Source organism: Nocardioides sp. (genome assembly GCF_036503465.1).
GTDB lineage: Bacteria > Actinomycetota > Actinomycetes > Propionibacteriales > Nocardioidaceae > Nocardioides.
This window is the reverse complement of sequence record NZ_DASXWU010000034.1, coordinates 1-52,599: the sequence shown is the minus strand read 5'-3', so window position 1 is coordinate 52,599 and position 52,599 is coordinate 1. Positions and strand designations below refer to the sequence as shown.

The following is a 52,599-nucleotide window of genomic DNA, read 5'->3' as shown; positions in this document are numbered from 1 at the left end:
CGATCGTCACCCTGGTGGTCGAGTCGCTGCGGGTCGACGGCGCCTGGAGCACGGCCAACTACCGGGCCCTGCAGACCCCGGGCTCCCACCAGGCCCTCCTGGTCCCGGTCACCGATGCGGTCGTGAACTCGCTCCGGATCGCCGTCGACGCCACCTGGATGTCCCTGCTCCTCGGCCTCGCGGTCGCCACGGTGGTCACCCGGCGGTCGCGTACCCGGTCCGAACGACGGCTGCGCGCGGTCCTCGACGGGCTCTTCATGCTGCCGCTCGGCGTCTCCGCGGTGACCCTCGGCTTCGGCTTCCTGGTCACCCTCGGCCGGCCGCCGCTGGAGCTCCGCGACTCGCCCCTGCTGATCCCGGTCGCCCAGGCCCTGGTGGCGCTCCCCCTCGTGGTCCGGGTCCTGGTGCCGGTGCTCTCCGGTGTCGACGACCGGCTCCGGCAGGCCGCAGCGACCCTGGGCGCGTCCCCCTGGCGAGCCCTGCTCGTGGTCGACCTCCCGGCGATCTGGAAGCCGCTGCTCGCCGCCGCCGGCTTCGCCTTCGCCTGCTCCCTGGGCGAGTTCGGGGCCACGTCGTTCCTCGTCCGCGACGACCGGCCGACCCTGCCGGTGGTGATCTTCCGGCTGATCGGCCACCCGGGCGACCTCAACTACGGCATGGCGCTGGCGGGCTCGGTCGTGCTCGGGGGCACCACGGCCCTGGTGATGCTCGTGGTCGAACGGCTGCGGGTGCCGTCGATGGGGACGCTGTGATGTCCGCCCTGTCCGTGCGCGGCCTCACCGTGACGTACGACGGCACCCCGGCCGTGCTCGGGGCCGACCTCGACGTGGACGACGGCCGGGTGCTGGCGGTGCTCGGCCCGTCCGGCTGCGGCAAGTCGACGCTGTTGCGAGCGATCGCCGGTCTCGAGCCGGCCACCGGCCGCGTGGGCTGGCACGACACCGACGTGTCCACGGTCCCGACCCACCGGCGCGGGTTCGCGCTGATGTTCCAGGACGGCCAGCTGTTCCCCCAGCTGTCCGTGGCCCGCAACGTCGGCTACCCGCTGCGCATCCGGCGTACGACGCGCGCCGCGACCGCCGCCCGGGTCGCCGAGCTCCTCGACCTGGTCGGCCTGTCCGGCCTCGCCGACCGGCTCCCCACCACCCTGTCCGGTGGCGAGCGGCAGCGGGTCGCCCTGGCCCGTGCCCTGGCCGCCGCGCCGCGGCTGCTGCTGCTCGACGAGCCCCTCAGCGCCCTCGACGCCGGGCTGCGGCAGCGCCTGGCCGAGGACCTCCGGCGGATCCTGGTCGAGGCCGGGACCACCGCGCTGATGGTGACCCACGACCACGAGGAGGCGTTCGCCGTGGCCGACGACCTGGCCGTGATGCGGGCGGGACGGATCGTCCAGTCCGGGCCGATCGCCGAGGTCTGGCGGGCACCGGTCGATCCGGACACCGCGCTCTTCCTCGGCTACGCGCGCGTCATCCACGGCCGCGCCGCCGACGGGATCGCCGATGCCGCCGGACTCCCCGACGGGTCGGCCGTGGCGCTCCGGCGGTCCGCACTGTCGGTCGCCGACGACGGCCCGCTGGCCGGCGAGATCGTCGACGTCCGGACGACCCCCGGGCAGCTCCGGCTGGTGGTCCGTACCGAGCTCGGCGAGCTCGACGCGGTCGCCTCTCTGGACCGACGCCTGGCGCCGGGCGACGGCGTACGGCTGCGCGCCGATGGCACCCGGATGGCCACCCTCCCTGGCCGATCTGACGCCCGAGAGCGCGCCCTAGACTGACTCGGGTGTTCCGCCGTGCCCACATCCTGATGGCGTCCATCGCCGTCGGCATGGGGGCTCTGGCCGTCCTCGCCGCGGTGATCTTCGACGCCAAGCTGGTCGACCCCGACGGCTTCATCGGTCCGTCGTACCTCCGGCTGCCGACCGTCCTGGCGCTCGGCTTCGGCATCGACCTCGTCCCGCGGACGCTGTGGGTCTCGCGGCTCGACCCGCGGCGGATCCCCGGCGTCTTCCGCGAGCGGCTGCGCACCCACTGGACACGGGACCGGGTCACCCTGGTCGTGACCGGGATCCTGAGCTTCTACATCACCTACGTCAGCTACCGGAACCTGAAGTCCCAGCTGCCGTTCATCGAGGGGCGGGGCCACAAGTTCGACCGTGAGCTGTTCAGCCTCGACAAGGCCCTGTTCCTGGGCCACGAGCCGGCCATCGTGCTGCACCACCTGCTCGGCGACGGGTTCTCCGCGGAGTTCCTGTCCAGCGTGTACCTGTGGTTCCTGCCCCTGGTGCCGTTCGCGCTGGCGGTCTGGCTGGTCTGGTCGCGCAACCTCGGGTTCGGCTACTGGTTCGCCACGTCCCAGTGCGTCGCCTGGACCCTCGGCACCGTCTCCTACTACGCGCTGCCGACCCTCGGGCCCGGGTTCCAGCACCCGTGGCTCTACCAGACGATCGACGACACGGCCGCCGGGCACCTGATGAACTCGTTGGCGAACACGCGGGTCTGGGCGGTCAACACCAGCGCCCCCTCGTTGATGGATCTCACCAACTTCCTCAGCGGCGTCGCCGGCTTCGCCAGCCTGCACGTCGCGATCACCCTGCTGGTCGCGCTGATGATCCAGTACACGACGACGATCCGCTGGCTGAAGATCGTGTTCTGGGTGAACACCTGCGTCACCTCCGTGGCGACCCTCTACTTCGGCTGGCACTACGTCGCCGACGACATCGCGGGGGTCGCGATCGCGCTGATCGCGTTCTACGTCGGGGGCTGGGCGAGCGGACAGTCGTTCTCCCGACATCGGGCGGCCGATCGCGAGCTCGAAGAAGTTACAACCGTGTAGTTCGTCAAGCCGACACGCCGGTGGCTTCCGAGAAATTTGTGAAAGTTGTTCCTTTTGTGACTTCTGCGCATTAGCGTGCTGCGAGATGCCACAGGTGGCGAAGTCGCCATCCGAGGCACTCCCCGTCACAGCAGCCGCAGCAGGAGGACGAACCCGTGCATCGAGTCGGCGTCACCGCCCTCGCCCTCTCCCTGGTCACGGGTCTCAGCGGAGTCGCGGCCGCGTCGGCCGCCCCCTCGGGCGGTGACCACGTCTACCCGAGCAAGCACCAGGTCCGCGACGCGCGCCATCGGGTGGCGCAGGCCGCCGACGACGTCGCCGGCATCAAGGCCCAGCTCGTGCAGGCCGACCTCGACGCCCAGGCCGCGGCGATCACAGCCGAGCAGGCCGCGGAGCGCTACAACGGCGCCCGGTGGGCACTCCAGCAGGCTCGGCGCGACTCCCGGGTCGCCGACCGCCATGCCCGGATCGCCGCCGCCGACGTCCGGCGGCAGCGCGACGCCTACGCGGCGACCGTCGTCACGTCGTACGAGATGGGCCCGTCGCTGAGCCCGGTGGCAGCGCTGCAGGGCAGCGACGGGATGAGCTCGATGATCACCACGATGTCGACGCTCCAGAACGCCCAGTCGGCGATGGACCACACCTTCGACTCCTACACGGCGTCCTCGACCCTGGCCGGCGTGGCCAGCGACCAGGCGGACGCCGCCCGGGCCAAGGCCGCGACCCTGGCCGCGCAGGCGAAGACCGCTCGTGACCAGGCCGCCTCCGCGGCCGCCGCCGCAGATCGGGCGAGCCGGGAGATCGCGGCTCGCAAGAGCCAGCTGATCCACCGGCTGGCCAAGCTCCAGCACATCAGCGTCTCGCTGGCCGAGCAGCGCCAGGCCGGCATCGAGGAGGCTGCTCGCGAGGCTGCACAGCGGGCTGCGGAGAAGAAGGCGCGCGAGGAGGCCGCTGCCGCGCGGGCCGCGAAGGAGAGGCAGCAGCGCGAGGAGGCGGCCCAGCAGGCGGCAGCGCAGCAGCAGGCGCAGAGCTCGTCACCCACCAGCCCCCCGTCCCCGACCAGCGACCCGACGCCGGAGCCCTCTGGGCCGGCCGACCCCCCAACCCCCTCGGACGACCCTCCGGCTCCGGCGTCGGGCGCTACCCGGGCGATCGCGTTCGCGCGCAGCCAGATCGGCGACCCCTACGTCTGGGGTGCGGCCGGCCCGAACGCGTGGGACTGCTCCGGCCTGACCATGGGTGCCTGGCGTGCCGGCGGCATCTCGCTGCCGCACTACTCGGTCGCGCAGTACACGGAGTCGACGCCGATCTCGCGGGACTCGCTCCGGCCCGGTGACCTGGTCTTCTGGGGCTCCTCGAGCAGCCCCTCGTCGATCTACCACGTCGCGCTCTACGTCGGGAACGGGATGATCATCCAGGCCCCGCGCACCGGCCGGGACGTCGAAGAGGTCTCCATGTACTACTGGATCTCACCCAACTTCTTCGCGCGGCCTTGATCACGCGGCAAGGGCGCGAGGTCGAGGAGCGCTCGGCTCAGTCCCGAGGCACGAGGAACTGAGTGACGCGGCACGAGCCCCGGTGACGGTGCCTGACCGCCGCAACACCTGGGTACCGTCCCCCCATGGCGAGCAGCACACAGGAGGGGACGGGCACGGCGTACCGACAGCCCGTCATCGACGTCGCCGAGCTCCGGCGCCTGCTCGACGGGCGGTACGCCGAGGTGCGCGACCTGGTGCGCACCAACCTCGCGGAGCACGCCGCCGTGCTCGAGGAGGCGGAGACCCTGTCGCAGGGGGAGTTCCGCGAGCGGGTGAAGGACCTGCTCGTCACCATGGCCGGCACGGGACAGACCGGGATGGGCTTCCCGCAGGAGTACGGCGGCGGAGGCGACCTCGGCGCGTCGATCGCGGCGTTCGAGACCTTGGCCTACGGCGACCTTTCGGTGCTGGTGAAGGTGGGAGTGCAGTTCGGTCTCTTCGGCGGAGCGATCCTGATGCTCGGCTCGAAGCGTCACCACGACGCCTACCTCGCGCACCTGATCACCGGCCGGTTGCTGGGGTGCTTCGCGATGACCGAGTCCGGCCACGGTTCCAACGTGCAGGCGCTCGGCACGGTGGCGACGTACGACGCGAGCACCGACGAGTTCGTGATCACGACGCCCGACGAGACCTCGCGCAAGGACTACATCGGCGGCGCGGGGCAGCACGCACAGGTCGCGGTGGTCTTCGCCCAGCTCGAGGTCCACGGGGAGGGGCACGGCGTCCACGCCTTCGTGGTGCCGATCCGTCGCGACGGCAGCCTGCTGCCGGGCGTCCGGGCGGAGGACGACGGCCTGAAGATGGGGCTGAACGGCGTCGACAACGGCCGTCTCTGGTTCGACGGCGTGCGCATCCCGCGGAACAACCTGCTGAACCGCTTCGCCGACGTGACCGACGACGGCCGCTACGTGAGCTCGATCGACAACCCCGACAAGCGCTTCTTCACCATGCTCGGCACGCTCGTGCAGGGGCGGGTCTGCGTGGGGGGAGCAGGCATCAACGCGGCGAAGGTGGCGCTCACGCTGGCGGTGAGGTACGCCGTACGCCGGCGGCAGTTCAACGCGACCTCCCAGGACGAGGAGGAGCTGCTCCTCGACTACGGGCTGCACCAGCGCCGGCTGTTCCCGTTGCTGGCCGAGAGCTACGCACTGCACTTCGCCCAGGAGCAGCTGGCGCTGAAGACGCACGACGTCTTCTCGGTGCGGACCGCCGACGACGAGGACGAGACGGCCCGGCGAGAGCTGGAGTCGCGGGCCGCGGGCACCAAGGCGCTCGGCACCTGGCACGCGACCCGGACCATCCAGGAGTGTCGCGAGGCGTGCGGCGGCGCGGGCTACCTCGCCGCCAACCGGTTCACCGCGCTCAAGGCGGACACCGACGTGTTCACGACGTTCGAGGGCGACAACCACGTCCTGCTCCAGCTCGTCGCCAAGGGCCTGCTCACCAACTACGCCAGCGACTTCGAGGACCTCGACCAGCTCGGCATGGTGCGGTTCGTCGCAGGGATGGCGCTGGAGACCGTGATCGAGCGGACCGCCGCGCACAAGCTGTTCGAGGCGATCAAGGACGTGCTGCCGGGCGGCGACGACGAGTGGGACCAGGAGGCCGGGCTGCTCGACCCGAACTACCAGCTCGCGATGCTCCGCTTCCGGGAGGAGCACACGCTGTCGGGTGTCGCCCGGAGACTGAAGCGCGGCATCGACGAGGGGCTGAACCCCGGAGAGGTGTTCTCCCGCGCCCAGGACCACGTGATCGCCGCGGCCCGCGCGCACGTCGAGCGACTCGTGCTCGAGGCGTTCGTCGCGAAGGCCGCCGACCTGCCGGACGGTGACCTGAAGGTCGCGTTGAACCTGCTCTGCGACCTGCACGCGCTGTCGACCATCGAGCGCGACCGCGCCTGGTTCATGGAGCACGGTCGGCTCCGGGCATCCCGGTCGAAGGCGATCACCCGCGAGATCAACGACCTGTGCCGCCGGATCCGGCCCCTCGCCGTCGACCTCGTGGACGCGTACGGCGTACCGCCCGCGCTCCTGCGCTCCCCGGACCTCCTCACCTGACGCCGAGGTGGGAAGGTGACCGGATGAAGGTGCCGGGTGTCTTCGCGACGTCGTTCGAGCCGGACCGGGATCCCGTCGGCACGGCGGTGCTGGTGCCCGGGCGCGGCTACCCGCCGATGGCACCCCTCCTCTTCTTCACCGGCCTCGCGCTGCTCCAGCACGGGTGGCGGGTCGAGCACCACTGGTGGGACCCGCCCGCGCACGAGTCGGACGAGAAGACCGTCGCCTGGGTACGCGCCGAGGTGGAAGGCGCCCTCCCGACGTCCGGACCGGCCCTGATCGCCGGCAAGTCGCTCGCCACCCTGGCTGCGCCGCTGGCCGCGGAACGCGAGCTGCCGTCGATCTGGCTCACCCCGCTGCTCGACATGCCCGACGTCGTCGCCGCGATCACCGCCAACCCCGCCCCACAGCTGCTGGTCGGCGGCACCGCCGACGATCTCTGGGACAGCGCCGTCGCGCGTGACCTCGCCCGTCCCACGTGCAGGGTGGTCGAGATCCCCGGCCTCGACCACGGGATGCTGCTCCCCGGCGACGTCGTCCGCGGTACAGAGGCACACGTCGAGGTCGTCCGCGCGGTGGACGCCTGGCTGGACCGCATCTGACGGCACCGCTTGTAACGCCCTGTTATCTGCACAGGCGCGCCCGCGCGCAGGCGCCCGGGCGTGGATAACAGGGCGTTACAAGTTCCGACGCCCAGCTCGGCTCACAGCACCAGCCGGGCGCCGTGGAGTCGCTCGTACGCCGGGCGGGTGACGGCGACGACCGCCTCTCCCTCCGGCGTCAGCTCGACCCGTCGCGCGCGGTAGGGCTCGAAGTGGGTCGAGCGGAGCACGGCGTCGTACCAGTACGGCGCCCACACGCCGTCGCTCGCCCGCGGTCCCGCCGGCCAGGACAGCATCGCGTCGGTGAACTCCACTCCGGCATACGAGCACAGCCACCGCAGGTAGAGCTCCGGCGAGCGCAGGAAGTCCGCCGCATCGATCACCGGCACCGAGGGCCCGAGCAGCACCTGCAGCTCGAGCTGCTGGAGGATCCCGATGTCACCCGGGGCGACGGCGGCACGCGAGCGCAGGTAGGAGGACACCACCTCGGCGGGATCGCGGATCAGCAGCACGTTGCGCAGCGAGGCGATCCAGTCGCGCGGCAGGTCGGGGACGAGGTGCTGGGCCATGTGCTTCTGGTACTGGAGCACCGGCCCGTCCGGCCACGGCCGCGTCAGCGAGTCGACGACGCGCCGCCAGTCGGTCTCGCCCGCCGCGATGACCGACTCCCGACCCGGGTGGTCGAGTCCGGTGTGCGCGAGGTACCAGGCGTACAGCGGCTCGTCGACGACCTCGGTGTCCGGCCGGTTCTCCCAGGCCCGCATGGTCGCCGTCGAGATGTTGCGCGGTCCGGACCAGCAGGCCAGGCGGATGGTCATGAACGTGAGGCGACGTCGCGCCACACCAGATCGGCGTACAGGTCCTGGAGCCGCGCCACCATCGGGCCGCGCCGCCCGGCCCCGATGGTCCGGCCGTCGACGGTGTGCACCGGGACGACCCCGGCGAAGGTCCCGGTCACGAACGCCTCGTCGGCGGAGTAGACGTCGGTGAGGCTGAACAGCTTCTCCTCGGCAGGGATGGAGGCCTCGCGGCAGACGCGCAGCACGTTGCCCCGGGTGATCCCGCCGAGGCAGTAGGCGCCGGACGACGTCCACACCTCGCCACGACGTACGACGAAGAAGTGCGTCGAGTTGCAGGTCGCCACGAAGCCCTGTGGGTCGAGCATCAGCGCCTCGTCCGCGCCGGCCGTGTAGGCCTGGATGCAGGCCGTGATGTCGTTCAGCTTGCTGTGCGCGTTCAGCTTCGGGTCGAGGGTGTCCGGCGACGCCCGGCGCACGTGCACGGTGAACAGCGACAACCCCTGCTCGACCGTCGCCGGCAGCGGGTCCTTGTGCTCGGCGATGATCACGACGGTCGCCGGGCCGGCCGAGAAGCGCGGGTCCTGGTACGGCGTGGACTTCGGGCCGCGCGTCACCATCAGTCGGACGTGGACGCCGTCGGTCATCTCGTTGGCCCGCAACGTCTCGTAGATCCGCTCCGTGAGCTCAGACCGGGAGAGCCCGATGTCGAGCGCGATCGCCGCTGCGCCCTCCCACAGCCGGTCGAGGTGCTGGTCGAGGAACGCCGGGTGGCCGGCGTGCACCCGCAGCCCCTCCCACACGCCGTCGCCGAGCACGAAGCCGGCGTCGAAGACCGACACCACCGCCTGGTCGCGGGGCAGCAACGTGCCGTTGACGTGGATCAGCACGTCGCGGTTGCGCGGGTCGTCGGCGAAGTCGTGCGCGCCGTGCGCGGTCGGGCTCACCGGCCGGTCAGTGGAGCTCGTCGGGGTGCTCGCGCAGCCGGGCGAACGACGCCTCGACCTCCCGCTCGGCAGCGTCGCGGCCGACCCAGTCGGCGCCCTCGACGGACTTCCCGGGCTCGAGGTCCTTGTAGACCATGAAGAAGTGCTCGATCTCGAGCCGGTCGAACTTCGGCATGTGGTTGATGTCGCGCATGTGCTCGAGCCGCGGGTCGGACACCGGCACGCACAGCACCTTGTCGTCGGCGCCCTTCTCGTCGGTCATCCGGTACATCCCGATCGCCCGGCACCGGATCAGGCAGCCGGGGAACGTCGGCTCGCCGAGCAGCAGCACCAGCGCGTCGAGCGGGTCACCGTCCTGGCCGAGCGTGTTCTCGATGTAGCCGTAGTCCGCCGGGTACTGCGTCGAGGTGAACAGCGTGCGGTCGAGGCGGATCCGGCCGGACTCGTGGTCGACCTCGTACTTGTTGCGGCTCCCCTGGGGGATCTCCACCAGTACGTCGAACTCCAGCACGTCGTCCTCCAGGTCCTGCCGGTGCGGGTGACGGGGTCAGTCTCGCGCAGAATGAACCCGGGTGCCCAACCCGCCCGCATCCGTCCATCCCGACCTGGAGTCTGAGCAGCGTGAGCCGAGCCGAGCGCCGCAGTCGGCGTCGCAGCCGGCGTCGCAACCGGACGCGCAGTCGCACGCGCCGGGCGCTCCCGTGGGTGGCCGGCGTCCTGGTGCTCGCCCTCGCCGGCGGTGCCGCCGCGGCGTACCGGACGGGACGGCTCGAGGACTGGTTCGGTGACCAGCCGGCGCCGCTGGTCGCGCCGGTGCCCGGCTTCACGGCGCCGCCGGCCCCGTGGCCAAGAGTGGTGGCCCGCACCGCTCCGTCGGCCGGACCGACGGGGGCAGCCGTACGCCGTGCGCTCGGGCCGGCATTGCACGACCCCCACCTCGCCGACCTCCGTGCCGTGGTCGCTCCGCTGGAGGGCGCACCGGTGCTGGACCTGGGCCACGGCACCTCGACCCCGGCCTCGACCCTCAAGCTGCTCACCGCGGTGGCGGCCCTCGAGGTGCTCCGCCCCGAGACGACGTTCGCGACCCGCGTCGTCACCGCCGGCCGGCGCGAGATCGTCCTGGTCGGCGGCGGCGACCCGTTCCTCGAGAGCAAGCAGCCCGCGGAAGGCCCGGCTCGTCACGACGCGAGCCTGGAGACGCTGGCGTCCCGGACCGCGAAGGAGCTCCACCGCCGTGGCGTGACGACGGTCCGGCTGACCTATGACACGTCGCTGTTCAGCGGCCCGCGGGTCAACCCGCACTGGCCGAAGTCCTACATCCCCGACGACGTCGTCACGCCGACCACCGCGCTCTGGGCCGACGAGGGGCTGAACCCCGACGGGTACGGCCGGGTGCCGGACCCACCGGCCACGGCCGCCGGCCTGTTCGCGTCGTACCTCCGGAAGGACGGCATCGAGGTCCGGCCGGCGATCACGCAGGCGAAGGCTCGCCGCGATGCACGTGAGGTGGCGAGCGTGACCAGCCTGCCGGTCGCGGACATCGTCGAGCGGGTGCTGCAGTACAGCGACAACGAGGGCGCCGAGGTGCTCGCCCACCAGGTCGGGCTCGCGGTCGAGGGAGAGGGCTCGTACGACGCGGGCGTCCGCGGTGTCACGCGCACCCTGCACGGTCTCGGCATCGATCTCTCCGACGCGACGATCCAGGACGGGAGCGGGCTGTCGCGCCACGACCGGCTCGACGCCGAGACTCTGGTCCGGGTGCTCCAGATGGCCTCGTCGCCCGACCATCCGGAGCTCCGGTCGGTGATCACCGGCCTGCCGATCGCGGCGTACGACGGCTCGCTGGGCTACCGCTTCGACCACAGCCCCGGGCGGGGGCTGGTCCGCGCCAAGACCGGCACACTCACCGGCACCAGCGCCCTCGCCGGCCTCACCTCGGACGCCCGCGGCCGCGTCCTGGTCTTCGCCTTCGTGAGCAACCACGTGAAGAAGGCCGAGACCCTGGACACCCGGGCCGCCCTCGACCGCCTCGCCTCGGCTCTCGCCACCTGCCGCTGCTGACGCGTGCCGGCCGGGCAGGGGGAGCGGCGGTTTCCCCGGTGTACCGGGGAAACCGTCGTCCGGGTCTCGAGACACGTCGCTCAGCCCCTCGTTCCTCGGGGATGAGCCGACGCTCCGGTTCCTGAGGAGCCGAGGGACGAGGCGTCTCGAAGGGCGACCTCCCGCCCTGACCGCGGCCCTCGCAGGCTCGGGCCGCGGGGCGTGAACGTAGGCTCGGCCCATGACGACGGAGATGGTCGACTGGGGGCTCGCGGTCTCGATCGGATCGCGGCTCGCCGGGCCGGGGCCTCAGGTGTCGACCGAGGAGGCCGACGCCACGGTCGCCGAGCTGCGCGAGGGCGCCGAGCGCTCAACGTCGTACGTCCGGACGTTCACCGGGCTTGACGCCGGCGCGCTCACCGCACCGGTGCTGGTCGTCGACCGGACCGCGTGGATCCAGGCCAACGCCGACGGTTTCTCCCGGCTGCTGACCCCCGTCATCGCCAAGGTGGCCGAACGACGGGGCGAGCCCGGGCCGATCACCCAGGCGGTCGGCTCGCGGATCACCGGCGCCGAGGTCGGCGGCCTGCTCGGCTTCATGGCGGGCAAGGTGCTCGGACAGTTCGACCCGTTCCACGACCCGCACGGGCGCCTCCTGCTGGTCGCGCCGAACGTCGTCCACGTCGAGCGCGAGCTCGACGCCGATCCCCACGACTTCCGCCTCTGGGTGTGCCTCCACGAGGAGACCCACCGGGTGCAGTTCACCGCGGTGCCGTGGATGCGCGACCACCTCTTCTCCCAGTTCAACGCACTCGCCGAGACCGTCGAGCCGCAGCGCTTCCTCGACGAGGGGCTGCGACGCATCTCCGAGGCGATCAAGAACGGCCGCACCGGCAGCATCCTGGACCTGCTCGGCTCGCCCGAGCAGAAGGAGATCCTCGACCGGCTGACCGGCATCATGTCGCTGCTCGAGGGCCATGCCGACTACGTCATGGACGGCGTCGGCCCCGACGTGATCCCCAGCGTCGCGAGCATCCGCGGCAAGTTCGACGAGCGCCGCAAGGGCGTCGGCGTCCTCGACCGGCTGCTCCGCAAGGTGCTCGGGCTCGAGGCCAAGATGGCGCAGTACCGCGACGGCGCCCGCTTCGTGCGCGCGGTCGTCGACAAGGTGGGCATGGCCGACTTCAACGCCGTCTGGGCGAACTCCACCAATCTCCCGACACTGGCCGAGATCCACGACCCCGACAGCTGGGTCGCGCGCGTGCACCGAGCCTGACCCGTGGCCGCGGCATGAGCCTCCACCCGTCGCTCGCGGCCGTGCGTCACGCCGTACGCCGGGGGCTCGCCGACCTCGAGCCCGGCGCGCGCCTCGTCGTGGCGTGCAGCGGCGGCGCCGACTCCCTCGCGCTGGCGTCGGCCACGGTGCACGAGGGCCGCGACCAGGGCTGGTACGTCGTCGGCGCCACCGTCGACCACGGGCTCCAGGACGGGTCGGCGGAGCGCGCCGAGCGCGTCGTCGGCCAGCTCGCGGAGCTCGGCGTCGACGAGACGGTCAGCGCCCGCGCGTCCGTCGAGGCGCCCGGGCTGGGACCCGAGGCCGCGGCGCGCGCCGGGCGCTACGCCCTGCTCGACCAGATCAGGGAGCGCTTCGAGGCGGAGGTGGTGCTCCTCGGCCACACCCGCGACGACCAGGCGGAGACCGTGCTGATGGGACTGGCCCGCGGCTCGGGCGGCCGGGCGATCGCGGGGATGCGTCGCTCCTTCGGCCACTACCGTCGGCCGCTCCTCGACGTCTCCCACGACGACACGGTCACCGCGTGCCAGGTCGAGCGCCTCGACGTCTGGGACGACCCCCACAACAGCGACCCGGCGTACACGCGGGTGCGGGTCCGACGACGCGTGCTGCCCGTGCTCGAGGACGAGCTCGGCCCCGGCGTCACCGAGGCCCTCGCCCGCACCGCAGACCAGCTGCGCGGGGACATGGAGCTCCTCGACACGTACGCCGAGGACGCGTTCGCCGGGGTGGCCGCCCCCGACGGTCTCGCGGTCGACGCGCTGGCCACGCTGGCCGGTCCGATCCGCACCCGGGTGCTGCGTGCCGCCGCGGTCGCCGCGGGTGCGCCGCCGGGAGAGACCTTCCACCAGCACGTGCTCGCGGTCGACGCGCTGGTGACCGACTGGCACGGCCAGAAGTGGGTCGACCTCCCCGGCCACCTGAGGGCGGTGCGGCGCGACGGCGTACTCAGGTTCGAGCGCGACGACGGCGCCGACCGGGGCGCTGGCTAAGGTTCTCGGCATGGAGGCCTCGCACGTCGAGAAGGACCTGGTCCACATCCTCTTCACCGAGAAGCAGATCCACGAGCGGCTCGAGGAGATGGCCGCGGAGATCGCCGGAGACTACGAGGGGCGTGACCTCCTGCTGGTCGGCATCCTGCGCGGCGCGGTGATGGTGATGGCCGACCTCTCGCGCGCCCTCCCGCGGCACGTCGAGATGGACTGGATCGCGATCAGCTCCTACGGGTCGGGCACCAAGTCCAGCGGGGTCGTGCGCCTGCTGAAGGACCTCGACACCGACATCACCGGCCGGCACGTCCTGATCGTCGACGAGATCGTCGACACCGGCCTGACCCTGAGCTGGCTCGTCAACAGCCTCGGCAGCCGCAACGCCGCGAGCGTCGAGATCGCCACCCTGCTCCGCAAGCCCGAGGCCCTGACGATGCCGGTCGAGCCGAAGTACGTCGGCTGGGACATCCCGAACGAGTTCGTCGTCGGCTACGGGCTCGACTACCGCGAGAAGTACCGCAACCTCCGCGACATCGGCACCCTCGCCCCTCACGTATATACGTGAGGCGGCAGTCATCCCTCGCCTGAACGGGCCCTCCCGTGGTTAGGAGATGGCGCTCCGGGAAGGAACAATGGGCATTGGGAATGACGTGTACCGTCGTCATTCTCCTGAGTGGAGTGTTCCCCGGCCGCCGCCGGTGAACAGCGTCGTCGTCGAAAGAGTCCCGTGAAGCGGTTGGTGCGAAGCGTCTGGCTGTGGCTGGTCGTCGCAGTCCTGGGCGTGCTGTTCCTGTTGCAGTACGTCGCGTCGCCGGGCGGGTACGACGAGATCCAGTTCGGCCAGATGAACAACTACATCACCTCCGGCCAGGTCAAGCAGATCACTCTCACCAGCGGCGACCAGACCATCAAGGCGACCCTTAAGCCCGACGTACGAGCGCAGGGCAGCGAGGTGACGGCGCACTGGCTCGACGGCACGCAGGACAAGCTCGACAACGAGATCCAGCAGCAGATCAACAAGGGCAACCTGCAGGCCGACCAGTACGACGTGAAGATCAGTCACCCGAGCGTGATCGCACAGATCGTCACGACCCTGCTGCCGTTCGTGCTGATCGTCCTGCTCTTCCTGTTCCTGATGAACCAGGTGCAGGGCGGTGGCGGACGCGGTGTCATGCAGTTCGCCAAGTCGCGGGCGAAGCTGATCTCCAAGGACATGCCGAAGACCACCTTCGGCGACGTGGCCGGCGCGGACGAGGCGGTCGAGGAGCTCGGCGAGATCAAGGAGTTCCTGCAGGAGCCCGCGAAGTTCCAGGCGGTCGGCGCGAAGATCCCCAAGGGCGTGCTGCTCTACGGACCTCCCGGCACCGGCAAGACGCTGCTCGCGCGGGCCGTCGCGGGCGAGGCGGGCGTGCCCTTCTACTCCATCTCCGGCTCCGACTTCGTGGAGATGTTCGTCGGCGTCGGCGCGAGCCGGGTCCGCGACCTGTTCGAGCAGGCCAAGGAGAACGCCCCGGCGATCGTGTTCATCGACGAGATCGACGCCGTCGGCCGTCACCGAGGTGCCGGCATGGGCGGCGGACACGACGAGCGCGAGCAGACGCTGAACCAGCTGCTGGTCGAGATGGACGGCTTCGACGTCCGCGGCGGCGTGATCCTGATCGCCGCGACCAACCGGCCCGACGTCCTCGACCCCGCCCTGCTGCGCCCGGGACGCTTCGACCGGCAGATCCAGGTCGACGCCCCCGACCTGGCCGGCCGGCACAAGATCCTCGAGGTCCACGCCCGTGGCAAGCCGCTGGCGCCCGGGATCGACCTGCTCGCGGTGGCACGCCGTACGCCGGGCTTCACCGGTGCCGACCTCGAGAACGTCCTCAACGAGGCCGCGCTGCTCACGGCTCGGTCCAACCAGAAGTTGATCACCGACGAGTCGCTCGACGAGGCCATCGACCGGGTGATCGCAGGACCGCAGCGGCGTACTCGCCTGATGAGCGAGAAGGAGAAGCTGATCACCGCCTACCACGAGGGCGGCCACGCCCTCGTCGCGGCGGCGTTCCCGGGCAACGACCCGGTGCACAAGGTCACGATCCTGCCGCGTGGGCGGGCCTTGGGTTACACGATGGTGCTGCCCGACCAGGACAAGTACAGCCAGACCCGCAGCGAGATGCTCGACAGCCTGGCCTACATGATGGGCGGCCGCGCGGCGGAGGAGATGGTCTTCCACGACCCGACCACCGGTGCCGGCAACGACATCGAGAAGGCCACCGCGGTGGCCCGGGCGATGGTCACGCAGTACGGCATGACCGAGCGGCTCGGGGCGATCAAGCTCGGCGACAGCAACTCCGAGCCCTTCCTGGGCCGCGACTTCGGGCACAGCCGCAACTACTCCGAGGAGGTCGCGGCCGCGGTCGACGAGGAGACCAAGAAGCTGCTGGCCAATGCTCACCAGGAGGCCTTCGACATCCTCGAGGAGAACCGCGACGTCCTCGACAACCTGGTGCTCGAGCTGATGGACAAGGAGACGCTGGACAAGGAGCAGGTCGCCACCGTCTTCGAGGCGCTGCGCAAGCGGGCGCCGCGCCCGGCGTGGACGGGCTCGCCCGACCGCAACCCGTCGGAGATCCCGCCGGTCGAGATCCCGCAGGAGATCCGCGACCGGGCCCGGGTGAACGGCACGAAGCCCGACACCGACGCCGGCGGGATCCTCACGCCCCCGGGGCCGGGCGGCGACGTGCACGGAAGTCCGGTCGGACCGGGCAACCCCCCCGAGCCGCCACCGACGGCCTGAGGGACGACCGTGCCCGAGGCGATCGCCTGCCCCGACCGGTCGCCGGACGAGGTCCCTGCCTTCGACCACGACCGCGCCGCGGCCGCCGTACGCGAGCTGCTGATCGCGATCGGCGAGGACCCCGAGCGCGAGGGGCTGCGCGACACGCCGTACCGCGTCGCTGGGGCGTACGCCGAGCTGACGGCGGGCCTGCACCAGAGCCCGTCCGAGGTCCTCACGACGACGTTCGACCTGGGGCACGACGAAATGGTGCTGGTGCGCGACATCGAGCTCTGGTCGATGTGCGAGCACCATCTGGTGCCGTTCACGGGCGTCGCGCACGTCGGCTACATCCCCGCCGACAGCGGCAAGATCACCGGGTTGTCCAAGCTGGCCCGCCTGGTCGACGTGTACGCCAAGCGTCCCCAGGTCCAGGAGCGGCTGACCACCCAGATCGCCGACGCCCTGGTCGCGGGGCTCGAGGCGCGCGGGGTGATCGTGGTGATCGAGGCCGAGCACCTGTGCATGACGATGCGCGGAGTGCGGAAGGCCGGTGCCCGCACCATCACCTCCGCCGTGCGCGGGCAGCTGCGCAACGCGGCCACCCGCTCGGAGGCGATGGCGCTCATCAACTCCAACAAGGGCTAGGTTCCCGGTGTGCTGCCCTTGCTGATGGGCGTGGTCAACGTGACGCCCGACTCGTTCTCCGACGGCGGGAGGTGGGACACGCCCGAGGCGGCGATCAGTCATGGCCGCGACCTGGTGCGGGACGGCGCCGACATCCTCGACATCGGCGGCGAGTCGACCCGCCCGGGTGCGACTCGACCCCTGGTCGCGGACGAGCTCGGCCGCGTGGTCCCGGTGATCAGTGCGCTCGTCGCCGAGGGGGCCCTGGTCTCGGTCGACACGATGCGGGCCGAGGTCGCCGAGCAGGCCCTTCGCGCCGGAGCCACGATCGTGAACGACGTCTCGGGTGGTCTCGCCGACCCGCGGATCCTGGACGTCGTCGCGGCCTCGGAGGCGACGTACATCTGCATGCACTGGCGCGGGCACAGCGACCACATGCAGGACCTCGCGTCGTACGACGGCCCGAGCGGCGTGGTCGCGACGGTGCGCGACGAGCTGTGCCGGCGGGTCGACGACGCGCGCGCCGCCGGCATCCCAGACGAGCGGATCGTGCTCGACCCGGGGCTCGGCTTCGCCAAGACGGCGAAGCACAACTGGGCCTTGCTCGCCGGTCTCTCGGAGCTCCAGGCGCTCGGGTTCCGGCTCCTGGTGGGACCGAGCCGGAAGTCGTTCCTGGGCACGCTGCTCAAGGGTCCCGACGGCACGCCGCGTGCGGTGGACGACCGGGAGGCCGCGACGCTCGCGCTGACCGTGCTCCTCGCGCAGCAGGGGGTCTGGGGCGTCCGCGTGCACGACGTACGGGCGAGCCGTGACGCCCTGCTCACGCTCGAGCGATGGGGGCGACCATGACCGACGCGCTGTCCGTGACCGGCATCGAGTGCTTCGCCCACCACGGCGTCTTCGAGCACGAGCGGCGCGAGGGACAGACCTTCGTCGTCGACCTAACCCTCGGTGTCGACACCCGGCCGGCGGCGGCGTCCGACGACTTGCACGACACGGTCGACTACGGAAGTCTCGTCGACCGTGTGAAAGCCGCCGTCGAGTCGGATCCGGTCGACCTGATCGAGACCCTGGCCGAGCGCATCTCGGGAGTCTGTCTCTTGGATGATCGTGTTGAATGGGCCCGGGTCACGGTCCACAAACCCGGTGCACCCATCGAGGCGACCTTCGCCGACGTGACGCTGACGATCACCCGACCGACCGCCGAACGATCCCCGGCCCCCGAGCAGTGAGGTTCGACCCGTGACCGAGACGCCCAACCCGCATATCGTCGACGCCGACACGCTCACCGGTGAGATGCGTCCGATCCGCCGGGCCGTGCTCTCGCTCGGCTCCAACCTCGGGGAGCGGCTGACCAGCCTGCAGGGCGCGGTCAACGCGCTCGCCGACACTCCCGACGTCTGGGTGACCGGGGTGTCGCCGGTCTACGAGACCGAGCCGGTCGACGCGCCGGAAGGGTCGGAGGCGTTCCTGAACGCGGTCGTGCTGCTCGACACGACCCTCGCGGCCAGCCGGATCCTCGACCGCGCACAGGCGATCGAGGACGCGTTCGGACGCGACCGGAGCTCGGGCGAGGTCAACGCGCCGCGCACGCTCGACGTCGACGTGATCGTGATCGGCGACCGGCGCCGCAACGACGAGGTCATGCAGCTGCCGCACCCGAGGGCGGCGGAGCGGGCGTTCGTCCTCCAGCCCTGGTACGACGTCGAGCCGGACGCCGAGATCCCGGACGCCGGGCTCGTGGCCGAGCTTCTCGAGAAGAGCGACCGCAGCGGCATCACCCGACGTGACGACCTCTCGCTGCACGTGCAGTGAGGCCGCCCGCGTGAGCCCGCTGCGTTGAAGCCGGAGTGACCCGAGGTGAGCGCAGAGCCCCAGCCTCCTGAGGACGAGCGGCCCGAACCCCCCGAGCCCGGTGGTCGCCTGCGGCCGATGAGCCCGGCCGTCCTGAGCATCTGGGCGGTGATCGGGCTGATCGCGGGATGGGGCTTCCACCGCATCGCCGACCGCGGCACCGGGGTGCCGCCACAGGTGCCGTGGCTGCAGCCACTGGCCCTGTTCCTGGTCGCCTGCATCATGTTCGGAACGGCCTGGTCCACGCGTCGTACCATCGAGCAGGACCCCCGCCGGCTCTCGCCGCACCAGGCGGTGAACCGGCTCGTGCTGGCCCGCGCCTGCGCCTACGTCGGTGCGCTCGCGGCCGGCGTCTACATCGGGTACGCCGTCAGCTGGCTCGGCGTCAACAGCAGCGACATCGCAGGTCAGCGGGTCTTTCGTTCGGCCTGCGCCGGCGTCGCGGGCATCCTGGTCGTCGTCGGCGGGGTGCTCCTGGAGCGCGCGTGTCGCGTCCCTCCGAAGGACGACGAGCCCTAGCCTTTCCCCATGTCTTCCCCACAGACTCGTCGCCGGCAGCGCAGTACCCGCTTGGTGGTCGCTGCCGCACTGGTCATCACCGCGGCGGTCGTCGTTCTCGGCGCCGTCCTCAGCGCATCCGTCACCCTCGTGTCGGTCGCTGCCGTCCTGGCTGTCCTCCTCGGGGCCGCCGCCGTCCGTATCACTCACTCCGAGCTGGTCCAGGCGCGGCGCGACGCCGCCGCCGACCGCGCCAGTCAGGCGCAGGACTACCGCCGGATCACCGAGCAGCGCTCCCGCGAGCACCGCGAGTACGTCGACGCGATGGCGGGCCGGGTCGGTCGTGCCGAGCAGGCCGTGACCGAGCTCGAGTCGGCCGTCGTCGCCTCCCAGGGCCGCGCCGCCGAGTCGATCCGGAAGCTGAACGCCGAGGCCCGCCGCGCCGACCTCGCCGAGTCCGAGGGCAGCCGCCTCGCGGTCGCGCTCGAGGACTCCGAGGAGCGCGCCGCCGAGGCGATCGTTCGGGTCGCCGAGCTGGAGGACGAGAACGGCGTCCTCCGCACCGAGAACGACGCCCTCAGGTCCGAGCTCGACATCGCCACCTCCTGGCCCGCCGCCGGCACGGCATAGCGACGCTGACCCGGCTCTTAGCTGCACGTAGGGACGCTCACCCGGCTCTTAGCTGCACGCAGGGACGCTGACCCGGCTCTTCCAGGTGGTCACCGGGAGCCGGGTCGGCGCCGTGTGGCGTAGCCAACAGCCGGGTCGGCGTTTTCGGGCGTGGCCAAGAGCCGGGTCAGCGTTGTACGGCGGGGTCTTCTGCCGGGTCAGCGTGTTCGGAGAGTGACGCTCTCAGGGCGCGGTGGATGCCGTCGGGGGTGAGGACCCCGACGAACTGGGCGCCGTCCTTGACCCCGACCATCGGCTTGTCGTCACGCAGCAGGACGGCGAGAGCGTGCTCGAGGGTGGAGTCGAGGTCGATGGCCGCGCCGAGGTCGCCGGTCGACACGCCGTCGAGCGGCTCGAGATGCCGGCGGTCGAGCTTGGTGACGGTGAGCCGGCGCAGTCCGGCGGTGGATCCGACGAAGTCGGCCACGAAGTCGTCCGCCGGGTGGCCGAGCAGCTCCGCGGGCGTCCCGAACTGCGCGAGGTGCCCGCCCTGCGCCATCACCGCGACCTTGTCACCCATCTTGACGGCCTCGTCGATGTCGTGGGTGACCAGGACGACGGTCTTGCCCAGCTCGCCCTGCAGTCGCAGGAACTCGTCCTGGAGCCGCGCCCGGACGATCGGGTCGACCGCCGCGAACGGCTCGTCCATAAGCAGCACCGGCGGGTCCGCGGCCAGGGCGCGGGCGACACCGACGCGCTGCTGCTGGCCGCCCGAGAGCTGGTGCGGATAGCGGTCGGCGTACGTCGCGGGGTCCAGGCCGACCAGCTCCAGGAGCTCCAAGGCGCGCGCTCGTGCATCTGCCCTGGGAGTGCCGACCAGCGACGGCACGGTGGCGACGTTGGTGGCGATCTTCTGGTGCGGGAACAGACCGATCTGCTGGATGACGTAGCCGATCCGACGGCGCAGGCGCACCGGGTTCTCCGACATCACGTCGCGTCCCTCGATGAAGATCCGCCCGGAGGTCGGCTCGATCAGCCGGTTGATCATCTTCAGGGTCGTCGACTTCCCGCACCCGGAGGGCCCCACCAGGCAGACGACCTCGCCCGCCGCCACCTCGAGGTCGAGCTCCTGCACCGCCACCGTCCCGTCGGCGTACCGCTTCCCGACCCCTTCGAGCCGGATCATCGCTTCGCTGCTGTCGTCTGTGGGCGCCTGCTCCCCGGAGGGGGCGGTAGCGTTCATGCCCGTGACCCTACTCGTGGGAGACGGGCCCCTTCTCGGTCAGTTGGCGATCCAGCCGAGCTGCTACAGCAGGCTGGTCAACAAGTGGTACTGCACCGACTACCTCAAGGACCGCCACCACGACCTGACCTCGGCGCTCGGTCAGCATCTGCAGATCACCGCCTGGTCGCTCGTGCTGGGGATCCTGATCGCCTTCCCTCTCGCGCTCCTGGCGCGACGGGTGCCGTGGCTGCAGGGCCTGATCCTCGGCACCAGCACGATGATCTACACGATCCCCAGCCTGGCGCTCTTCCCTCTGCTGGTGCCGTTCACGGGGATCAGCATGAACACGGTGGTGATCGGCCTCGCGCTGTACGCCCTCACGATCCTGGTGCGCAGCATGCTCGCCGGCCTGCTCGGCGTCCCGGAGGAGGTGCGCGAGTCCGCCACCGGTCTCGGCTACGGCCCGATGCGCCTGCTGGTCCGGGTCGAGCTCCCCCTCGCGCTGCCGGTGATCATGGCCGGACTCCGGGTCGCCACGGTCTCCACGGTCGCTCTCACCACGGTCGGCACGCTGGTGTCGTACGGCGGGCTGGGCAACCTGATCCGCGACGGCGTGCAGAACAACTTCAAGGCGGAGATCCTCGCCGCGAGCGTGCTGTGCGTGGTGCTCGCGGTGGTCCTGGACGCGGTCATCGTCGGCGCGCAGTGGGCCGCGACCCCGTGGACCCATCGGAGGCGGACGGCATGAGGAACCTCCGCGACGCCTGGCACTACCTGACCACCGGTGCCAACTGGGGTGGCTCCGAGGGCATGTGGCACCTGCTCGTGCAGCAGCTGCTGCTCACCGTCACCGCACTGGCAGCCGCGATGCTGATCGGGCTGACGCTCGCCCTGTGGCTGGGCCACCTCGGCCGGGCCGGGTTCCTGGCCGTCAACGTCACGAACGTCGGCCGGGCGGTCCCGACGTTCGCACTCCTCGCGATCCTGGTCACCCTCCGTCATCCCGGCACCGCGACCCTCGGGCCCTACGGTCGTGCCGGGCTAGCGACGCTGATCGCGCTGACCCTGTTCGCACTTCCGCCGATCTTCACCAATGCGTACGTCGCGGTGCGCGAGGTCGCCGCGCCGGTCAAGGAGTCGGCGACCGGCATGGGGATGACCGGGTCGCAGCGGTTCTGGAGGGTCGAGCTGCCGCTCTCGATGCCGCTGATCGTGTCCGGCATCAGGCTGGCCCTGGTCCAGGTCTGGGCCACGGCCACGATCGCGGCCCTGGTCGCCGGCCCGGGGCTCGGCACCCTGATCACGGAAGGCTTCTACCGCACCGACTACCCCAAGGGCATCGCAGCGGCGTTCGTGGTCGCGGTCGTCGCGTTCGTGCTCGAGGTCGGCAGCGCCCTCCTCGAGCGCGCCGTGGACCCGAATCGTAAGGGAACCGCAACCCGCAGCGGCTTGCCCCGGGATCGCGTCGCCTCCGGCGTTGGAGGATGATGGGCGATCCACGCCCTGGTAGGGGGGCACCGGACACGCGCGTCGCACCGCGGCGCGGGACACAGAAGGTGAGATCCAATGCAGTCTCGACGTCTCCTGGCCGGGGTGGTGGCGGTCAGCGCCGCACTCCTCACGGCTTGCGGCAGCTCCACCAGCAGTAGCACCGCCGGCGACACCGGTTCGACCGGTACGACGGACAAGGGCACGGTCCGCATCTCGGGGCAGAACTTCACCGAGGCAGAGATCGTGGCCGACATGTACGCCGCGGTCCTCCAGAAGGCCGGCTACAGCCCCGACGTACACCTCGTGGACACCCGCGACGTGTACATGAAGCTCGTCCCGGACAAGATCGACGTCGTGCCGGAGTACACCGGCGCGATCGTGGAGTTCCTCAACGGCACCTACAACGGCAGCAACGCCAAGCCGATCACGGTCTCGGACCCGCAGAAGACCATCGACAAGGCCAAGCCGTTGCTGGACAAGAAGGGCATCACGCTGCTGAACCCGTCGCCGGCGACCGACGCGAACGCGTTCTTCGTGACCAAGGCCTACTCCCAGCAGAACAACGTGACGACGCTGTCCGACCTCAAGGGCAAGTCGGTCACCCTGGCCGCGGCACCCGACTGCAAGGGCCGGCTGGACTGCGAGGGTGGCCTGTCGTCGGCGTACGGCATCAAGATCACCAAGATCCTGCCGCTGGGCTACGCGAGCCAGCAGACCTACGACTCGGTCATCCACGGCGAGTCGCAGCTCGGCGAGACCAGCACCACCGACGGCACGCTGGACAGCCAGGGTCTGGTGCTCCTGCCGGACGACAAGCACATCCAGCCCGCCCAGAACCTGGTGCCGATGGTGTCGACCTCGTTCCTGCAGGCACACCCCGACGTCGCCGAGCCGCTGAACCAGCTGATGGCCAAGCTCACCACCGACGACCTGACCAAGCTCAACGCCGAGGTGTCGGTCGACCGGCAGAAGCCGGAGGACGTCGCCCAGCAGTGGCTGTCGCAGGCGGGCCTGATCTGACACGGGTCTGAGCCGGGGGTCCCCGTGGCATCGGGGACCCCTGATGGCCTCTCGCGTCCTCGTCCAGGGCCGCGGTTACCATGCCCGGCATGCCGCCCCGCCCGCCCGGCGATCCCGCGATCCCCGACCTGCGGGCGTTGGGATCGATCGTGCCCAAGGGCGCGTCCGGCCGTCGGGTCGCGGTGCTCGTGGCGCACGGAGGCGTCCGGGACCGGCTCGAGGCCTGGCTGAGCGAGCTGGCGGATGACCGGGTCCTCGTGCTCACGCCCGAACCGGCCGACCTCCCCGGGTACGACGTACCGGTGCGCGCCGCGCGCGCCCTCACCGAGGTCACCGATCACCTGCGACGGTCCGGCGCCGTCGACCTGGTCGTCGACCTGCTGGCTACCGACCGGCTGCCGGAAGGATGCCCCGACCACCGCTCGCTGCTGGCGGCCGTGCTCCCGCACCTGACTCGGCACGGACTGTTCGTCCACGACCGGGTCGCCGCACCGGGCGACCTGGGCGGCGGCTTCGGAGGACTGGCCGGAGTCCTCGACGACTCAGCCGATGCAGCGTTGGGGGACAGTGTCCGCGCCGTGATGCTCACGCACGAGCCCATGGTCGTCAGCAAGCGCTACCGCCACTACCTGCTGCTGCGCGAGATCGACGTCCCCGAGGTGCTGGTCGCGCGAGAGCCGGCTCTGTCGGTCGACGAGCTGGCGGCCCTGCCCGAGGGTCGCGTCGACTCCCGGACCACGGTCCACCACCACGGTGCCGCGCCGACGATCGCGCCGATGAAGGACGTGCTGCACCACCCGCGGCTGGTGACCCGTCACTATCGCGGGCCGGTCGCGATGAGCGGACGCACGCTGATGTGGTCGGGCAGCACGGTGCTCCCCGACTCCTTCCGCTGGCATCTCGCGGACGACCTCGGCAACCCCCACCTGGTCGATCCCGCCGGGGAGTTCGCCCGGCTCAAGCGGCGGCTCGTCCCGGAGCGCTCCCTGGACGGCGACTTCTACCAGCTGGAGTCGGCGTACCCGAGCCACTTCGGACACGTCCTCACCGAGGTGGTGTCGCGGATGTGGGGCTGGGACGAGGCGAGGCGCCGTCTGCCCGGGCTCAAGCTGCTCTTCCACCCGCGCCGTGACTTCGACCCCGAGGTCGAGCGGGCCGTCTTCTCGGCGTTCGGGATCGCCGACGACGACGTCGTTGGTGCCGATGGACCGGTCCTGGTCGGCTCCGTGGTGTCGGCGACGCCGATGTGGCACAACGCCGAGCCCCACTACGTCCATCCGGGGATCGCCGAGGTCTGGGAACGGATCGGGGCAGGGTTGCGCCCGCACGAGTCGGACGTCGTGACCTCGCCGCGGATCTTCGTCTCGCGCTCCGACGCCACGGCCAACAACGACCGGATCTGTCGCAACCTGAGACAGGTCGAACGCCGGTTCGCCGACCGGGGCTTCACGATCCTGTATCCCGAGCAGCACCCGCTGCCCGACCAGGCGCGGCTCTTCCGCGAGGCCCGGGTGGTGGCCGGCTTCGGCGGCTCGGCGCTGTTCAACGTGATGCACACACGTCGCCTCGAGGCGCTCGTGGTGCTCAACCACAGCGGCTACTTCGCCCGCAACGAGCACCTGTTCGCCGCCGTCAAGGGCGGAGAGTCGCACTACTTCTGGTCTCCGCCGGACCGGTCTCCGGCCAACCCGCGGTCGAAGCAGGCGCTGCGAGCCGGCTGGGAGTTCGACCTGCCGGGACTCGGGGACGACCTCGACCGGCTGATCACCAGGCTCTGACTGCTCTGGCGCCGGCGGGCACCGCGCGCGTCGTTACGATGCCGAGCATGCTTCCCCGGTCACGCGTCCGCGAGATCGGGCGCTCGGCGGTACGCACCTCGTGGGGACGGCTGCCCGGACCGGTCCGGGCGCGGCTGCTCGGCGCGGTGGGTCCCCGGGCCGGATTGACCGGTGCCGAGATCGGGCTGGTCTCGGTCGTGATGGTTCCGGAGGAGGGCGACCGGATCGAGGGCTGCGTGTCGTCGATCCGCGGGCAGAACCACGCGCTGCTGGACGTGGTGGTCAGCCCGGTCGGGCGCGCCGCGGTCGAGCTGCCCCCCGACCGGCGCTTCCGGAGTGTCGCTCCAGCGGCCACGGCGTACGACGCGGTGCGCCGCGGGATCGCGGCGGCCTCGGGCCGGTACGTCGTGCTCGTGCGCGGCTGCGACCAGCTACTGCCGCACGCCCTCGGCGACCTCACCGGGGCCCTGGCGACGAGCGGCTCGGACCTGGCGACCGGTCTCCTCGAGCAGACCGGCGAGCCCGAGCCCTGGCTGCTCCGGGCGCAGGCGGACGCCCACCGCGAGCCGCTGACCTCGGGGCCGGTGCCGGCGGCCCTCGCCGGTGACCTCACGCTCGCGAACAAGGCGCTCACCCGAAACCTGGCGCGCCGTCTCGAGCTCGGTTCCCACGACGACTGGCTCTGCTCGCCGGCTCTCGCGCGACTGCTGCCCGGGCTGACGGTGGACGTACTCGACCGGCCGGTGGCGCGGTACGCCTGGGGCCGCGGCCACCGGGCGTTCGGGGCACGGCCCGACCCCCTCCCGGAGCTCGATGCCTGGCTCCGGATCTCCGACGACGTGTGCGCGGCCGTCGAGGGCACGCCCCTCGAGGACGGCTGGCGACGCCACTGGTACGACGTGCTGCTGCCGAGGTTCGTGGCGGACGCCGAGCGCGCGGACGACGCGACCTGGCGGCGCCTGGTGGAGCTCAGCCCGGTCCCGGACGGTGTCGGGCTGCGGGTGTCGTCGCGTTCCCTGTTGAGTCTCGCGGCCGCGGGCCGGCGTACCGAGGTCCAGGCGTTGGCCGCCGAGCTGGACTCGCTCGGCGACGACGTCCCGACCGAGCTCACCTCCGAGGGACCGGTGGCGGTCTGGGGGTCGGTGCACCTGTCCGCGGAGGATCGCCGGCTCGGTGACGAGGAGACCCGGATGCGCGTGCTCGTGGTCCGGGTCGCCGAGACGGATGCCGGCCGGGACGTCGACCTGTGGGTGCGCATCGCGGGCGTCGACCTGGCCGCCCACCCGCTCGAGCTCACGGTCGACGCGGACGGCACGGAGGTCTCCGTGCACCGGCGCCCGGACCGGAACGCCGACCGGTGGGCCGGCACCCGCTTCCAGTCGGCCGCCGAAGGCGCGGCCCGGGTGACCGTCCCTGCCGGGACCCGACGGCTGCGGGTCGTGGCGCGCGTGCACGGCCTGGTGCGCTCCGCATGCGTCGTACTGCCGCCGCGGACGGCGGACGGCGAAGGACGCGGGCCCGTGGTCCAGGAGATCACTCTCGACGGCGAGCTCGTCGTGGTCCGGCTCGACCGGCCGGTCGAGGGGCTGCGGCTGCGCGGTCCGGGTACGGACGTCCCGGGCGAGCTGCGGCCCGACGGGACGGTCGCCTTCTCGACCCGCCGTGATCTGTACGGACGCCAGGTCTGGCTGCCCACCGCGGTCTACCGCCTGCATCGCCCGGCCGGGCTCGGCGCCGCGACCGCGTGGCGTGAGCGCCTGCCGGTCGAGGCCGTCGGCGAGCGGCACCGGATGCGGGTCCTGGCCGGTGGCGGAGGACCCGGGGAGATCCACCTCGGTCCGCCTCGGGCCGACGACGAGCTCGGCGCCTACGGGCAGGAGCGGCTGCGCGCGGCGTACCTCGTCGATGATCGGGAGACCGACCCGGGGCAGTGGTACTTCGAGAGCTTCGCCGGGCGGTCCGCCACCGACACCCCGCTCGCGCTCTTCGAGGAGCTGCGACGTCGCCGCCCCGACCTCGAGCCGGCGTGGGGGATCGTCGACCACGGGCATTGGGTGCCGTCCGGGGCGCGGCCGGTCGTGATCGGGTCACGGGAGTGGTACGGCGTGCTGGGCACGGCCCGGGTGCTGGTCACCAACACCGAGCCCGAGGCGTGGTACCGCCGGCGCCCCGACCAGCTGGTCGTGCAGTGCTTCCACGGCTACCCGTCGAAGGCGATGGGGCTGTCCCAGTGGGAGGCGCGCGAGCTGCCGCCGCGCCGGATCGCGGTGATGCGGCGGCGCAGCGTCGAGTCCTGGGACCTGATCTCGACGCCGACGCCCGAGATGACCGAGGTCTACCGCGAGCAGTACGGGTACGCCGGACCGGCCGCCGAGCACGGCTATCCGCGCAACGACATGCTGCGCGGACCGGACGGGGACGCCGTGCGTGACCGCGCGCGGCGACTTCTCGGCGTACGACCGGACCAGACGGCGGTGCTGCACGCGCCCACCTGGCGCGACCACCTGGCGACCCGGCCGCGGGCGGCGGCGATGTCGGAGCACCTCGACGTCGACGCCGCGGCCGCCGCCCTGGGCGACTCGCACGTGCTGCTCCTCCGCGGACACCGCTTCCACACGCCGGGTCGGTCGCGGCGCGGCGTCGTCGACGTCACCGAGCACCCCGAGGTCAACGAGCTGATCCTGGCCTCGGACGTCGCGGTGCTCGACTACTCCTCGATCCGGTTCGACTACGCGCTGACCGGCCGCCCGATGGTGTTCCTGGTGCCGGACCTCGCGGACTACACCTCGGGGGTCCGCGGCTTCCTCTTCCCGTTCGAGGACACCGCACCCGGCCCGCTGGTCTCGACCACCGAGGAGGTGGTCGCCCAGGTCCGCGACGTCGCCGCCCTGTCGGCCGCCTGGTCGGAGCAGGTCCGTGCCTTCGACGCCCGCTTCAACCCCCACGAGGACGGCCACGCCGCCGCCCGGATGCTGGACTCGGTGCTCGCCCTGCTGAACGCTGACCCGGCTCTTGCCGACGCGCACAGACGCTGACCCGGCTCTTGGCCACGCTCATGGGCGCCGACCCGGCTCTTACCCACGCTGACCGGGCTCCTCGGGTTGGTCACGAAGAGCCGGGTCGGCGTCGTACGACGTGGCGAAGAGCCGGGTCGGCGCACTACGGCATGCACCTTCTGCCGGGTCAGCGCGGGCTAGGCGTCAGCGCGGGGCACGAAGACTGCGTCGACCAGGCGGGCGGAGGCGTGGCCGTCGTCGAGGTCGGCGTACTCCCGGCGGAACCTGGCGCGCTGGGCGGCGGTACGGCGTGCCAGCCCGTCGAGGTCGCGGACCAGGGCCGCCACCTCACGCGTCGTGGTGACGTGCGGCCCCGGAGCGGTCGGGGCGTAGGGGATGACACCGCCGCGGACCGCGTCATACTTCTCCAGGTCGGGCACCAGGAAGATCATCGGCTTGTCCACCAGCGCGTAGTCGAACCGCAGCGAGGAGTAGTCGAGCACGGCGCAGTCGGAGGCCAGGATCAGGTCGTTGACGTCCGGATGACCGGTGACGTCGAGGATGTTCGCACCGCCCTCGTGCCGCCCGCCCGCCCGGGCGTTGAACGCGTGGCCGCGCACCAGGAACGTGTAGCGCGGGCCCACGTCGCGGGCAGCGTCGAGCACGTCGAAGAAGTCGATCCGCTCGGCGGCCATGTCGTCGGCCGACATGTAGTCGCGGAACGTCGGCGCATACATCACGACCCGCTGCTCGTCCGCGATGCCCAGCACCTTGCGCACGCGCTCGCGGATCTGCGGCGCCTCCTCCGACTGGAGCACGTCGTTGCGCGGGTAGCCGATCTCGAGGATCTCGGGCGTCGCTCCGGCCGGGTCGAGGAACGCCGCCTTCAGCAGCGGCGTCGCGTACGTCGCGGGCGAGACGAAGTAGTCCCACGCGCGCGCCCGTCGGTCGAAGCTGTTGATCTGTCCGGCCGGGAAGCCGCCCTTCCGCCACCACTCATGGCCCATCACCTTGTAGGGGTAGCCGTGCATGGTCTCGATCAGGACCTGCCCACGCGGCTTCCGGTACCACTCGGGCTGGTGCACGTTCACCATCACGTAGCGCGACGTGGCCAACGCCTCGTGCCACTCCGGTGTCCCCTCGAGGAGCCGCACGCCACCCTCGGGCACCGGTACCGAGTGGTCGCGCACCGACCAGTAGCGCGTCAGCGGAAGACCTCGGCGCCCGAGCTCGTGGTGCACGCCGAGCATGTTGCAGTTGGCGACCTCGCCGTAGAGCGACCGGAAGAACACGCTGTCCTGGGTCGCCTCCTCGACGCGCGCCGCGCGCCGTAGCCGGTACTGGTTGCGCTGGCCGCGGACGTCGTCACCGAGCGGCTCCTGGAGGTTGAGGCTCAGCACCGGCACGTTGCCCGGGATCACCTCGGCGAGCGCGCGGAACCGGTGCTGCAGCTCGTCGGCCGGCAACAGGTCGAGCACGCCGGACGACGGCGTGACCGGCAGGTCCTCGTCGCGGTCGTGACCCGCGGCCCGCAGCATCACGGCGTACCTGCTGGGCGGCAGGGTCAGGTCGTCGTAGCCCCATCGCGCACCCGCGAGCGGGAACGTCATCGCATACCCTCCGCCGAGGTCGCGCTCGAGGGTGCCGGCCACGTCGAGGTCGGCGCTGGAGAGCACCGGTGCGTACGCCGCGAGGTCGAGGGACGAGTGCACGTGCACGATCAGCGTCTCGTCGCCGAGGGCGTACGCCGTGGCGACCGGCACCCGGTCCATCACCTCCAGCTCACCGGCCGTGCTGCGCGTCAGCCGGCGATGTGCGGACGGGTCGTCGATCTCCGCCGGGGACGTCGCCGTGCCGGGCGCCGCCAGCATCGGGGTCCACGTGCCGTCGTGATGGCGCACCCGGATGCGCAGGGGCCGGGTGATCACGCCGTACGACGTGCTGTTCGACGTCGGCATCGGCAGCGAGGCCAGGTCGAGCGCGACCTGCCACTCGCCGGTGCGGCCGGTCGGCTCGGGAACGGCCGAGAGCAGCTCACGGCGCTCGTGGTCGATGTGGCTGACCACGACCCGGGCGGGGGCCGACGCGCGGAACCGAACGCTCACGACTCCGTCCGGGCCGAGCTCCTGCGACACGGCGTACGCCAGTGAGAGCGCCACGCGCACCGCGAGCTGCCGCTCGTCGCCTCGCATCACGGTCCGTGCCACGCCGCCAGGGGCCAGGTGAGCCTGAGGGACCGCGGACGAACCCGCGGGAGACGCCTCCCGCAGCCGCGAGGTCCGGCGCACTCCGGCGGCGGTCATCGTGACCTCGATCGACCAGTCCTGCTCGACATCGGCCGGGATCCGGTCGGCGCTGATCCGGGCCCGCCAGCCGCCGGGACGGTAGTTGCAGTGCCAGTGCACCGAGATCAGGTCGAGGCGCGGCTCGTCGAACAGCGCGGTCTCGAGCGGGACGCGCGTCGTGCCGTCCGCGGAGACCAGCTCGACGGCCAGCTCGGGGGGGTTGGCCTCGAGGTCGAGGTTGCGGATGTAGGCCCAGCCCTCGAGGCCGAGCTCGTCGCCCTTCCAGACCACCCGCATCAGCCGGCTCACCAGGTCGAGCTGGCGGTCCGACAGGATGTCGACGTCGTCGGGAAGCCCTTCCGTGAGCGGCAGCGCGATCCGGATCCCTTCGGGCGTCGCCCTCGTCGGGTAGCGTCGCGCGTCGCTGCCCCAGTTCTCGAGGTAGTCCACGGCCGCCTCGCGGCGGTCGTTGGCGATCAGCTCGACCAGCACCTTGTCCTGGGCACCGACGCTGTGCACGAACTCCTCGCGCGAGACGCGGCCGACGAGGTCGAGCACGGCCGTCCGCAGCAGCGTCCAGAACTCAGGGCCGCCCTTGACCAGGTGCCGGGTGAAGAACGGCATGTTGTACGAGATCAGCTGGAGTGCGCGGATCTCGACAGCCCGGTCCTTGCCGGCCGCACGGAGGGCGTCGAACGACGCCGCGACGGCGAGGTTGTGCGCCTCGAGGTTGCCCGTGGACCAGGCGCTCTGGGAGATCGACGACCGGTCGTTGCGGATGCGCCACGACACCGAGACATTCGGCACCACGTCGAACGCCTTCGCCTGGGCGAACGCCGCTGCGCTCACGGGCTGGTCCTCGTAGATCCTTCCCTCCGGGAACCGCAGGCCGGCGCGGTCCCAGAACTCCCGCCGGTAGGTCTTGCTCCAGGCGACGGCGTTCACCATCGCTTCGGGGAAGCTGTCGAGGTCCACGCCGAGCCGCTTGCGGGCATGCGCGGATCGGATCCAGGAGCCGGCCGGGATGCGCCTCGTGTTCTCGAGGCGGTCGTAGCAGGACAGCACGAAGTCCGAGCCCGACTCGCGCAGGGCGTCGATCGCGGTGGTGTAGGCATCGGCGGTCACGACGTCGTCGGAGTCGACGAAGGTGAGGTACTCGCCGCGGGCGTGCTCGATGCCGGTGTTGCGGGCCGCGCTCAGCCCGCCGTTCTCCCGGGTGACGACGCGCACCCGGAGGTCGCGCAAAGCGTGCCGGCGCGCGATCTCGCCACTGCGGTCGGGGCTGCCGTCGTCGACGACGATGATCTCGATCTCGCGGTAGAGCTGGAACCGCAGCGAGACCAGGCACTCGTCGACGAAGTCCTCGACCAGGTAGCAGGGCACCACCACCGACAGCAGTCCCGGGACGTAGCCACCTCGGTGGATCGCCCGCCGCGCCCGGATGCGCGCGCCGTCGGTGGCGCGGCGGGCGCGGTCGGGTGCGCCGCGGGCGAGACGCTTCACCCGGTCGAGGTGTACGTCGGACAACCGGGCGGCGGTGAGGCGGTTCGGCATCGGTCCCTTGGGTCGGTGCGTAAGGCGGCGCGCCTCATGCTACTGGCGCCCTGACCCAGCTAACCCAGATCGTCCTGGCCGAGGCCGCCCGGATCCGCCAACGGGTCGAGCTGGCGGAGGTCGAGCACGTGGCCGGTGCCTTCGGAGAGGAGCACGTCGATCGAGGCCTCGGCCACGAACCGGGAGTCGAGCAGCGAGTGGGGCGGCTCCTCCCCGAACGCCTTGGTCCGCATCGGCGTACCCGTGCGCTCGGGGTTGACGCAGTTGACGCGGACGCCGCTCTCGGCCCATTCCTCGGCCCAGGCCTGGGTCAGGTTGACGACGGCGGCCTTGGCCGAGGAGTAGAGGCTGTACCCGCTGCGCCCGCGGGTGTAGCTGCTCGAGGTGAACAGCAGCAGGCTTCCGCCGGTGCGCTGCAGATGGGGGTAGAAGACCTGGGCGATGAACACCGGCGCCAGGTAGTTCACGTCGGTGGCGGCGTAGATCGTCTCCTCGCTGGTCTCCAGCAGCGAGCCGCGCGGCAGGATCCCGGCGGTCGCGACCACGTAGTCGATCCGGCCGTGCTTCTCGGTCACCTGCTCGGCGACGGCGACCAGGTCGGACCGACGCTCGACGTGGGTGTTCGTGCTGGACCTGCTGAACGTCTCGACCGTCGCGCCGTGCTCGCCGGCCAGCGCCGCGATGTCGGCGCCGATGCCGTAGCTGCCGCCGAGCACCACCACGACCTTGCCGTCGAGGGCGGCCCGGTACTCCTCCGGGCTGTGCCCCTCGGGCACGAAGCTGCTGGTGAGCTGGAAGAGCTTGTCGGCGAGGAAGACGTCGATCGGGTCGGTGATCTTGATGTTCCGCTCGTCACCGGTCACGACCCAGATCGGCACCTCGGGCAGGTAGCGGAGGACGACGCCGCAGTCGTCGGTCGCCGTGAACTCGGGATCCTGCATCGCCAGCTCGTACGCCGCGCGGAGCACGGAGGCGCGGAACGCCTGGGGCGTCTGTCCCCGGCGCAGCAACGACCGCTGTGGGATCGCGCGGATCGTGTTGTCCCGCGGATCGATCTCGATGATCGTGTCGGCGGACGGGATCGCGACGTCGACGGCGTCGTACCGCTCGAGCGCCTCGAAGCACTCGGTGATGATCCGCTCGCTGAGCAGCGGCCGCACGGCGTCGTGGAAGAGGACCGAGCACTCCGGCAACGTCTCGAGCGCCTTCAGGCTGGTGTGGTTACGCGTCTCGGCGCCCTCGTGGATCTGGGTGACCTTGTCGTAGCCGCCGTTGCGCACCATCGCCCGCACCGCGTCGAGGTGTCCGGGCGCCATCATCACGACGATCTCGTCGACCATCGGGTGGGCCTGCAGCAGGGCCAGCGTGTGCTCGAGGATCGTCCTGCCGGCGATCTTGATCAGCTGCTTGGGGATGTCGAGCCCCAGCCGGGCGCCGACGCCCCCGCCCAGGACCACCGCGACGCGCGGAGCGGCCGACGGCTCGCTCACGACGACGCTCTCCGCAGGCGGCCCACCGTACGTCGGGCGAGGTCACCGACACTGTGGCCGCCGGGCCCCTGCTCGGCCGCCTCGCGCAGCTCCTGGCGCATCTCCTGGCGCACCCTGCGCGCGATCCTCCGCTTCTCGCTCCGGGCGAACGCGCCCGTCCGGGTGCGGGCGACGTCGAAGCACTCGTCGTAGTAGGCGCTGAGCTCCAGGCGCAGCTCGTCGAGGGTGTCCCGCGTCGTGACCTGCTCGTCGGCGCCGCTGCCGACGAGCCCGCCGTACGCGTCGTAGGTCCGGGTGGCCAGGTCGAGCACGCGCGCGGGCAGCTCGAGCTCGTCCCAGTCGGCACTGGAGCGGTGGAGCGTGGGGTCGACCAGGTCACCGGCGTCGGCGATCTGGTCGTCGGTCGCGTGGTCGAGCAGCCCGATCCCGAGGCCGGCGTCCGCCCGGGTCAGGGCCGCGCGCCAGTCCGTGAGGAGGTCGTCGAACCGGACGGTGGCGCGCGCCAGGTCGCGGGTGCGGGTCTCGATGCCGAGCATCATCGTCATCCACCCGACCACCCGGGTGGTGTTGTTCGTGCGGGTGCCGTAGGCGATCTCGCGGGAACGCATCACCTCGGCCGGGTGGCGCAGCATGGTCGCGACCCTGATGTCGGCGCCCACCTTGGCGGCGGCCACGCGGTGCAGCCCGATGAACCAGCCGAGGCGTGGGTCCTTGACCACGATCCGCTCGTTCTCGGCGAACTGGCCCTCGTACCACTCGACCAGAGGATCCAGCGCCTTCGCGTCCTCCGCGGCCTCGTCGGTCAGGGCCCACGCCTCGGGACGCCCGTCCTCGATGACGACGTCGACCGACGAGAGCAGGTCGTTGTGGTAGTCGACCAGCCAGCGCGGCTCGCCGAAGCCGCGCGGGTTCGACCGGTTGGCGCTGACCTCGGGCTTCGGGATGAGGAAGCCGAGCCGGGCGGTGAGGCCTGTGAACAGGCTGGTGCCGCTCCGACCGGATCCGGCCACCACGAGCATCTGCCGTCGGCCGGACCGCGCCGAGGTCTCGCCGTGCATGGGGGAACTCTGTCACATTCTCGACGGCCCGGACCTGCGCGTCGGTCGAGCGGCGAAGGTGCCCGCAGGACCGCGACGGATAGACTCCAGCGGGCCGGACGCGAGTGGAGGGTCGGCATGTCGACGGAGTCCGCGCAGGTCCCCGGGCCGCTCCCCGAGCGGGCGGTCCTCGTCCACATCGGCCCGTACAAGACGGGGACCACCGCGATCCAGAGCAGCCTCCACCAGCACCGGGCCGAGCTCGCAGCGGCGGGCGTCACCTATCCCGGCGGGTACCACCGGCAGATGCGCCCGAGCTGGGCCCTGCTCGGTCGCAGCCGCGTCGGCGAGGACGACGTACCCATGTCGGAGTGGGACGACCTGGTCGCCGAGGTACGCCGTGCGCCCGGCCGTGTCGTGATCTCCAGCGAGGACTTCTCCTCCGCCCGGCCCGAGCACGTGCAGAGGCTGGTGGACGACCTCGGCCGCGACCTGGTCCACGTGCTCGTGGTGGCCCGTCGGCTCGACAGGCTGCTGCCGTCGGCGTGGCAGGAGCGCGTGAAGTCGGTGAACGAGACCCGCACCTACGACGCCTGGCTCCGCGAGGTGCTGTCCGAGAAGCGCGGCGGCGCAGCGGCCCGGGTCTTCTGGCACAACCACGGGCTCGACGGCCTGGTCCGTCGGTGGCGTGCCGTGCTGCCACCGGAGCAGGTCGTCGTGCTGGTCACCGACGAGGACGACCGCGGCCGGCAGCAGCGGACCTTCGAGCGGCTGCTGGGCCTGCCCGAGGGCCTGCTCACCCCGGGTCGACACTCCAACACGTCGCTGTCGATGGAACGGATCGAGTTCTGCCGCCAGGTCAACCTCGCCGTCGAGGCGCACGGCTGGGTCGGCGACAAGCGACTCAACCCCGCGCGGCGTTCCCTGCTGGCCGGCCTGCGATCTGCGCCGCTCGCCGACTGGGAGACGCTGATCCCGCCGCTGCCGCGCTGGACGCTCGACCGGCTGACCCGTCTCAGCGATGCGCGCGCCGAGGCCGTCGCGGGGGCCGACGCCACGGTCCTGGGCGACCCCGACCTGCTGCGGTGGCACGGAGCCGGTGTCGGTGACGACCTCGGCGACCCGCCCGACACGATGCCCACCGCGGCCGCCGCCGGCGCGATGGAGCAGGCCCTGGCCGGCTCGCTCAAGGCCTTCCGCCGGCAACGTCGCCCGCGCGCTTCGTCGCCTGCTCCGTCGTCTGCTCCGTCGCCCGCGTCCACGTCGGCGCCACCCGTCACCGGCGTACCCGGTCGTGAGCTGGTCCGCGAGCTCGGCCGTCGGGTACGCCGTCGGCTACGGCGGCGCTGAGCGTCAGAGCCCCGGGCCCCTGAGTCGGGTACGTCACACGCGCGGTCCGTTCCGTGGCGCTCCGCGCCCGCGTAGCCTCGAGGGTGTTCTGGACACGTGTGGTACCCACACCGGCCGGGCATCTACGGACATCCTCGGATGTCGCGGGGGGCGTCGGTGGTCGGTGGGACTGAAGCGCAGAGGACAACAGTGGATACGACCTTCCGCGTGGGCGTGGTGGGCGCGGGCCGCGTCGGCGCGGTGCTCGCAGCGAGCCTTCGTCGCGCCGGCCACGACATCGTCGCGGTCGCCGGCGAGTCCGACGCATCGCGACATCGCGCGGCGGACCTCCTTCCCGGAGTCGCCATCCGCAAGCCCACCGACGTGGCCCGGGCCTGCGACGTTCTCCTGCTCACCGTCCCCGACGACATGCTGGGCAACGTCGTCACCATGCTCAGCGCGAGCGGCGCGATCCGTCCCGGTCAGTACGTCGTGCACACCAGCGGCCGGCACGGCCTGGACGTCCTCGCACCCGCCCTCGAGATCGGCGCGCGCGGCATCGCGATGCACCCCGCGATGACCTTCACCGGCACGGAGGTCGACCTGCCCCGCGTGCCCGGGTGCGTCTTCGGCGTCACCGCGTCTCCGGCCGAGCGTCCCGTCGCCGAGCGCCTGGTCGCCTACCTCGGCGGGACCGTGATGTGGGTCGACGAGGCCCACCGCACGCTCTACCACGCCGGCCTGGCGCACGGCGCGAACCACCTGGTGACCCTCGTGACCCAGGCGATGGAGTTGCTGGAGGCCGCCGGGGCCGACGACCCCGCCGCGACCCTGCGTCCGCTGCTCACCGCGGCGCTGGACAACGCGCTGGCCGAGGGCGACAGCGCACTCACCGGCCCGATCGTGCGCGGCGACGTGAACACCGTCCGCGCACACCTGGCCGAGATCGCCGCCACCGCGCCGGACACGCTCCCGTCGTACGTCGCGCTGGGCGCGGCGACCCTCGACCGCGTCGTCACCGACGGGCGCGTCCTTCCGATCCGCGCAGCCGCGATCCGCCGGCTGCTCGACGAGGCGCTTGCCGCGTCACAGGCAACGCACCCCGACCCCCGGACGCCGCTTCGATGAGCCCGCCCCCCCTCCTCGCGTCGACCCGCGAGGAGCTCGCCGACGCCCTCGCGCCCAGGCGACGGTCGGGCGACCCGGTCGCACTGGTGCCGACGATGGGCGCCCTGCACGACGGCCACGCCGCCCTGCTGCGGACGGCTCGCCAGCAGGCCTCGTCCGGGGTCGTGGTCGCCTCGGTGTTCGTCAACCCGTTGCAGTTCGCGCCGGGCGAGGACCTCGACCGCTACCCGCGCACGTTCGACGACGACCTGGAGCTCTGCGAGAAGGAAGGTGTCGACGTCGTCTTCGCGCCCTCGGTGGACGAGGTCTACCCGGGCGGCGAGCCGCTGGTGACCGTGGAGCCGGGGCCGCTGGCCGCCGAGCTGGAGGGCGAGTCGCGTCCTGGGCACTTCCGCGGCGTGTTGACCGTGGTGGCCAAGCTGTTCGGGCTCACCCGTCCGGACGCGGCCTTCTTCGGCGAGAAGGACTACCAGCAGCTCGTGCTCGTGCGCCGGATGAGTCGCGACCTCTGCCTAGGTGTCGAGGTCGTCGGTGTCCCGACCGTGCGGGAGCCCGACGGGCTGGCGTTGTCGAGCCGCAACCGCTACCTCGACCCGGCCGAGCGGAGCCGGGCGGTCGTTCTGTCCCGCTCCCTCCGTGCCGCCGCCGAGCGCGCGGCGTACGGTCTCCCGGCTGCGCGCTGGGCGGCGATGCGCGTCCTGGACGAGGTGCCCAAGAGCGAGCTCGACCTCGACTACCTCGCGATCCGCACCCCTGACCTGGGGGAGGTCACCGACCCGCACCCGGCCACGGCTACCCCGGCTCGAGTGCTGGTGGCGGCGCGCGTGGGCACGACGCGGCTGATCGACAACCTCCCGATCACCCTCGGTCCGGTCGGCTAGGAGCCGGAACGGCTCAGCCCGAGCCGGTCGCAGAGCCGGTCGCGCAGCTCGGGCACGGCGAGCTGCCCCTCGGCGGCCTGCCGGGTGGGCCAGGCGCTGATGTCGAGGCCCGAGAGGTCGGCGAAGAGCGACAGGTCGTCGGCGTACCGCCGGACCAGCCCTTCGACCGCCACCACCGAGGGTCGTGGTCCGGGATTGGTGGTCGGGCCGGCCATCCGCCGGGGCAGGGCGGGGTACGACGCGAAGCGGGGCAGACCGAGCAGGTCCGTCGCCCGGTCGAGCACCGCGCGCGGGTCGCGCAGCAACGCCCGGAACTCCACGAGCAGCCACTGCTCCGCGGGGAAGAGCGCCAGGGCGCGCTCGAGCTGTGCGCCGTACAGGCCACGGGCGAACGGCGAGCCGCGCAGCAGGGGTGTCGGCCCGGCGTCCGCAGCTACCGGCCCGGGCAGCTCGTCCGAGCCGTACCGCTCGATGGCCTCCGGGAGGTCCGGATAGCTCTCGTTCCGCCTGCGCTCCATCGACCAGTGGGAGAAGGCGCGCTCGATCGGGTCGCGGAAGCTGGCGAGCAGCTTCATCCCAGGGTCGTAACGGTGGATGCGCTCCATGGCCCCGGGGTAGAAGAGGTAGCCGGGGGTGGCGTCCCCGGCCACGCTCTGCGGGCCTCTGGCGGGGCGGCGGTAGTCGCTGTAGTCCGGCTGGCCCCAGTCCCGCGGCTCGAGGAAGAAGCGGAGCTCCTTCTGCGGGCCGCCGGCGACCTGCCTGTGCTTCACCAGCATCGAGTAGAGGCTGCTCGTGCCGGCCTTCTGCACCCCCACGATCGCGAAGGAGATCGGCAGCGACCGCTCCGCCTCGGCCAGCGCCGCGAGACGCCGTTGCCGGCGTTCGTAGATCGGCATCCGGTGACCTCCGGCGAGTGGGCGGGCGCCAGGCTGGTCGGGGTCGGGGACCGCGTGACCACTAGCCTGCGACCGTGAGCGTACGTCGTGTGGTCAGTCGCCTCGCGGCTCCCGAGCCGGGGTGGACGGTCAGCGCCGACGTCGTCGTGATCGGTTCCGGGATCGCCGGCCTGACGGCCGCGCTCCGGCTGCGCGGGCAGGTCGGCAAGGTCTTCGTGGTCACCAAGGACGTGCTCGACGCCGGCTCGACCCAGTGGGCCCAGGGCGGCATCGCGGCGGCGCTCGGCCCCGGAGACACCCCGGAGCAGCACGAGCGGGACACGCTCGTGGCTGGGGCGGGCGCCTGCGACGTCGAGGCGGTGCGGGTGCTGGTCGCCGAGGGTCCGGAGGCGGTCCGCCAACTGATCGAGCTCGGTGCGAACTTCGACCTGCACCCCGACGGTCAGCTCAGCCTGACCCGCGAGGGCGGTCACCGTCGGCATCGGATCGCGCACGCCGGCGGCGACGCTACCGGAGCCGAGATCCAGCGGGCGCTGATCGCGGCCGTCGGCCGCGCACCGGAGATCGAGGTCGTCGCGCACGCCCTCGCGGTCGACCTGCTGCTCGCGGACGACGGCGGTGTGGCGGGGGTGACGCTGCACGTCATGGGTGAGGGCCGGCGGGACGGCGTGGGCGAGGTGCGGTGCCGGGCGGTGGTCCTCGCCAGCGGCGGGCTCGGGCAGGTGTTCTCCCAGACCACCAACCCGTCGGTGGCCACCGGGGACGGGATGGCGCTGGCGTACCGGGCCGGGGCGGTGCTGCGCGACCTGGAGTTCGTGCAGTTCCACCCGACGGTGATGTGGCTCGGCCCCGACTCGCGGGGGCAGCAGCCGCTGATCTCGGAGGCGGTGCGTGGTGAGGGCGCCTTCCTCGTCGACTGGGAGGGGCGGCGTTTGATGCGGGGCGTCCACGAGCTGGCCGACCTCGCCCCACGCGACGTCGTGGCGAAGGCGATCACCCGCCGGATGACGGAGACGGGTCGCCCCCACATGTGGCTCGACGCCCGGCACTTCGCGCCGGCGTTCTGGGCTCGGCGGTTTCCCACGATCCTGGCGACCTGCGTGGCACACGGCGTCGACCCGGTCACCGAGCTGATCCCGGTGGCGCCCGCCTGCCACTACGCCTCCGGAGGTGTCGCCACCGACGTCTGGGGCCGCAGCTCCCTTCCCGGGCTCTACGCGACGGGCGAGGTCGCGTGCTCCGGGGTCCATGGCGCCAACCGGCTGGCCTCCAACTCGCTGCTCGAGGGGCTGGTCTTCTCGCGGCGGATCGCCGAGGTCCTCCCGGGCGAGCTGCGCCCGTGGTCCGACCCGGCTCCGGACACCCGGCAGCACGGGCTCGTCGACGGCTCCTGCCGGAAGACGCTGCAGGAGGTGATGACCGCGCGAGCAGGGGTCCTTCGCTCGGCAGCCGGGCTCCTCGGTGCGTCGGATTCGCTGGCCGGGCTCGCCGAGTCGGACGCGTCCACGGTGGACCAGGACGCCTGGGAGACCACCAACCTGCACGCCGTCGCCACCCTCCTCGTCGAGGCCGCCCTGCTCCGCGAGGAGACGCGCGGCTCCCACTGGCGCGAGGACTTTCCCGACCGCGACGACGACCGGCAGTCCGGTCACCACGACTGGTGGCTGCAGCAGGGCGAGCCGGCCCACGGTTTCCGACCCTCCGTACCCACCGATCTCACCGCTGCGGGACTCGCATGAGCATCGCCCGCACGCCGTACACCGAGCTGCCCGGCGCGCTGGTCGACGAGCTGACCCATGCCGGTCTCGACTCCGAGGACGTCTACCGGATGGTGGTGCGGGCGTTCGACGAGGACCTCCCCGATGGCGGCAGCGACGTGACCAGCAACGCCATGCCGCCGATGGGGTCGGGAGTCGGAGACATCGCGGCGCGGGAAGCCGGGATCGTGGCCGGGCTCGGCGTCGCCGAGCTGGTCTTCGTCTACGCGATGGGCTCGGACGTCGAGGTCACCCATCGGGTTCCGGACGGGAGCCGCGTCTCCCCAGGCGACGTCGCGATGCGCGTCGCCGGACCGGTGACGGACCTGCTCACGGCCGAGCGCACCGCCCTGAACTTCGCGTCCCATCTCTCGGGGATCGCCACCGAGACCGACCGCTGGGTCGCCGCGCTCGCCGGCACCCGCGCCCGTGTGCTCGACACCCGCAAGACGCTGCCGACGTACCGCTCCCTCCAGAAGTACGCCGTGCGCTGCGGCGGCGGCGTGAACCACCGGTTCAGCCTGTCGGACCGCGCGTTGGTCAAGGACAACCACGTGGTCGCGGCCGGTGGCGCCCTGCGGGCGTACGAGCGGGTGCGTGAGGCCAACCCCGGTCTGCGGGTCGAGGTCGAGGTCACCGACCTCGACCAGCTCCGGGAGCTGCTCGGGGCGGGCTGTACGGAGATCCTCCTGGACAACATGGACACCGCGACCATGGCCGAGGCGGTCCGACTGGTCGAGCGAACAGGCGCCGTCGGCAGGGTCACCCTCGAGGCGTCCGGCGGCCTCACTTTGGATCGCGCCCTCGAGGTGGCGCAGACCGGCGTCGACTTCATCTCGGTGGGGGGGCTGACGCACTCGGTGACGGCCCTCGACCTGGGTCTGGACATGCGATGACCGAGCGAGGCACCGTCCGGCTCCTGGCCGCCGACATCGGCAACAGCCACACCGTGCTGGGGCTGGTGCACCTGGGGGAGGTCGAGGACGACTGGCGGGTCGCCACCGTGGAGTCACGGACCGCCGACGAGTGGGCGGTGCTGATCCGCGGGCTGCTCGGCGCGCGCGAGGACGAGATCGACGGCATCGTGGTCTGCTCGGCCGTGCCGTCGGTCCTGCACCAGTGGCGGACGATGCTCGGCGACCACTTCGGTGCGCTCCCGAGCGTCATCGTCGAGCCCGGCGTGCGCACCGGTGTCCCGGTGCTCACCGACAACCCCAGAGAGGTCGGGACCGACCGGATCGTGAACGCCGTGGCAGCCGCCGCCCGGCACGGCGGCCCTGCCGTGGTCGTCGACTTCGGCGGCACCGCCACCACATTCGACGTGGTGAATTCGGACGGCCAGTACGTCGGCGGAGCCATATCGCCGGGCATCGAGATATCGCTGGAGGCGCTGGAGCGTCGCGGCGCCCAATTGCGCATGGTCGAATTGCGTCGTCCGCGCTCGGTGATCGCGCGCAACACCGTCGAGGCGCTCCAGTCGGGAATGGTGTTCGGGGTGGCCAGCGCCGTCGACGGAATAGTCGGTCGGATGATCGCCGAGCTCGGCGTGGACCCCGCCACCGTCTCCGTCATCGCCACCGGGTACCTGGCGGCGGTGGTGTACGACGAGTGCCGCTGCTTCACGGTCCACGACCCGTGGCTGACCCTGCGCGGGCTCGAGCTGGTCTTCGCTCGGAACCGTTGATCTTTTCGGGCGTTTTCCCGCGATATCGCCCGATCTATCCACAGACCCCGTGTCGGGATTGTGTCATATCCGGCGGGACCAGTAGATTTCCGGACGACGCGAGGACTCGCGATATCTTGGGCCTGTTCACCCCCGAAAGGACACATCCTGATCATGGCGCAGAAAGTGCACATCACGCTCGAGGACGACCTGGACGGCGGCGACGCCAGCGAGACCGTTGCTTTCGGTCTCGACGGCCGGAGCTACGAGATCGACCTGAACGACAAGAACGCCAAGGCGCTGCGCGACGCCCTGGCCAAGTACGTCGCCGCCGCCCGGCGGGCGGGCGGCCGCTCGGCCGGCGCCAAGCGGCGTACCCAGGTCGGCACCAGCGCCCGCGAGATCCGCGACTGGGCTCGCTCCAACGGCCGCCAGGTGCCCGACCGCGGCCGCATCCCCTCCGAGATCCGGGAGGCCTTCGAGGCCGCCCACTAGCAGCCCCCACTCGCTCCTCGACCCCGTGGCGGGTCACGGGCGGTTTCCCCGGTGCACCGGGTACTCATGACGTTCTGGGCCGAAATTTCCCCCCAGAACGTCATCGATCCCCGGTGAACCGGGGAAGACGCCGCCACGCGAGGGCGACCGCCCGCCTGTCGGGCCGCGGGGCGCGACGTTCGCTGTGAGCGGACGACGGGTACGTCGGGCTCGGAACACGTAGGCTGGAGAACCAGTTGGAAGAGGTGACGCCCACCGCCGAAGGGGGGCGTCCCCTGTTTTCCTTCGATGAGGAGCGATAGGCATGTTCGAGCGGTTCACTGACCGAGCCCGGCGGGTGGTCGTGCTGGCCCAGGAAGAGGCCCGCATGCTCTCCCACAACTACATCGGCACCGAGCACATCCTGCTCGGCCTGATCCACGAGGGCGAGGGCGTCGCCGCGAAGGCTCTGGAGAGCCTCGACATCTCTCTGGAGGCCGTGCGTGCGCAGGTCGAGGAGATCATCGGCCAGGGGCAGCAGGCCCCCAGCGGCCACATTCCCTTCACCCCGCGCGCGAAGAAGGTCCTCGAGCTGTCGCTGCGCGAGGCGCTGCAGCTCGGCCACTCCTACATCGGCACGGAGCACATCCTGCTCGGCCTGATCCGCGAGGGCGAAGGCGTCGCCGCCCAGGTGCTGCAGAAGCTCGGCGCCGATCTCAACCGGGTCCGGCAGCAGGTGATCCAGCTGCTGTCCGGCTTCCAGGGCAAGGAGCAGTCCGGCCCCCAGGCCGCGACGTCGGGCGCCCCGTCCGACACGCCGTCCTCCTCGCTCGTGCTCGACCAGTTCGGGAGGAACCTCACCCAGGACGCCAGAGAGTCCAAGCTCGACCCCGTGATCGGGCGCGAGCAGGAGATCGAGCGCGTCATGCAGATCCTCAGCCGGCGCACCAAGAACAACCCGGTGCTCATCGGCGAGCCCGGCGTCGGCAAGACGACCATCGTCGAGGGCCTGGCCCAGGACATCGTCCGCGGCAACGTCCCCGAGACGCTCAAGGACAAGCAGATCTACACCCTCGACCTCGGCGCGCTGGTCGCGGGCTCGCGCTACCGCGGCGACTTCGAGGAGCGGCTGAAGAAGGTCCTCAAGGAGATCCGCACCCGCGGCGACATCGTGCTGTTCATCGACGAGATCCACACCCTCGTCGGCGCCGGTGCGGCCGAGGGCGCGATCGACGCGGCGAGCATCCTCAAGCCGATGCTGGCCCGCGGCGAGCTCCAGACGATCGGTGCGACGACACTCGACGAGTACCGCAAGTACCTCGAGAAGGACGCCGCGCTCGAGCGTCGGTTCCAGCCGATCCAGGTGGCCGAGCCGTCGATCGCACACACGATCGAGATGCTCAAGGGTCTGCGTGACCGCTACGAGGCCCACCACCGGGTGACGATCACCGACGAGGCCCTGGTCTCCGCGGCGACGCTGGCCGACCGCTACATCTCCGACCGGTTCCTGCCCGACAAGGCGATCGACCTGATCGACGAGGCGGGCTCGCGCCTGCGCATCCGCCGGATGACCGCACCCGCCGACCTGCGGGAGTACGACGAGAAGATCTCCGAGGTGCGGCAGCGCAAGGAGGCCGCGATCGACGGTCAGGACTTCGAGGCCGCGGCCAAGCTCCGCGACGAGGAGAAGCAGCTGACCGCCAAGAAGGTCGAGCGCGAGAAGCAGTGGCGTGCCGGTGACCTCGACGAGGTCGCGGAGGTCGACGAGGAGCTGATCGCCGAGGTGCTCGCCGTGGCGACCGGCATCCCGATCGTGAAGCTCTCCGAGGAGGAGTCCACGCGGCTGCTCAAGATGGAGGACGAGCTGCACAAGCGGGTCATCGGGCAGGAGGAGGCCGTCAAGGCGCTCAGCCGGGCGATCCGGCGTACGCGCGCGGGCCTCAAGGACCCGAAGCGCCCCGGCGGCTCGTTCATCTTCGCCGGCCCGTCCGGTGTCGGTAAGACCTGGCTGTCGAAGACCCTCGCGGAGTTCCTCTTCGGCGACGAGGACGCGCTGATCCAGCTCGACATGAGCGAGTTCAGCGAGAAGCACACCGTCTCGCGGCTGTTCGGCTCGCCTCCGGGCTACGTCGGCTACGAGGAGGGCGGCCAGCTCACCGAGAAGGTGCGCCGCAAGCCGTTCAGCGTGGTGCTCTTCGACGAGGTCGAGAAGGCCCACCCCGACATCTTCAACAGCCTGTTGCAGATCCTGGAGGAAGGTCGCCTGACCGACTCCCAGGGCCGGGTCGTGGACTTCAAGAACACCGTGATCATCATGACCACCAACCTCGGCACGAAGGACATCGCCAAGGGCCTCAACCTCGGGTTCGCCCAGTCGAACGACGCGGCCGGTTCCTACGAGCGGATGAAGAACAAGGTGCAGGAGGAGCTCAAGCAGCACTTCCGTCCGGAGTTCCTCAACCGCGTCGACGAGATCATCGTGTTCCCGCCGCTGTCGCGGGAGCAGATCATCCACATGGTCGACAACATGATCGCGGCGGTCGAGGTCCGGCTGAAGGACCGCGACATGTCGCTCGAGCTCACCCAGGCGGCGAAGAACCTCCTGGCCGAGCGCGGCTTCGACCCGGTCCTCGGCGCTCGTCCGCTGCGTCGCACGGTCCAGCGCGAGATCGAGGACGTCCTGGCCGAGAAGATGCTGTACGGCGAGGTCGGCCCGGGCCAGATCGTCCTGGTCGACGTCGACAGCGACGAACCGACGGCCCAATTCACGTTCAAGGGCCAGAAGATGGCCGAGCTGCCCGACCTGCCCCCGCTGGAGACCGTCGGCGCCGAGCCGCCGGTCGGCCCCGCGGGCCGTGGTGAGGGCGACGCCGAGACGCCCGGCCCGACCGACGTTGAGAAGTCCACGGGCACGGACTGACCGGAGTCTCTCGAAGCGACTGATCCCCCGGCCCGGTCGTCCCACCGCGAGGTGGTGACGACCGGGCCGGCGGCATTTCCGGCAGCGTTCGGACTAGGGTGCCTCGGTGATCCTGTCGGTGACCACCCTGAAGGACTCGGCGGCGAACGTCGAGAAGTGGGTACGCCGCAACCTCGCCGGCGGCATCGACCACATGGTGGTGTTCCTGGACGGGCCGCAGCCCGAGGTGGAGGCGCTGCTCGAGGGTCATCCGCACGTCACAGCGGTGATGGCAGACGCCGACTGGTACCAGGGCGTGCACTCCCAGGGACTCAACGCCCGCCAGGTCGTCAACGCGGCGGTGACATCGCGACTGCTCGGGGGGATGCCCTGGGCCGACTGGCTCTTTCACCTCGACGGTGACGAGGTCGCCCGGATCGACCGCACCCAGCTGGACGCTCTCGACCCCGACGCGCGCGCCGTCCGGCTGCAGACGCTGGAGGCGGTCGGGCGGCTCCGGCCCGAACGCGACCCCACGCTCTTCAAGCGCCTCTGCTCCCGTGACGAGCTGCGGGTCATCACCGCGCTCGGCGAGCTCGCCAAGCCCAGCAACATGCGGTACTTCCGCGGGCACACCCGGGGCAAGTCCGGCGTACGCCCCCGCCCCGACCTGGCCCTGGGCGTGCACCACGTGCTCGATCTCGAGGGCGAGCGGGTCGAGCGTGCCGAGGCGCCGGGGCTGCACGTGCTGCACTACGAGTCGCCGAGCGGGGAGGAGTTCGTGCGGAAGTGGATGGCCCTGCTCAGCTCGGGCGCGTCGGTCGGCCAGCGTGGTCACCGGGCAGCGGTGGCGGCGGCGATCCGCACGTTGTCCCGGCTGGATCTCGACGACGAGGACCGACGATCGTTCCTGCACCGGCTGTACGAGCGGCACTGCGCCGACGACGTGGACCTGCTCCAGCGTCTCGGCGTCCTGGTCGAGGTGGACGCCGACGCCCTACAGCGCTCGGTTGACTCCTCACCCGAGGCGGTCCGGCAGCTGCGGCTGCTGCTGGAACGGGCCCGCCCGGTCCAGAAGCGCGGCTTCCGCCCCCGCGGCGCGGCGCGTGACATCGGCGACCTCGTGGCGCGTCTGCAGGAGGGGTTGTGACCAGCCCGAGGCCGGAGGCGTCCGGGCCTGCCGTGAGAGGGTGCAGCCTCGACAGGGCGCGCATCGGCACACCGGAGGAGGCTGCGTGATCATCTCTGCGACGACGGTGAAGGACTCCCGGGAGAATGTCGAGAAGTTCGTACGCCGCAACCTGATCGGCGGCATCGACCACCTGGTGCTGTTCCTCGACGCTCCGTTGCCGGACGTCGAGGCCCACCTCGACGACCACCCCGACGTGACCTACGTGAGGGCGCACGGTGAGTGGTGGGGCGAGCTCGATCCCGGTGGGCTCAACGAGAGGCAGATCAACAACGCCGCCCTGGTCTCGCGACTCGTGGCGGGCTTCCCGTGGGCCGAGTGGATGTTCGTGCTCGACGGCGACGAGGTCGCTCGGATCGATCGGACAGCCCTCGACCGCCTCGACCGCAGGACCCGCGTCGTACGGCTGTTGCCCCTGGAGGCCGTCAGCCGGCTGCACCCGACGTCCGATCCCACGCTCTTCAAGCGACTCCTCGACGACGAGGAGCTCCAGCTGTTGCACGTCCTCGGCGTGATCTCGGAGCCCAAGCAGCGGTCGTACTTCCGGGGGCACATGACCGGCAAGCCGGGGGTCCGTCCCTCGAGCGACCTCGCCCTGGGCGTCCATCACGTCATCGACACCGGCACCGGTGAACGTGTCGCATCGGTCACCGATCCGGGGCTCACGCTGCTGCACTACGAGTCGCACGACAGCGAGGAGTTCGTCCGCAAGTGGATGGCGCTGCTCTCGTCGGGCGACGACGTCCGGCAGCACCACAAGCGGGCACCACTCGCCCGCTCCATCGCTGCCCTGCTCGCGCTCGACCTCCCCGAGGCCGCGACCGCCGAGATGCTGGAACGTCTCTACGTACGCTACGCACTCGACGACCTCGACACGTTGTCGCGGCTGCGGGTGCTGGTCGAGGCGCATCCCGACGAGGGGGAGCGCCGACCGAGGCCCGCCGACGCCGAGATCAGGCAGCTGCGCGAGCTGCTGCGACGCGCGTACGACGCGCCCAAGCGGGTGTTCCGCCCGCGCGTCCAGGACAAGCGCGCGCCCAAGGTGATCGGGAAGCTGCAGCGGGGGGTCGGCCGGTTGCGGTGAGCTCAGTGGGCGGCGTGCAGGTTGAGCAGCACGACGCCGACGACGATCATCGCCAGTGCCAGCACCTTCACCGTGTCGATCCGCTCGCCGAGGACGAGCACGCCCAGGGCCGCGATCGCGGCCGTGCCGAGCCCGGACCACACGGCGTACGCCACCGAGACCGACATCTGGCGCACGACGAGGCCCAGCATCCAGATCGACACGATGTACGCGCCCATCACCGCCAGCGACCAGGGGAGGTCGTGGAAGCCACGAGTGCGGGGCAGGGCGGTGGTCGCGCCGACCTCGATGCCGATGGCGGCAAGCAGGACGACGTACGGGCTGAACATGGTGCTCACTCTTTCGAAAGACGTGTGTAGCGGTCGCTACACTCGTTCTACTGTAGCATCTGCTACGCGGCCCTGGAAGCGACGAGGAGGTCCCGTGCCAGGACGACGTGACGAGCTCGCCGAGGCGGCCACCGACTACGCGCTCGAGCACGGGCTGATCGGGCTGAGTCTCCGGCCGCTCGCCGAGGCGGTCGGCACCAGCGACCGGATGCTGCTCTACCACTTCCGGGACAAGGACGACCTGGTCGCGACGATCCTGAGCACGACCAGTGCGCGATCGGTTCGCACCCTGCGTCAGCTGGCGCCACCGCGCGACCTCCGCTCGGCGGTGCTGGACCTGTGGCGCGCGGTGACGACCGGTCCGCAGCAGAGCTGCCAGCGGCTGTACGTCGAGGCGGCGGCCCTCGGCCTGTTCGGTCGAGAGCCGTACGCGACCGCGGTCCGTGAGGCGAACGCCGACTGGGTGTCGGCCGTCGCGGATCACTTCGCGCGGGCCGGGCTGCGCCGGGCCGCGGCCCGCCAGGCCACGATCCTGGTGGACGCGACGTTCATGGGACTGCAGCTCGACCAGCCCCTCGACTCGACCGCTCACCAGCGCCGTGCCGTGCGCGACCTCGCCGACGCGGTGGCCGCGCGCTGGGGCGGGGAGGCTCAGGCCGGCAGCGCGTAACCTCGCTCGACGCGCACCAGCAGCCCGTCCCTGACGAGCGAGTCGAGGCAGCGTTCGCGCTGGCCGGCCTCGGGCCACACGCGCTCGAGGCCGCGGGCGCTGACCGCGCCGGAGGCCTCGCGGGCGAGCGCCATCAGCCGGCCGCGACACTGCCGGTCGGTACCGGCCCAGGCCTGTCCGCGTCGCGGAGGCCCGTCGTACGCCGGATGCCCGGCGCAGCGCCAGGCGCACGAGTCGCGCAGCGGGCATTCGTTGCAATCCGGTGCGTTGGACGTGCACACCAGCGCCCCGAGCTCCATCAGGGCGACCGACCAGGTCGCGGCCTTCGGCTCGTCGTCCGGGAGCAGGGCGAGCGCCACGGCCTTCTCGGCCGCGGTGACGGCCGCCGGCGGGAACTCCGAGCCGCCCACCGCGCGGGCCAGCACGCGGCGCACGTTCGTGTCGAGCACCGCCCGGCGGCGCCCGAACGCGAACGCCAGCACCGCCGACGCGGTGTAGTCGCCGACGCCCGGCAGGGCGCGCAGCCGGTCGTAGTCGTCGGGCACCTCGCCGGCGTGCTCATGGGTGATCGCGGCCGCGGCCGCGTGCAGCCGGGTCGCCCTGCGTGGGTAGCCGAGCCGGCCCCAGGCCCGGATCGCCTCGCCGACGGGCTCCGCGGCGAGATCGACCGGCCTCGGCCAGCGCGCCAGCCAGGCGTCGTACACGGGCAGGACGCGCGCGACCGGGGTCTGCTGGAGCATGAACTCCGAGACGAGCACCCCCCACGGCGTCGCCGACGTACGCCGCCAGGGCAGGTCGCGCGCATGCGCGTCGTACCAGCGCAGCACCGGCGTGTGGAGTTCGGACACGCAGGTGATCGTAAGCGGCTTGCGCGGCGGGCCTCCGATCCGACTCCGCCGGATCGGAATGTCCTCGCTCGCGTGTGCAACCGCGTGCGCGTCCTCGCGCTGACTAGCGTGCTTCCCATGAGCGGGATGACGCGTGGGCCGTTGCCGGCGCGCGTCTACTGGGTGCGCCGGCTGATGGTGCTCGGCATCGCCGTGCTGCTCGTCGTGGGCATCGCGAAGCTGCTCGGCGGCTCGAGTGACGGCTCGTCCGGTGACGATGCGGCCCGGAACGTCGCGGCCACGTCGAGCGCGACCGGCGGCGCGACGCCGGGCGACTCGTCCACCGGTGAACCGTCGTCGTACGGGCCTTCGGCGAAGGTTACCGGCACGGGCCAGCACCACCGGGCGAAGAAGGCCGACGACCCGGTCACGCCGGTCGCCATGCCGTCGGGGCCGTGCGCGGCCAGCGACGTGGCGATCACCCCGTCGGTCCCGAAGCCGATCGCCGGGCGGGACATCTCCCTGGTCCTCGACCTGACGTCACTGAACACGCCGGCCTGCACGTGGAAGCTGTCCGGGCGGACGATCGCGCTGAAGATCACCTCGGGCAACGACCTGATCTGGACCACGAACGACTGTGCCCGCGCCGTGCCGACCCAGGACCTCGTGCTCCGTCAGTCACAACCCACCCGGGTCACGCTGACATGGGACGCGCGGCGTTCCGAGCCGGGCTGCCCGGTGCGGACCGAGTGGGCGCTCCCGGGCACCTATCACCTGCACGTGGCCGCCCTCGCCGGCCGCCCCCAGGACGTCACCTTCCTGCTCACCGCGCCCAGCCCGCCCGAGGTCACCCGAACGGCCCACTCGCACAACGGCCACCACAAGAAGCACCCCTCCGCCGGCTGAGATCGGGCAGGCACCGAATTCCCCGCCTGATCGGGGACTTCGACACTTGTTGGCGCAGATTTGCCCCACTATGTGCGGAACGCCCCGCCTGAGCGGGGAATTCGCCAAGCCCCGCGATCAGACGTAGCGCTCCAGGATCGACGACTCCGCCAGCCGGGAGAGACCCTCGCGGACGCTGCGGGCACGCAGCTCGCCGACGCCGTCGACCGCCTGAAGGTCATCGACCCCGGCCGAGAGCAGCTTCTGCAGGGTGTCGAAGTGCTCGACCAGTCGCTCGACGACGGTCGACGGAAGACGTGGCACCTTGGCGAGCAGCCGGTAGCCGCGCGGCGCGACGGCGCCGTCGAGATGTTCGCCGAGACCCAGCGCCCGCGCGGCCGACGCGGGGTCGACCAGGTCGATCGACGACAGCCCCTCGAGCCGGGCGAGGGCCGCCTCGGGTCCCTTGGCACGGCGGCCGGCCGGAAGGTAGTCGCGGACGACGAGCTCGCGCTCCTGGTCGACGCCGGTCACGAGCTCCTCGAGCTGCAGCGACAGCAGGCGGCCGTCGGTGCCCAGCTCGAGGACGTAGTCCTCGATCTCCCGGGCGATCCGGGTCACCATCTCCAGCCGTTGCGCGACGACCGCGACGTCGCGGACGGTCACCAGGTCCTCGATCTCCAGCGCCGACAGGGTGGCCGACACCTCGTCGAGGCGTAGCTTGTAGCGCTCCAGGGTCGCCAGCGCCTGGTTCGCGCGCGAGAGGATCGCGGCGGAGCCCTCGATCACGTGCCGGGTCTCCCCGACGTACGCCGCGATGATCTGCATCGACTGCGACACCGAGATCACCGGGAATCCGGTCTGTCGTGCGACCCGGTCGGCGGTCCGGTGCCGGGTGCCGGTCTCCTCGGACGGGATCGACGGGTCCGGCATCAGGTGCACGGCCGCTCGGGTGATCCGGGTCAGGTCGCGGTCGACGATGATCGCGCCGTCCATCTTCGCCAGCTCCCGCAGCCCGGTGGCGGTGAACGGGACGTCGAGCATGAACCCGCCGGTGCAGATCGACTCGACCGTGCGGTCGTGGCCGAGAACGATCAGCGCGCCGGTGCGCCCGCGCAGGATGCGCTCGAGGCCGTCGCGCAGCGCGGTGCCGGGAGCGATCGCCGACAGCGTCGCACGCAGGCGCATCGTGTCGTCGTTCCCCGTGGCGCCAGGCACCTGGCCTCCCCTCGTCGGCGTGCGTCGGTGCTGCCGTGTTGCGGCGTCAGTGTAGGGGGTGTCAGTACGGCGTACGGCCCTCGAGGCCACCGTCGGTCTCCACGTTGATCACGTGCAGGACGGCGTTGATCAGCGCCAGATGGGTGAACGCCTGGGGGAAGTTGCCGAGGTGGTGACCGCTGTGGGGGTCGATCTCCTCGCCGTAGAGCTCGAGCGGACCCGCGAACGACAGCAGCTTGGCGCACAGCTGGTGGGCGAGGTGGTGCTCGCCGATGATGCACAGCGCCGAGACCATCCAGAACGAGCAGATCGTGAACGTGCCCTCCTCGCCGCTGAACCCGTCGTCGGTCTCCTCGACCTTGTAGCGCAGGACCAACCCGTCGACGGTGAGCTCGTCGCGGATCGCCATCACGGTGGCCCGGATGCGCGGGTCGTCGGGTGGCAGGAAGCGCAGCAACGGCGCCAGCAACAGGGACGCGTCGAGCGCCGTACCGCCGTAGTACTGGGTGAGGACTCCGCGCTCGTCGACCCCGTTGTCGAGGATGTCCTGCTTGATCTCGTCGGCGGCGAGCTCCCACTCCGCGGCCTTGCCGTCGTCGCCGTTCATCCGGGCGAGCTTGGCGCCGCGGTCGACGGCGACCCAGCACATGATCTTCGAGGAGGTGAAGTGCTTCGGCTCGCCACGCACCTCCCAGATGCCCGCATCGGGCTCGCGCCAGTGCTTGAGCGCTTCGCCGACCTGCTTGTCGAGGATCGGCCAGATCCGGTTGTCGAGGTGGTCAGCGGCCTTCGAGTGCAGGTACACCGAGTCGAGCAGGGCGCCCCACACGTCGTGCTGTCGCTGGGAGTACGCCGCGTTGCCGACGCGCACCGGCCGGGAGCCGGCGTACCCCGGCAGGTGGTCGAGCTCGTGCTCCTCCAGCTCGCGCTCCCCGCCGATGCCGTACATGATCTGGAGGTCCTGGTCGCGGGCGGCCATGTCGGCGATGAACTCGAAGAAGTCCACCGCCTCCCAATCGAGGCCGAGGGAGTACATCGCCCAGAGCGCG

General features: G+C 71.5%; 46 protein-coding genes. 34 read left to right on the top strand and 12 right to left on the bottom strand.

Annotated elements, in window-relative coordinates; genetic code table 11:
- The 6 genes from VGK78_RS05990 to VGK78_RS05965 all read left to right on the top strand — a co-directional run.
- The coding region (locus VGK78_RS05990; protein ID WP_331526596.1) for an ABC transporter permease subunit at window positions 1-752 on the top strand (752 nt) is incomplete at its 5' end.
- The gene (locus VGK78_RS05985) at window positions 752-1,771 is read left to right on the top strand and encodes an ABC transporter ATP-binding protein (RefSeq protein ID WP_331526595.1); all 1,020 of its coding nucleotides are present in this window, start codon (window positions 752-754) and stop codon (window positions 1,769-1,771) included. The genes VGK78_RS05990 and VGK78_RS05985, both read left to right, overlap by 1 nt.
- Window positions 1,772-1,776: 5 nt before the next feature.
- Window positions 1,777-2,829 (top strand): phosphatase PAP2 family protein, encoded by a 1,053-nt coding sequence (locus tag VGK78_RS05980; protein ID WP_331526594.1) that lies wholly within the window; start codon window positions 1,777-1,779, stop codon window positions 2,827-2,829.
- 155 nt (window positions 2,830-2,984) lie between these two features.
- Window positions 2,985-4,325 (top strand): C40 family peptidase, encoded by a 1,341-nt coding sequence (locus VGK78_RS05975; RefSeq protein ID WP_331526593.1) that lies wholly within the window; start codon window positions 2,985-2,987, stop codon window positions 4,323-4,325.
- 125 nt (window positions 4,326-4,450) lie between these two features.
- Window positions 4,451-6,424 carry an acyl-CoA dehydrogenase gene (locus VGK78_RS05970; RefSeq protein ID WP_331526592.1) on the top strand — a complete coding sequence of 658 codons (1,974 nt, stop codon included), beginning with the start codon at window positions 4,451-4,453 and terminating at the stop codon, window positions 6,422-6,424.
- 23 nt (window positions 6,425-6,447) lie between these two features.
- On the top strand, window positions 6,448-7,026 hold the full coding sequence (locus VGK78_RS05965; protein ID WP_331526591.1) for an alpha/beta hydrolase: 579 nt from the start codon (window positions 6,448-6,450) through the stop codon (window positions 7,024-7,026).
- 101 nt (window positions 7,027-7,127) lie between these two features.
- Here the strand turns inward: VGK78_RS05965 and VGK78_RS05960 are convergent, their stop codons facing one another.
- Genes VGK78_RS05960 through VGK78_RS05950 form a run of 3 tightly spaced genes read right to left on the bottom strand, consistent with a single transcriptional unit; the run spans window position 7,128 to window position 9,278 of the window.
- The gene (locus VGK78_RS05960) at window positions 7,128-7,844 is read right to left on the bottom strand and encodes an HAD family hydrolase (RefSeq protein WP_331526590.1); all 717 of its coding nucleotides are present in this window, start codon (window positions 7,842-7,844) and stop codon (window positions 7,128-7,130) included.
- Window positions 7,841-8,770 carry an aminotransferase class IV gene (locus VGK78_RS05955; RefSeq protein WP_331526589.1) on the bottom strand — a complete coding sequence of 310 codons (930 nt, stop codon included), beginning with the start codon at window positions 8,768-8,770 and terminating at the stop codon, window positions 7,841-7,843. Before VGK78_RS05955 ends, VGK78_RS05960 begins: the two co-directional genes overlap by 4 nt.
- 7 nt (window positions 8,771-8,777) lie before the next feature.
- Window positions 8,778-9,278, bottom strand: coding sequence for an inorganic diphosphatase (locus tag VGK78_RS05950; RefSeq protein ID WP_331526602.1), 501 nt, complete (start codon window positions 9,276-9,278; stop codon window positions 8,778-8,780).
- A gap of 113 nt (window positions 9,279-9,391) precedes the next feature.
- On the opposite strand from VGK78_RS05950, the gene dacB reads away from it, so the two are divergent.
- The 11 genes from dacB to VGK78_RS05895 all read left to right on the top strand — a co-directional run bounded on the left by dacB (window position 9,392) and on the right by VGK78_RS05895 (window position 19,466).
- Window positions 9,392-10,831, top strand: a complete 1,440-nt coding sequence (dacB, locus tag VGK78_RS05945; protein ID WP_331526588.1) for a D-alanyl-D-alanine carboxypeptidase/D-alanyl-D-alanine endopeptidase — start codon at window positions 9,392-9,394, stop codon at window positions 10,829-10,831.
- Between the two features lie 220 nt (window positions 10,832-11,051).
- A complete protein-coding gene (locus tag VGK78_RS05940) occupies window positions 11,052-12,086 on the top strand; it encodes a zinc-dependent metalloprotease (RefSeq protein WP_331526587.1) in 1,035 nt (344 codons plus the stop codon).
- A 14-nt stretch (window positions 12,087-12,100) separates the two neighbouring features.
- Window positions 12,101-13,096 carry a tRNA lysidine(34) synthetase TilS gene (gene tilS, locus VGK78_RS05935; protein WP_331526586.1) on the top strand — a complete coding sequence of 332 codons (996 nt, stop codon included), beginning with the start codon at window positions 12,101-12,103 and terminating at the stop codon, window positions 13,094-13,096.
- 10 nt (window positions 13,097-13,106) lie between these two features.
- Window positions 13,107-13,658, top strand: coding sequence for a hypoxanthine phosphoribosyltransferase (hpt, locus tag VGK78_RS05930; RefSeq protein WP_331526585.1), 552 nt, complete (start codon window positions 13,107-13,109; stop codon window positions 13,656-13,658).
- Between the two features lie 162 nt (window positions 13,659-13,820).
- Window positions 13,821-15,878 carry an ATP-dependent zinc metalloprotease FtsH gene (ftsH, locus tag VGK78_RS05925; protein WP_331526584.1) on the top strand — a complete coding sequence of 686 codons (2,058 nt, stop codon included), beginning with the start codon at window positions 13,821-13,823 and terminating at the stop codon, window positions 15,876-15,878.
- 21 nt (window positions 15,879-15,899) lie between these two features.
- A complete protein-coding gene (gene folE, locus VGK78_RS05920) occupies window positions 15,900-16,505 on the top strand; it encodes a GTP cyclohydrolase I FolE (protein WP_349257117.1) in 606 nt (201 codons plus the stop codon).
- Between the two features lie 12 nt (window positions 16,506-16,517).
- Window positions 16,518-17,333 (top strand): dihydropteroate synthase, encoded by an 816-nt coding sequence (folP, locus tag VGK78_RS05915; RefSeq protein WP_414690639.1) that lies wholly within the window; start codon window positions 16,518-16,520, stop codon window positions 17,331-17,333.
- Window positions 17,318-17,716, top strand: coding sequence for a dihydroneopterin aldolase (gene folB / locus VGK78_RS05910; RefSeq protein WP_331526581.1), 399 nt, complete (start codon window positions 17,318-17,320; stop codon window positions 17,714-17,716). Before folP ends, folB begins: the two co-directional genes overlap by 16 nt.
- 10 nt (window positions 17,717-17,726) lie before the next feature.
- On the top strand, window positions 17,727-18,299 hold the full coding sequence (gene folK / locus VGK78_RS05905) for a 2-amino-4-hydroxy-6-hydroxymethyldihydropteridine diphosphokinase (protein WP_331526580.1): 573 nt from the start codon (window positions 17,727-17,729) through the stop codon (window positions 18,297-18,299).
- Window positions 18,300-18,416: 117 nt separating this feature from the next.
- Window positions 18,417-18,857, top strand: a complete 441-nt coding sequence (locus VGK78_RS05900; protein ID WP_331526579.1) for a DUF3180 domain-containing protein — start codon at window positions 18,417-18,419, stop codon at window positions 18,855-18,857.
- 9 nt (window positions 18,858-18,866) lie between these two features.
- A complete protein-coding gene (locus VGK78_RS05895) occupies window positions 18,867-19,466 on the top strand; it encodes a hypothetical protein (protein ID WP_331526578.1) in 600 nt (199 codons plus the stop codon).
- 166 nt (window positions 19,467-19,632) lie between these two features.
- Here the strand turns inward: VGK78_RS05895 and VGK78_RS05890 are convergent, their stop codons facing one another.
- On the bottom strand, window positions 19,633-20,688 hold the full coding sequence (locus VGK78_RS05890; protein WP_414690638.1) for an ABC transporter ATP-binding protein: 1,056 nt from the start codon (window positions 20,686-20,688) through the stop codon (window positions 19,633-19,635).
- Between the two features lie 4 nt (window positions 20,689-20,692).
- Here VGK78_RS05890 and VGK78_RS05885 point away from each other — a divergent pair, with 4 nt between their 5' ends.
- The 5 genes from VGK78_RS05885 (at window position 20,693) to VGK78_RS05865 (ending at window position 27,994) form a co-directional block, all read left to right on the top strand.
- On the top strand, window positions 20,693-21,418 hold the full coding sequence (locus VGK78_RS05885) for an ABC transporter permease (RefSeq protein ID WP_331526576.1): 726 nt from the start codon (window positions 20,693-20,695) through the stop codon (window positions 21,416-21,418).
- Window positions 21,415-22,158: an ABC transporter permease gene (locus VGK78_RS05880; protein ID WP_331526575.1), complete on the top strand. Its 744-nt coding sequence runs from the start codon at window positions 21,415-21,417 to the stop codon at window positions 22,156-22,158. Before VGK78_RS05885 ends, VGK78_RS05880 begins: the two co-directional genes overlap by 4 nt.
- 78 nt (window positions 22,159-22,236) lie before the next feature.
- A complete protein-coding gene (locus tag VGK78_RS05875; RefSeq protein ID WP_331526572.1) occupies window positions 22,237-23,181 on the top strand; it encodes an ABC transporter substrate-binding protein in 945 nt (314 codons plus the stop codon).
- An 89-nt stretch (window positions 23,182-23,270) separates the two neighbouring features.
- Window positions 23,271-24,959: a glycosyltransferase family 61 protein gene (locus VGK78_RS05870; RefSeq protein WP_331526570.1), complete on the top strand. Its 1,689-nt coding sequence runs from the start codon at window positions 23,271-23,273 to the stop codon at window positions 24,957-24,959.
- Window positions 24,960-25,006: 47 nt separating this feature from the next.
- Window positions 25,007-27,994 (top strand): bifunctional glycosyltransferase/CDP-glycerol:glycerophosphate glycerophosphotransferase, encoded by a 2,988-nt coding sequence (locus VGK78_RS05865; protein WP_331526568.1) that lies wholly within the window; start codon window positions 25,007-25,009, stop codon window positions 27,992-27,994.
- A gap of 158 nt (window positions 27,995-28,152) precedes the next feature.
- Here VGK78_RS05865 and VGK78_RS05860 read toward each other — a convergent pair whose 3' ends face one another.
- The 3 genes from VGK78_RS05860 to VGK78_RS05850 are packed head-to-tail and all read right to left on the bottom strand — an operon-like array spanning window position 28,153 to window position 34,342.
- A complete protein-coding gene (locus VGK78_RS05860) occupies window positions 28,153-31,794 on the bottom strand; it encodes a bifunctional glycosyltransferase/CDP-glycerol:glycerophosphate glycerophosphotransferase (protein WP_331526567.1) in 3,642 nt (1,213 codons plus the stop codon).
- Window positions 31,795-31,853: 59 nt separating this feature from the next.
- A complete protein-coding gene (locus tag VGK78_RS05855) occupies window positions 31,854-33,284 on the bottom strand; it encodes a bifunctional cytidylyltransferase/SDR family oxidoreductase (protein ID WP_331526566.1) in 1,431 nt (476 codons plus the stop codon).
- Entirely contained in the window at window positions 33,281-34,342 is a 1,062-nt protein-coding gene (locus VGK78_RS05850; RefSeq protein WP_331526564.1) for a hypothetical protein, read from the bottom strand. Before VGK78_RS05850 ends, VGK78_RS05855 begins: the two co-directional genes overlap by 4 nt.
- 117 nt (window positions 34,343-34,459) lie before the next feature.
- Here VGK78_RS05850 and VGK78_RS05845 point away from each other — a divergent pair, with 117 nt between their 5' ends.
- The 3 genes from VGK78_RS05845 to panC all read left to right on the top strand — a co-directional run bounded on the left by VGK78_RS05845 (window position 34,460) and on the right by panC (window position 37,659).
- Complete coding sequence (locus tag VGK78_RS05845; protein WP_331526562.1) at window positions 34,460-35,671, top strand: hypothetical protein; 1,212 nt, start codon at window positions 34,460-34,462, stop codon at window positions 35,669-35,671.
- A gap of 189 nt (window positions 35,672-35,860) precedes the next feature.
- Entirely contained in the window at window positions 35,861-36,778 is a 918-nt protein-coding gene (locus tag VGK78_RS05840; RefSeq protein WP_331526561.1) for a Rossmann-like and DUF2520 domain-containing protein, read from the top strand.
- The gene (gene panC, locus VGK78_RS05835; RefSeq protein WP_331526559.1) at window positions 36,775-37,659 is read left to right on the top strand and encodes a pantoate--beta-alanine ligase; all 885 of its coding nucleotides are present in this window, start codon (window positions 36,775-36,777) and stop codon (window positions 37,657-37,659) included. Before VGK78_RS05840 ends, panC begins: the two co-directional genes overlap by 4 nt.
- On the opposite strand, the gene VGK78_RS05830 is transcribed toward panC, so the two are convergent.
- Window positions 37,656-38,555, bottom strand: coding sequence for a sulfotransferase (locus VGK78_RS05830; RefSeq protein WP_331526558.1), 900 nt, complete (start codon window positions 38,553-38,555; stop codon window positions 37,656-37,658). The genes panC and VGK78_RS05830 overlap by 4 nt on opposite strands.
- A gap of 74 nt (window positions 38,556-38,629) precedes the next feature.
- On the opposite strand from VGK78_RS05830, the gene VGK78_RS05825 reads away from it, so the two are divergent.
- The 7 genes from VGK78_RS05825 (at window position 38,630) to VGK78_RS05795 (ending at window position 47,621) form a co-directional block, all read left to right on the top strand.
- Complete coding sequence (locus tag VGK78_RS05825) at window positions 38,630-40,294, top strand: L-aspartate oxidase (protein WP_331526557.1); 1,665 nt, start codon at window positions 38,630-38,632, stop codon at window positions 40,292-40,294.
- On the top strand, window positions 40,291-41,208 hold the full coding sequence (gene nadC / locus VGK78_RS05820; protein WP_331526556.1) for a carboxylating nicotinate-nucleotide diphosphorylase: 918 nt from the start codon (window positions 40,291-40,293) through the stop codon (window positions 41,206-41,208). Before VGK78_RS05825 ends, nadC begins: the two co-directional genes overlap by 4 nt.
- Window positions 41,205-41,996 (top strand): type III pantothenate kinase, encoded by a 792-nt coding sequence (locus VGK78_RS05815; protein ID WP_331526555.1) that lies wholly within the window; start codon window positions 41,205-41,207, stop codon window positions 41,994-41,996. Before nadC ends, VGK78_RS05815 begins: the two co-directional genes overlap by 4 nt.
- A gap of 153 nt (window positions 41,997-42,149) precedes the next feature.
- Window positions 42,150-42,470 (top strand): Lsr2 family protein, encoded by a 321-nt coding sequence (locus VGK78_RS05810; protein WP_331526553.1) that lies wholly within the window; start codon window positions 42,150-42,152, stop codon window positions 42,468-42,470.
- Between the two features lie 304 nt (window positions 42,471-42,774).
- Entirely contained in the window at window positions 42,775-45,369 is a 2,595-nt protein-coding gene (locus VGK78_RS05805) for an ATP-dependent Clp protease ATP-binding subunit (RefSeq protein WP_331526551.1), read from the top strand.
- A gap of 106 nt (window positions 45,370-45,475) precedes the next feature.
- Window positions 45,476-46,498: a glycosyltransferase family 2 protein gene (locus tag VGK78_RS05800; protein ID WP_331526550.1), complete on the top strand. Its 1,023-nt coding sequence runs from the start codon at window positions 45,476-45,478 to the stop codon at window positions 46,496-46,498.
- Between the two features lie 85 nt (window positions 46,499-46,583).
- The gene (locus VGK78_RS05795) at window positions 46,584-47,621 is read left to right on the top strand and encodes a hypothetical protein (RefSeq protein ID WP_331526549.1); all 1,038 of its coding nucleotides are present in this window, start codon (window positions 46,584-46,586) and stop codon (window positions 47,619-47,621) included.
- 2 nt (window positions 47,622-47,623) lie between these two features.
- Here VGK78_RS05795 and VGK78_RS05790 read toward each other — a convergent pair whose 3' ends face one another.
- Window positions 47,624-47,950, bottom strand: a complete 327-nt coding sequence (locus tag VGK78_RS05790; protein WP_331526548.1) for a multidrug efflux SMR transporter — start codon at window positions 47,948-47,950, stop codon at window positions 47,624-47,626.
- Window positions 47,951-48,044: 94 nt separating this feature from the next.
- Here VGK78_RS05790 and VGK78_RS05785 point away from each other — a divergent pair, with 94 nt between their 5' ends.
- Window positions 48,045-48,620, top strand: a complete 576-nt coding sequence (locus tag VGK78_RS05785; protein WP_331526547.1) for a TetR/AcrR family transcriptional regulator — start codon at window positions 48,045-48,047, stop codon at window positions 48,618-48,620.
- On the opposite strand, the gene VGK78_RS05780 is transcribed toward VGK78_RS05785, so the two are convergent.
- The gene (locus tag VGK78_RS05780; protein WP_331526545.1) at window positions 48,602-49,468 is read right to left on the bottom strand and encodes an A/G-specific adenine glycosylase; all 867 of its coding nucleotides are present in this window, start codon (window positions 49,466-49,468) and stop codon (window positions 48,602-48,604) included. The genes VGK78_RS05785 and VGK78_RS05780 overlap by 19 nt on opposite strands.
- 117 nt (window positions 49,469-49,585) lie before the next feature.
- Here VGK78_RS05780 and VGK78_RS05775 point away from each other — a divergent pair, with 117 nt between their 5' ends.
- Window positions 49,586-50,353 (top strand): hypothetical protein, encoded by a 768-nt coding sequence (locus VGK78_RS05775; RefSeq protein ID WP_331526544.1) that lies wholly within the window; start codon window positions 49,586-49,588, stop codon window positions 50,351-50,353.
- A 117-nt stretch (window positions 50,354-50,470) separates the two neighbouring features.
- Here the strand turns inward: VGK78_RS05775 and disA are convergent, their stop codons facing one another.
- Both disA and VGK78_RS05765 read right to left on the bottom strand, forming a co-directional pair.
- The gene (disA, locus tag VGK78_RS05770) at window positions 50,471-51,520 is read right to left on the bottom strand and encodes a DNA integrity scanning diadenylate cyclase DisA (protein ID WP_331526598.1); all 1,050 of its coding nucleotides are present in this window, start codon (window positions 51,518-51,520) and stop codon (window positions 50,471-50,473) included.
- Between the two features lie 91 nt (window positions 51,521-51,611).
- Window positions 51,612-52,599: glycoside hydrolase family 15 protein (locus VGK78_RS05765; RefSeq protein WP_331526543.1), on the bottom strand; the 988-nt coding region annotated here is incomplete at its 5' end.

Coding starts and splice junctions, on each gene's coding strand:
- VGK78_RS05875 (WP_331526572.1), top strand. CDS start 22,237: ATGCAGTCTCGACGTCTCCTGGCCGGGGTGGTGGCGGTCAGCGCCGCA.
- VGK78_RS05965 (WP_331526591.1), top strand. CDS start 6,448: ATGAAGGTGCCGGGTGTCTTCGCGACGTCGTTCGAGCCGGACCGGGAT.
- VGK78_RS05845 (WP_331526562.1), top strand. CDS start 34,460: ATGTCGACGGAGTCCGCGCAGGTCCCCGGGCCGCTCCCCGAGCGGGCG.
- VGK78_RS05880 (WP_331526575.1), top strand. CDS start 21,415: ATGAGGAACCTCCGCGACGCCTGGCACTACCTGACCACCGGTGCCAAC.
- panC (WP_331526559.1), top strand. CDS start 36,775: ATGAGCCCGCCCCCCCTCCTCGCGTCGACCCGCGAGGAGCTCGCCGAC.
- folB (WP_331526581.1), top strand. CDS start 17,318: ATGGGGGCGACCATGACCGACGCGCTGTCCGTGACCGGCATCGAGTGC.
- VGK78_RS05810 (WP_331526553.1), top strand. CDS start 42,150: ATGGCGCAGAAAGTGCACATCACGCTCGAGGACGACCTGGACGGCGGC.
- VGK78_RS05890 (WP_414690638.1), bottom strand. CDS start 20,688: ATGAACGCTACCGCCCCCTCCGGGGAGCAGGCGCCCACAGACGACAGC.
- VGK78_RS05970 (WP_331526592.1), top strand. CDS start 4,451: ATGGCGAGCAGCACACAGGAGGGGACGGGCACGGCGTACCGACAGCCC.
- VGK78_RS05805 (WP_331526551.1), top strand. CDS start 42,775: ATGTTCGAGCGGTTCACTGACCGAGCCCGGCGGGTGGTCGTGCTGGCC.
- VGK78_RS05850 (WP_331526564.1), bottom strand. CDS start 34,342: ATGCACGGCGAGACCTCGGCGCGGTCCGGCCGACGGCAGATGCTCGTG.
- VGK78_RS05860 (WP_331526567.1), bottom strand. CDS start 31,794: ATGCCGAACCGCCTCACCGCCGCCCGGTTGTCCGACGTACACCTCGAC.
- VGK78_RS05790 (WP_331526548.1), bottom strand. CDS start 47,950: ATGTTCAGCCCGTACGTCGTCCTGCTTGCCGCCATCGGCATCGAGGTC.
- VGK78_RS05775 (WP_331526544.1), top strand. CDS start 49,586: ATGAGCGGGATGACGCGTGGGCCGTTGCCGGCGCGCGTCTACTGGGTG.
- hpt (WP_331526585.1), top strand. CDS start 13,107: ATGGAGGCCTCGCACGTCGAGAAGGACCTGGTCCACATCCTCTTCACC.
- VGK78_RS05940 (WP_331526587.1), top strand. CDS start 11,052: ATGACGACGGAGATGGTCGACTGGGGGCTCGCGGTCTCGATCGGATCG.
- nadC (WP_331526556.1), top strand. CDS start 40,291: ATGAGCATCGCCCGCACGCCGTACACCGAGCTGCCCGGCGCGCTGGTC.
- disA (WP_331526598.1), bottom strand. CDS start 51,520: ATGCGCCTGCGTGCGACGCTGTCGGCGATCGCTCCCGGCACCGCGCTG.
- VGK78_RS05830 (WP_331526558.1), bottom strand. CDS start 38,555: ATGCCGATCTACGAACGCCGGCAACGGCGTCTCGCGGCGCTGGCCGAG.
- VGK78_RS05870 (WP_331526570.1), top strand. CDS start 23,271: ATGCCGCCCCGCCCGCCCGGCGATCCCGCGATCCCCGACCTGCGGGCG.
- tilS (WP_331526586.1), top strand. CDS start 12,101: ATGAGCCTCCACCCGTCGCTCGCGGCCGTGCGTCACGCCGTACGCCGG.
- VGK78_RS05900 (WP_331526579.1), top strand. CDS start 18,417: ATGAGCCCGGCCGTCCTGAGCATCTGGGCGGTGATCGGGCTGATCGCG.
- VGK78_RS05985 (WP_331526595.1), top strand. CDS start 752: ATGTCCGCCCTGTCCGTGCGCGGCCTCACCGTGACGTACGACGGCACC.
- VGK78_RS05895 (WP_331526578.1), top strand. CDS start 18,867: ATGTCTTCCCCACAGACTCGTCGCCGGCAGCGCAGTACCCGCTTGGTG.
- VGK78_RS05865 (WP_331526568.1), top strand. CDS start 25,007: ATGCTTCCCCGGTCACGCGTCCGCGAGATCGGGCGCTCGGCGGTACGC.
- VGK78_RS05960 (WP_331526590.1), bottom strand. CDS start 7,844: ATGACCATCCGCCTGGCCTGCTGGTCCGGACCGCGCAACATCTCGACG.
- VGK78_RS05815 (WP_331526555.1), top strand. CDS start 41,205: ATGACCGAGCGAGGCACCGTCCGGCTCCTGGCCGCCGACATCGGCAAC.